Annotated in this window: 49 protein-coding genes (2 of these 49 cut by a window edge); 42 read left to right on the top strand and 7 right to left on the bottom strand. The window is 47.6% G+C overall.

Features of this window, described 5'->3' with window-relative positions; translation table 11 throughout:
• The 4 genes from KIK04_RS02540 to KIK04_RS02525 all read left to right on the top strand — a co-directional run.
• Positions 1 to 589: the end of a penicillin acylase family protein gene (locus tag KIK04_RS02540; protein WP_232276779.1), read on the top strand. 1,874 nt of this gene lie to the left of the window's left edge; 589 of the gene's 2,463 nt are visible here — the last part of the coding sequence; its start codon lies beyond the left edge, outside the window; it ends in the stop codon at positions 587 to 589.
• A 556-nt stretch (positions 590 to 1,145) separates the two neighbouring features.
• Positions 1,146 to 7,916 (top strand): non-ribosomal peptide synthetase, encoded by a 6,771-nt coding sequence (locus KIK04_RS02535; protein WP_232276778.1) that lies wholly within the window; start codon positions 1,146 to 1,148, stop codon positions 7,914 to 7,916.
• A gap of 167 nt (positions 7,917 to 8,083) precedes the next feature.
• On the top strand, positions 8,084 to 8,443 hold the full coding sequence (locus KIK04_RS02530) for a protein kinase (protein ID WP_232276777.1): 360 nt from the start codon (positions 8,084 to 8,086) through the stop codon (positions 8,441 to 8,443).
• A gap of 134 nt (positions 8,444 to 8,577) precedes the next feature.
• Positions 8,578 to 8,964, top strand: a complete 387-nt coding sequence (locus KIK04_RS02525; protein ID WP_232276776.1) for an Asp23/Gls24 family envelope stress response protein — start codon at positions 8,578 to 8,580, stop codon at positions 8,962 to 8,964.
• Between the two features lie 53 nt (positions 8,965 to 9,017).
• Here the strand turns inward: KIK04_RS02525 and ftsW are convergent, their stop codons facing one another.
• Together ftsW and KIK04_RS02515 are read right to left on the bottom strand one after the other, a co-directional pair.
• Entirely contained in the window at positions 9,018 to 10,247 is a 1,230-nt protein-coding gene (ftsW, locus tag KIK04_RS02520) for a putative lipid II flippase FtsW (RefSeq protein ID WP_232276775.1), read from the bottom strand.
• A gap of 33 nt (positions 10,248 to 10,280) precedes the next feature.
• Positions 10,281 to 10,628 carry a YugN family protein gene (locus KIK04_RS02515; RefSeq protein WP_232276774.1) on the bottom strand — a complete coding sequence of 116 codons (348 nt, stop codon included), beginning with the start codon at positions 10,626 to 10,628 and terminating at the stop codon, positions 10,281 to 10,283.
• 254 nt (positions 10,629 to 10,882) lie between these two features.
• On the opposite strand from KIK04_RS02515, the gene KIK04_RS02510 reads away from it, so the two are divergent.
• The 9 genes from KIK04_RS02510 (at position 10,883) to KIK04_RS02470 (ending at position 20,289) form a co-directional block, all read left to right on the top strand.
• The gene (locus KIK04_RS02510) at positions 10,883 to 12,061 is read left to right on the top strand and encodes a M20 metallopeptidase family protein (protein WP_232278563.1); all 1,179 of its coding nucleotides are present in this window, start codon (positions 10,883 to 10,885) and stop codon (positions 12,059 to 12,061) included.
• A 33-nt stretch (positions 12,062 to 12,094) separates the two neighbouring features.
• Complete coding sequence (locus tag KIK04_RS02505; protein WP_232276773.1) at positions 12,095 to 12,520, top strand: CBS domain-containing protein; 426 nt, start codon at positions 12,095 to 12,097, stop codon at positions 12,518 to 12,520.
• A 105-nt stretch (positions 12,521 to 12,625) separates the two neighbouring features.
• Complete coding sequence (locus KIK04_RS02500; RefSeq protein WP_232278562.1) at positions 12,626 to 14,473, top strand: DNA repair helicase XPB; 1,848 nt, start codon at positions 12,626 to 12,628, stop codon at positions 14,471 to 14,473.
• Positions 14,474 to 14,577: 104 nt separating this feature from the next.
• Positions 14,578 to 16,701 (top strand): helicase-associated domain-containing protein, encoded by a 2,124-nt coding sequence (locus KIK04_RS02495; RefSeq protein WP_232276772.1) that lies wholly within the window; start codon positions 14,578 to 14,580, stop codon positions 16,699 to 16,701.
• A 64-nt stretch (positions 16,702 to 16,765) separates the two neighbouring features.
• Complete coding sequence (locus tag KIK04_RS02490; protein ID WP_232278561.1) at positions 16,766 to 17,182, top strand: YlbF/YmcA family competence regulator; 417 nt, start codon at positions 16,766 to 16,768, stop codon at positions 17,180 to 17,182.
• A gap of 98 nt (positions 17,183 to 17,280) precedes the next feature.
• Positions 17,281 to 17,544, top strand: a complete 264-nt coding sequence (locus KIK04_RS02485) for a YlbG family protein (RefSeq protein WP_232276771.1) — start codon at positions 17,281 to 17,283, stop codon at positions 17,542 to 17,544.
• Between the two features lie 294 nt (positions 17,545 to 17,838).
• Positions 17,839 to 18,282 carry a hypothetical protein gene (locus tag KIK04_RS02480; protein ID WP_232276770.1) on the top strand — a complete coding sequence of 148 codons (444 nt, stop codon included), beginning with the start codon at positions 17,839 to 17,841 and terminating at the stop codon, positions 18,280 to 18,282.
• A gap of 134 nt (positions 18,283 to 18,416) precedes the next feature.
• Positions 18,417 to 19,322: a selenium metabolism-associated LysR family transcriptional regulator gene (locus tag KIK04_RS02475; protein ID WP_232276769.1), complete on the top strand. Its 906-nt coding sequence runs from the start codon at positions 18,417 to 18,419 to the stop codon at positions 19,320 to 19,322.
• A 73-nt stretch (positions 19,323 to 19,395) separates the two neighbouring features.
• Positions 19,396 to 20,289 carry a PHP domain-containing protein gene (locus KIK04_RS02470; protein WP_232278560.1) on the top strand — a complete coding sequence of 298 codons (894 nt, stop codon included), beginning with the start codon at positions 19,396 to 19,398 and terminating at the stop codon, positions 20,287 to 20,289.
• Between the two features lie 27 nt (positions 20,290 to 20,316).
• Here the strand turns inward: KIK04_RS02470 and KIK04_RS02465 are convergent, their stop codons facing one another.
• Positions 20,317 to 22,221 (bottom strand): Rqc2 family fibronectin-binding protein, encoded by a 1,905-nt coding sequence (locus KIK04_RS02465; protein ID WP_232276768.1) that lies wholly within the window; start codon positions 22,219 to 22,221, stop codon positions 20,317 to 20,319.
• A gap of 228 nt (positions 22,222 to 22,449) precedes the next feature.
• Between KIK04_RS02465 and KIK04_RS02460 the strand changes: the two genes are divergently transcribed.
• The 19 genes from KIK04_RS02460 (at position 22,450) to spoVM (ending at position 44,580) form a co-directional block, all read left to right on the top strand.
• Positions 22,450 to 25,272 (top strand): calcium-translocating P-type ATPase, SERCA-type, encoded by a 2,823-nt coding sequence (locus tag KIK04_RS02460; RefSeq protein WP_232276767.1) that lies wholly within the window; start codon positions 22,450 to 22,452, stop codon positions 25,270 to 25,272.
• Between the two features lie 234 nt (positions 25,273 to 25,506).
• Positions 25,507 to 26,346, top strand: coding sequence for a diaminopimelate epimerase (dapF, locus tag KIK04_RS02455; RefSeq protein ID WP_232276766.1), 840 nt, complete (start codon positions 25,507 to 25,509; stop codon positions 26,344 to 26,346).
• A 288-nt stretch (positions 26,347 to 26,634) separates the two neighbouring features.
• Positions 26,635 to 28,548: a bifunctional homocysteine S-methyltransferase/methylenetetrahydrofolate reductase gene (locus KIK04_RS02450; RefSeq protein ID WP_442951130.1), complete on the top strand. Its 1,914-nt coding sequence runs from the start codon at positions 26,635 to 26,637 to the stop codon at positions 28,546 to 28,548.
• Between the two features lie 32 nt (positions 28,549 to 28,580).
• Positions 28,581 to 29,465, top strand: coding sequence for a YicC/YloC family endoribonuclease (locus tag KIK04_RS02445; RefSeq protein WP_232276764.1), 885 nt, complete (start codon positions 28,581 to 28,583; stop codon positions 29,463 to 29,465).
• A gap of 35 nt (positions 29,466 to 29,500) precedes the next feature.
• Positions 29,501 to 29,761: an extracellular matrix/biofilm regulator RemA gene (gene remA, locus KIK04_RS02440; RefSeq protein WP_005548256.1), complete on the top strand. Its 261-nt coding sequence runs from the start codon at positions 29,501 to 29,503 to the stop codon at positions 29,759 to 29,761.
• Between the two features lie 13 nt (positions 29,762 to 29,774).
• Entirely contained in the window at positions 29,775 to 30,347 is a 573-nt protein-coding gene (gene gmk / locus KIK04_RS02435; protein WP_232276763.1) for a guanylate kinase, read from the top strand.
• Positions 30,348 to 30,434: 87 nt separating this feature from the next.
• Positions 30,435 to 30,638 carry a DNA-directed RNA polymerase subunit omega gene (gene rpoZ, locus KIK04_RS02430; RefSeq protein ID WP_232276762.1) on the top strand — a complete coding sequence of 68 codons (204 nt, stop codon included), beginning with the start codon at positions 30,435 to 30,437 and terminating at the stop codon, positions 30,636 to 30,638.
• A 300-nt stretch (positions 30,639 to 30,938) separates the two neighbouring features.
• A complete protein-coding gene (gene coaBC, locus KIK04_RS02425) occupies positions 30,939 to 32,264 on the top strand; it encodes a bifunctional phosphopantothenoylcysteine decarboxylase/phosphopantothenate--cysteine ligase CoaBC (RefSeq protein ID WP_232276761.1) in 1,326 nt (441 codons plus the stop codon).
• A gap of 37 nt (positions 32,265 to 32,301) precedes the next feature.
• Complete coding sequence (priA, locus tag KIK04_RS02420; RefSeq protein ID WP_232278559.1) at positions 32,302 to 34,929, top strand: primosomal protein N'; 2,628 nt, start codon at positions 32,302 to 32,304, stop codon at positions 34,927 to 34,929.
• Between the two features lie 168 nt (positions 34,930 to 35,097).
• Entirely contained in the window at positions 35,098 to 35,574 is a 477-nt protein-coding gene (gene def / locus KIK04_RS02415; RefSeq protein WP_232276760.1) for a peptide deformylase, read from the top strand.
• Between the two features lie 8 nt (positions 35,575 to 35,582).
• Entirely contained in the window at positions 35,583 to 36,539 is a 957-nt protein-coding gene (gene fmt / locus KIK04_RS02410) for a methionyl-tRNA formyltransferase (protein ID WP_232276759.1), read from the top strand.
• Positions 36,540 to 36,547: 8 nt separating this feature from the next.
• The gene (rsmB, locus tag KIK04_RS02405; protein WP_232276758.1) at positions 36,548 to 37,951 is read left to right on the top strand and encodes a 16S rRNA (cytosine(967)-C(5))-methyltransferase RsmB; all 1,404 of its coding nucleotides are present in this window, start codon (positions 36,548 to 36,550) and stop codon (positions 37,949 to 37,951) included.
• A gap of 282 nt (positions 37,952 to 38,233) precedes the next feature.
• Positions 38,234 to 39,286 (top strand): dual-specificity RNA methyltransferase RlmN, encoded by a 1,053-nt coding sequence (gene rlmN, locus KIK04_RS02400; RefSeq protein ID WP_232276757.1) that lies wholly within the window; start codon positions 38,234 to 38,236, stop codon positions 39,284 to 39,286.
• Between the two features lie 6 nt (positions 39,287 to 39,292).
• Positions 39,293 to 40,060 carry a Stp1/IreP family PP2C-type Ser/Thr phosphatase gene (locus KIK04_RS02395; protein WP_232276756.1) on the top strand — a complete coding sequence of 256 codons (768 nt, stop codon included), beginning with the start codon at positions 39,293 to 39,295 and terminating at the stop codon, positions 40,058 to 40,060.
• Positions 40,057 to 42,252: a Stk1 family PASTA domain-containing Ser/Thr kinase gene (gene pknB, locus KIK04_RS02390; RefSeq protein WP_232276755.1), complete on the top strand. Its 2,196-nt coding sequence runs from the start codon at positions 40,057 to 40,059 to the stop codon at positions 42,250 to 42,252. The genes KIK04_RS02395 and pknB overlap by 4 nt, the downstream gene beginning before the upstream one ends.
• Before the next feature lie 75 nt (positions 42,253 to 42,327).
• Positions 42,328 to 43,245, top strand: a complete 918-nt coding sequence (gene rsgA / locus KIK04_RS02385) for a ribosome small subunit-dependent GTPase A (protein WP_232276754.1) — start codon at positions 42,328 to 42,330, stop codon at positions 43,243 to 43,245.
• 1 nt (position 43,246) lies between these two features.
• Positions 43,247 to 43,918 carry a ribulose-phosphate 3-epimerase gene (gene rpe / locus KIK04_RS02380; RefSeq protein WP_232276753.1) on the top strand — a complete coding sequence of 224 codons (672 nt, stop codon included), beginning with the start codon at positions 43,247 to 43,249 and terminating at the stop codon, positions 43,916 to 43,918.
• A gap of 47 nt (positions 43,919 to 43,965) precedes the next feature.
• Positions 43,966 to 44,229, top strand: coding sequence for a hypothetical protein (locus tag KIK04_RS02375; protein ID WP_232276752.1), 264 nt, complete (start codon positions 43,966 to 43,968; stop codon positions 44,227 to 44,229).
• 270 nt (positions 44,230 to 44,499) lie between these two features.
• Positions 44,500 to 44,580: a stage V sporulation protein SpoVM gene (gene spoVM, locus KIK04_RS02370; protein WP_019424875.1), complete on the top strand. Its 81-nt coding sequence runs from the start codon at positions 44,500 to 44,502 to the stop codon at positions 44,578 to 44,580.
• Between the two features lie 158 nt (positions 44,581 to 44,738).
• Here the strand turns inward: spoVM and rpmB are convergent, their stop codons facing one another.
• Positions 44,739 to 44,927 carry a 50S ribosomal protein L28 gene (gene rpmB, locus KIK04_RS02365; RefSeq protein ID WP_232276751.1) on the bottom strand — a complete coding sequence of 63 codons (189 nt, stop codon included), beginning with the start codon at positions 44,925 to 44,927 and terminating at the stop codon, positions 44,739 to 44,741.
• Positions 44,928 to 45,097: 170 nt separating this feature from the next.
• On the opposite strand from rpmB, the gene KIK04_RS02360 reads away from it, so the two are divergent.
• From KIK04_RS02360 to KIK04_RS02340, 5 genes are all read left to right on the top strand, one after another.
• Positions 45,098 to 45,457: an Asp23/Gls24 family envelope stress response protein gene (locus KIK04_RS02360; RefSeq protein ID WP_232276750.1), complete on the top strand. Its 360-nt coding sequence runs from the start codon at positions 45,098 to 45,100 to the stop codon at positions 45,455 to 45,457.
• Positions 45,458 to 45,511: 54 nt separating this feature from the next.
• Positions 45,512 to 47,230 carry a DAK2 domain-containing protein gene (locus KIK04_RS02355; RefSeq protein ID WP_232278558.1) on the top strand — a complete coding sequence of 573 codons (1,719 nt, stop codon included), beginning with the start codon at positions 45,512 to 45,514 and terminating at the stop codon, positions 47,228 to 47,230.
• 21 nt (positions 47,231 to 47,251) lie between these two features.
• Positions 47,252 to 48,106, top strand: a complete 855-nt coding sequence (locus KIK04_RS02350) for a DegV family protein (RefSeq protein WP_232276749.1) — start codon at positions 47,252 to 47,254, stop codon at positions 48,104 to 48,106.
• 48 nt (positions 48,107 to 48,154) lie between these two features.
• The gene (recG, locus tag KIK04_RS02345) at positions 48,155 to 50,203 is read left to right on the top strand and encodes an ATP-dependent DNA helicase RecG (RefSeq protein ID WP_232276748.1); all 2,049 of its coding nucleotides are present in this window, start codon (positions 48,155 to 48,157) and stop codon (positions 50,201 to 50,203) included.
• Positions 50,204 to 50,345: 142 nt separating this feature from the next.
• A complete protein-coding gene (locus KIK04_RS02340) occupies positions 50,346 to 50,633 on the top strand; it encodes a stage VI sporulation protein F (protein WP_232276747.1) in 288 nt (95 codons plus the stop codon).
• 72 nt (positions 50,634 to 50,705) lie between these two features.
• Here the strand turns inward: KIK04_RS02340 and KIK04_RS02335 are convergent, their stop codons facing one another.
• Positions 50,706 to 51,383, bottom strand: a complete 678-nt coding sequence (locus KIK04_RS02335; RefSeq protein ID WP_232276746.1) for an SOS response-associated peptidase — start codon at positions 51,381 to 51,383, stop codon at positions 50,706 to 50,708.
• A gap of 167 nt (positions 51,384 to 51,550) precedes the next feature.
• Between KIK04_RS02335 and KIK04_RS02330 the strand changes: the two genes are divergently transcribed.
• The 5 genes from KIK04_RS02330 (at position 51,551) to KIK04_RS02310 (ending at position 56,652) form a co-directional block, all read left to right on the top strand.
• Positions 51,551 to 52,162, top strand: coding sequence for a DUF1796 family putative cysteine peptidase (locus KIK04_RS02330; protein ID WP_232276745.1), 612 nt, complete (start codon positions 51,551 to 51,553; stop codon positions 52,160 to 52,162).
• 229 nt (positions 52,163 to 52,391) lie between these two features.
• Positions 52,392 to 53,066, top strand: a complete 675-nt coding sequence (locus tag KIK04_RS02325) for a response regulator transcription factor (protein ID WP_232276744.1) — start codon at positions 52,392 to 52,394, stop codon at positions 53,064 to 53,066.
• Positions 53,063 to 54,433: a sensor histidine kinase gene (locus tag KIK04_RS02320; RefSeq protein ID WP_232276743.1), complete on the top strand. Its 1,371-nt coding sequence runs from the start codon at positions 53,063 to 53,065 to the stop codon at positions 54,431 to 54,433. The genes KIK04_RS02325 and KIK04_RS02320 overlap by 4 nt, the downstream gene beginning before the upstream one ends.
• 210 nt (positions 54,434 to 54,643) lie before the next feature.
• On the top strand, positions 54,644 to 55,642 hold the full coding sequence (locus KIK04_RS02315; protein ID WP_232276742.1) for an alpha/beta hydrolase: 999 nt from the start codon (positions 54,644 to 54,646) through the stop codon (positions 55,640 to 55,642).
• Positions 55,643 to 55,938: 296 nt separating this feature from the next.
• Positions 55,939 to 56,652, top strand: a complete 714-nt coding sequence (locus KIK04_RS02310; protein ID WP_232276741.1) for a VWA domain-containing protein — start codon at positions 55,939 to 55,941, stop codon at positions 56,650 to 56,652.
• A gap of 77 nt (positions 56,653 to 56,729) precedes the next feature.
• On the opposite strand, the gene KIK04_RS02305 is transcribed toward KIK04_RS02310, so the two are convergent.
• Together KIK04_RS02305 and KIK04_RS02300 are read right to left on the bottom strand one after the other, a co-directional pair.
• A complete protein-coding gene (locus KIK04_RS02305) occupies positions 56,730 to 57,245 on the bottom strand; it encodes a YhjD family protein (RefSeq protein ID WP_232276740.1) in 516 nt (171 codons plus the stop codon).
• Positions 57,242 to 57,671: the final stretch of a DNA polymerase IV gene (locus KIK04_RS02300; RefSeq protein WP_232276739.1), read on the bottom strand. The gene runs 839 nt beyond the window's last position; 430 of the gene's 1,269 nt are visible here — the last part of the coding sequence; its start codon lies off the right edge, out of view; the stop codon is at positions 57,242 to 57,244. The genes KIK04_RS02305 and KIK04_RS02300 overlap by 4 nt, the downstream gene beginning before the upstream one ends.

Here is a 57,671-nt window from a genome sequence, read left to right as displayed (position 1 = left end):
GACAGAGCAGTTGATTTTTGAAACGTGGCTTTCTAACCTGCTGAAATTCACGTTTGAAGATGAATTTAAAGGCATTTCGGCGAAATATACGTATTTTGACGAACGATTTAATATCCTGCTGCGAGCTTTGGATGGAAACACATCCTCAGTGCCTTTGTCACGTAATTACTTTGATAACATGGACACGAAAAATGTTGTGGAAACAGCCGATCAACTAATGGTAAAAAGCATGAAAGATACGCTCGATGAGTTGAGTAAAAAATACGCGAGTGAAGATATGAAGAAATGGATTGAAAAACGTACGAACACGAGCATAGAGCATCCTTTTTTGAAAGAAATCGGGCAATTTCCAGAGCAAAGATCTGGAACGTACTCCTTTATTGTTCAGTTCAACCCGAGCAAAGAGACCGTTGCTGCGCAAGATGGAAAACCTAAGCTTTCCTTGGAAGGCAAAAGCCGTTGGCCATATGGAAATAGCTCCTTTATTGGCATGGATAACAAAGGGAGTCAAACGTTAGATAATCCTCATTTAATGGATATGCTGGAACTTTACAAGGCGTTTAAGTTTAAACCGATGATGCAAAAATAAACATAATATCGGACTTTTTCTTGCTGTTTATGGCCGTCCAGAGAGAAGGATACTTCTTTTTGGGCGGCACAATATGACTTAACACGGAATAAAAAATCGGAGCATTGCACCCTTGTTACTTATATTTGCTCTTGTAGGTAAAGTGGACAAATCAAACGGCTAATGCGAATTGGAGTGCGCACTAAAAAACAATATTCGCTTAATTTCGACAAAAAATTTATCGAAATTTGACTGAAAATGATTTGCATTGTCGAAAAATCGACAGTATGATAAAGATTGATACGTAAAAAGACTACATTTTTGTTTTAGATGTGGGAGTGTTATCACTCTTATTTTATTGGATAAAGAGGACGTTTGGACTAAACAGCATCGTACACGATTTCAAATATTAACGGCTGACGCAATGGCAACAAGTGGCTGGCGGTTGTTTGAAGATGATGACGAAGTGACAAATAGGTAAGGTAAGCTATTAACATTTTCAAATGTTGAATAGCTTTTTTTAGATCAGTAGCAATTTTGGGTGATGTTTTAAGGTGAAAGAGGGAGTTGAGCATGTTTGGAAGCGAACGCGACTAAAGTAGAACCAATGATACCATTTCAAACCGAATATGAATTATTTACGTATGTGATGCCTGAAGAAACAGCACATATGTTGGACGAATTTGTACGTACATATCATGTGTCACGGGAAATAGCAATTGGCGGAGCTTGGGGTGCACTCTTAGGACGATATAATGATGTGGATCAAGTGGACGTATACGTGCGTGAACAATACGGTACGACCATTTTGCAGCAGGTCAGTCAAGCTGATGAAGTAACAGCTATGTTGCAAGCGACACATGAATACATGTTCAGAGCCAATAGCACCTATGGTGAAATCGATGAGATTGGAGATAACGACATCGTATCGTACTGCTGGTATGAAGATGAGAATGGAACCCCATTGCGTCAAGAACTAATGCTAGGTGATATCCATATCAGCTATCGACCATTTTATGAAAGCGCCGTACATTCCTATTTGATCACTTTTTATTATAAGCGAAATAGATACCAGCAAGCGACGAAGAAGAGCTTAGCCGATCATTTTTTCCAGCTTATAAAAAATATGATGCTTCATCCTGACAAAAAATTTGGTGAGCTCGAATTGCTAACGGATCTCGAGAAGCAGCAACTCATTTTTGAAATCAATCATACGCAAGCACCGTACCCAATGAACGACAGTGTTGTGGCATTGTTTGAGAATCAGGTCGCTTTGACGCCCGACCATATCGCGATTGCGGAGGAAGGGTGCGAACTCACGTATGCAGAGCTGAATAAACGTGCAAACCGCATTGCACATGTGTTACGAAAAAAAGGTGTGGCACGTGAGCAAGCAGTCGGTATTTTGGCAGAGCGCTCGGTAAACATGGTCATTGGCATCCTGGCTATTTTGAAATCCGGGGGAGCGTATGTTCCGATTGATTCGGAGTATCCACAGGATCGAATTCAATATTTGCTTGAGGATAGCGGCGTGCAGCATGTGCTGACAAGCGATCATTTAACGGATCTGTTGCCGAAGCAGATCGCTTGTATTACGTTTGATCATACGGAGTGGTTAGCGGAATCGGAACATAATCCCCGCCTCGTCAATTCAGCGGAAGACTTAATTTATATCATGTATACGTCAGGTTCAACGGGTAGACCGAAAGGGGTCATGGTTACGCATCGTAACGTCGTGCGGCTCGTTAAAAATACGAATTACGTAAGTTTTCGTGAAGGTGATACGATATTGCAGACGGGCTCGCTCGTGTTTGATGCCTCGACGTTTGAAATATGGGGAGCGCTGTTAAATGGAATCCGGCTTGTCATTGTAGATAAGGAGACGATATTAGATTCGCAGTTGTTGGAACAAGCGATTGTGCGTTATCAAGTGACGACGTTGTTTTTGACGACGGCATTGTTTATTCAGCTTGTGGATTCTAACGTACACTTGTTTGATCGCGTGGAACAGCTCTTAGTTGGTGGCGAACTAATGTCACCCAAACATATTTTGCACACGTTAAAGGAATGCGCACCGATTGCGGTATCGAATATTTATGGCCCGACGGAAAATACGACTTTTTCGACAAGCTTTCAATTAACGGGAGCAGAAACGGGAGCAATTCCGATTGGTGTTCCGATTTCGAATTCAACCGTCTACGTGGTCAATGCTTTTGGTCAATTGCAACCCGTTGGTGTAGTCGGAGAGTTGTGGGTCGGTGGCGACGGAGTCGCACGTGGATATTTGAATCGAGAAGATTTGACGAAGGAGCAATTTATTGAAAGTCCGTTTAAAGCGGGTGAAAAGATATATAAGACCGGTGATCTGGTGCGGATGTTACCTGATGGTAATATCGAGTTTGTCGGACGCAAAGATCATCAAGTTAAAATTCGTGGCTACCGGATGGAGTTAGCAGAAATTGAAACACAGATCCATGCACATGAACATGTGAATGAAACGATCGTGATCGATTTTGAAGAGGAGTCTGGGCAAAAAGCGCTATGCGCATACATCGTTGCAGATGCTTCCGTAACAGCAGCGCATATGCGAGCGTATCTGGTGGAACATTTGCCAGCATATATGGTGCCTGCGTATATGATGTTTATGGAGCGGATGCCATTAACAATAAATGGTAAAATTGATCGTGCAAAGCTACCGCAGCCTGAAAAGCAAGTACATATCGCCGTGAACTACGAAGCTCCAGCTAACGAGATTGAACAAAAGCTCGTGGAAATGTGGGAACAGTTGCTTGGCTTTGCGCCAATCGGTGTGACGGACAATTTCTTTGAACGGGGTGGTCATTCGCTTAAACTGCTCCAACTGCAAACGAAAATTGAGCAGTCGTTTCATGTGGGGCTATCCTTTAAGCAGCTGTTTGCAGCGCCTTCTATTCGTTCAATTGCGATTTTGATCAACCAACAAGAAGAGCAGCATTATGAAGCAATTGGGCAAGCAGCCCAGCAGCCTCACTACGTGCTCGCTCCATCTCAAAGACGGATATTCGCCTTGGAGCAGCGGAGCGAAGTTGGCGTAGCCTACAACATTCCGCTCATGTACCGTATTCAAGGCAACGTTCAAGTTGAGCGTCTGGAGCAAGCGCTTGCTAACTTGATCGAGCGCCATGAAGCATTGCGTACCTCATTCCATTGGATCAATGAGCAAGTCGTCCAGCGGATACATACGTACGAAGAGACAGGCTTTAAGTTACAGCAGCTAGATGGGACTCATTATAACCTCAGAGAACTGACTGACGAGTTCTCCCGTCCGTTCAATTTAGCGCAGGCACCATTGTTTCGTGCTACTTTGGCCCAGATGGAGCAAGGTGAATATGTGCTGTTATTGGACGTCCATCACATTGTGTTTGACGGCACGTCGCTGCATATTTTTGCAGATGAGTTGTCTGCCCTGTATGAAGGGCGCACACTGGAGCCGGTGCAGCTCCATCTTAAAGATTACGCAGAATGGCATCAGCGTACGGAAGAAAGCGTGGAGGCTCGTGCGAGAACGGCAGCGCAAGAGCAGTTTTGGGGCAATATGCTAGCAGGAGAATTACCGCTGTTGGAGCTTCCTACTGATTTCACTCGTCCGCCCGTACAATCCTTTGCGGGTGATCAAGTCCGCGTTGAACTGTCGGCTGTGCAAACGGAAGGTTTGAAGCGGTTAGCTAAAGAGCAAGGTGTGACGTTATATATGGTGCTGCTCTCCCTGTATAAAGTATTGTTATCCAAATACGCGGACAAGGAAGACCTTATCGTCTGCTGCGCAATAGCGGCACGTACGCACGCGGATTTGGATAACATAATCGGCATGTTCGTCAACACGTTGCCGATTCGCAGCTATCCAGCAGGCAGCAAACCATTTGCTACCTATGTGCAAGAGATGAAAGAAACGATGTTGTCTGTGTACGAACATCAAGCGTATCCGCTGGATTCGCTTCTCGAGCGGTTGCCGCTCAAAGGTAACGTCGGTCGCAGTCCGCTATTTGATACGGTTTTCGTTATGCAAAATATGGGGAATACGTCGATACGCACAGCAGATGCGACATTGACGTTGCTGCCGTATCATAATGGCACGGCTAAATTTGATTTGTTGCTGGAAGCAGTAGAGCATGAGACTACAATGGCGCTTCATTTTGAATATTGCAAGGCATTGTTTCTACGTGAAACTGTAGAGCGATTAGCACATCATTTTATGCAGTTGGTCGCACATGCAGTCAAGGAACCAGAACGGTTAATCGGTGAACTGGAAATGGTAACGGAGCAGGAGAAGCTCCAATTGATTGAACAGTTTAATTGTACAAGTACAGACTACCCGCAGCACATGCTTGTACATCGTATATTCGAGGAGCGGGCGCTGGCGACACCACATCGTGTGGCGATCAAAGCTCCGGAACGTGAGCTAACGTATGGAGAGCTTAATGCGGAAGCGAATCAATTAGCGCACTACTTGCGTACGCAGGGCGTTACTCGTGATCAAGCGGTAGGTCTGTTTACTGAGCGGACAGCAGATATGATTGTCGGTGTACTGGCTATCATGAAGGCGGGTGGCGCCTATTTACCGATTGATCCGAGCTATCCACAGGAGCGGATTCAGTACTTAATTGAGGATAGCGGAGCTAGTATCGTGCTAACTAACGTCCAATTGATTGAAAAATTGCCGGAGCACGTAACGCGCATTATATTTCACTCAACTATGATGCCCGATCAACCGATACATAACTTAATTAGTCAACATGAACATCCCGACAATCTTATTTACTTGATGTACACGTCGGGTTCAACAGGTAAACCCAAAGGCGTTATGGTCACACATCGCAACGTCGTTCGACTCGTGCAAAATACGAATTTTGTGACGTTTCACGAAGATGACTGCATGTTACAAACGGGCTCGCTTGTATTTGATGCATCGACGTTTGAAATTTGGGGAGCGCTCTTAAATGGATTAACTCTTGTGATTGTAGCTCAACAAACTATTTTGGATGCTGAGCAGTTGGGAAAAGCCATTAAGCATCATCGTATTACGATGATGTGGTTAACTTCACCACTTTTTACACAGCTGGTGGAGAAAGATGCGAGCATATTTGCACCGATACGTACGCTTCTTGTTGGAGGGGATGTTCTATCACCTAAACATATTTACCGTGTGCTGGATCAATGTGCGCCGATTTCAATCGTGAACGGCTACGGTCCAACGGAGAACACGACTTTCTCAACCTGTTATGAAATAACGCAGGAGTGCGAAGGTTCTATACCGATTGGAGTACCGATCGCCAATTCGACGGCTTACGTTGTCGATCGTTATGGAAAGCTGTTGCCGATTGGCCTAGCTGGTGAGTTGTGGGTCGGTGGCGACGGAGTCGCACGCGGATATTTGAATCAGCCTGACTTGACTGATCAGAAGTTTATCGATAACCCTTTTAAAGCTGGACAAAAATTGTACAAAACAGGCGACCTCGTGCGTTGGCTGCCTGACGGTAACATCCAATTTCTTGGACGCAAAGACCATCAGGTCAAAATTCGTGGTTACCGGATGGAACTGGGTGAGATTGAAGCGCAAATTCGAACGCATGAACGCGTCAAAGAAATACTTGTGGTGGATATAGAAGAGGCATCTGGGCAAAAAGCGTTAAGTGCTTATATTGTTGCTGAAGGTGAAATGACAGCGGCAGACATCAGGCAGTTCTTATTGCAACGGTTGCCAGATTACATGATACCGACGTATTATGCCTTTTTGGAGCAAATGCCGCTCACGACGAATGGCAAGATGGATCGAACGAAGCTTCCTGCACCTGTAAGACAGGAGTGGCCAACGGACAATTATATCGCGCCTGCGAACGATCTGGAGCAGAAGCTGGTGAATGTGTGGCAGGAGCTACTTCGTATAAGTACCGTTGGGGTTGAAGATAACTTCTTTGAGCTAGGCGGCCATTCTTTGAAGGCTATCGCGCTCGTTGCACAGCTTAAGCGAGAGTTCGAAGTTGATGTGAGCGATGTATTCGCGTATCCAACCATTCGTCAACTTACACAGCATATGAAGTTCCGCCCGAATCATATGAAAGAAAAGTTGGAGCGTATCGTATCTTCGCAGCAAGACGGAATGTCAGCTGAAGCGGAGTTCTTTGTAAATCATCAGCGCGATGCTTATACAGCGAATAATGTGCACTTTGCAGCGCTTGATTTATCAGCACGTGTGAATAATGGAAATGTGCTACTGACCGGCGCGACAGGATATTTAGGCGCGTACTTGTTACATGATTTGCTTACTTATACGGACAATGAGGTTACGGTAATCATTCGTGGGGATACGTCAGAACATGCACGACTGCGCTTAATGGACAAGCTCGACTTCTATTTTGGAGCGCAGTGGTTTACTAATTATGCTTCGCGTATTCAAGTGCTGGCTGGTAATTTGTCTGAACATAGGCTTGGCCTTCATGATCATGATTATGATTACCTTGCACAGGCTATCGATGCGATTATCCATGCGGCAGCTAATGTCAAGCATTATGGACACTATTCCGAGTTCGTGCTGAACAATGTGACAGCGACGGAGCATTTGCTGCAATTAGCGGCAGCGAAGCGTCACAAATCATTCCACCATGTGTCGACGATGTCGCTCGGCATGGGGACGATTGAAGGTCAGACGGCGGCTTTGTTCACCGAGGACGATTTGGATATGGGTCAGCGATACGATAATTACTACGTACAGACTAAGTTTGAGGCTGAGCGACTAGTAGTAGCGGCTAGAGCAGAAGGGTTGAACACAAACATTTATCGTGTGGGCAACATTGTGTTTCATTCAATGAGCGGTAAGTTTCAAGAAAATATCGGAGAAAACGCCTTTTATAATAGATTGCGGTCGTTCATTCAATTAGGGAGTGTGCCGGATGAAGGTCAGTATACAGATCTGTCTTTTGTTGACCAAGTAAGCCGTGCTATTGTCACTTTGTTCGACCGACCGGCGATGTACAATGAAACGTTCCATATTTATAATCCGAACGCGGTCAACATTTCGGATATGCTCGTGCAGCACCATGAGTTTCAATTAGAATCCCTTTCACTGAAATTGTTTATGAATCGCTTATTTGCACAATACGATCAGGATGAATTACGCGAGGCGGTTGAGAACGTGATGCTCCATAGCGGTTGGATGAATGAAAATGAGGTACAGACTCAGTTTGTTCATGCCGCGGAACGAACGACAAATGTGCTTAAGAAGCTTGATTTTCAATGGATAATACCTAATGGACAGCATTTTTCAACTATGATCGCGCATTGTGTGGAAGTCGGATTTATTAAAATAAAGTAATTCTTCTATCGTCAAAGTAACTTTTTTCAAACGCGGCATCTGTTTGATTACGGAAGGGAAGCGTGTAGGCAAGTATTTATATGAATGTACACAACATTTTATAACTCAAATCAGTATAATTGATATTGTACGAATAATTTAACATTTTTTAAGGAGGAACTGTTTCGATGTATAATGTAGATTTAAATGTGGAAAAAAACCGCCTTTACGTCAAGCTGGAAGGCATGATGACGATGGAAGAAGCCATTGTGTACGACCAAGCCGTTCGTAGTTGCGTTGATAAAGCTAAGGACGGTTATACGTTCTGTATTGATATGGCAAATGCACAACCTGCTCCGGCAGAAGTAAATGAGTACTTAGCGCCACTTCGTGAATATATGGCACGTAAAAACATTATCGGATCTGCGATGATCGTCAGATCTGAGCCTACGAGACGGCAATTATCCCGCCTTATTAAAGAACTTGGCGTAGCCTATGATGTGTCTCAAAGCATCGAAGAAGCGGATCGTTATTTGGATTCGGTTTAATTACATAATTTGGATGAAATGATCTCTCGTTATAATAGCGGGAGGTCTTTTTTTAAGGGGGAGCAGTTGGTGGTGTTGTTTGCTTTCATGCTTGCGGGGAGATACAATATAGGTAGAGAGAAAGGAGGATGACGATGACAGAAGAGCAACTCATTACGCAAGAAGGAAACATCCGTATTTCGGACGATGTTGTCGCGACAATTGCCGGGTTAGCCGCTTTGGAAACACCGGGAATCGCAGCAATGTCTGGGGGGTTATCTGAAGGTTGGGCGAAGCGTCTAAGCGGTAAAAACGCGCAAATGGGCGTGTCCGTGGAAGTCGGTCAAGTGGAAGCGGCTGTCGATTTACGCGTCATTGTCATGTACGGAATGCCGATTCAGGAGGTATGCCGTCAATTGCAACTTAACGTGCGTGAATCGATTCAGAACATGACTGGACTTAGTGTGGTTGAAGTTAATGTGAAGGTCGAGGGCGTTGCGTTCAAGGATGAAGATATGGAAGATATGCTGCGCGCGAAATAAGCCCGGTAGCTGGAAATAAGGTAGACGAATCTCATGCGTAATAAAGAAAAAGACTACACAGGCCGTATTGGCCGGTAGTCTTTTTTACTATTAACGGTTTTGCGGGAAACGACTTTTTCTTTTGTCGTATGCACACGATTGTATTCGCGCGAAATACTAAGTAAAATGCCGATGCTTCCCATCGTGATTAATAGCGATGAACCGCCATAGCTTATAAGCGGCAGCGTTACGCCTGTAATCGGAATCGTTCGTGTTACACCACCGATGTTAATAAAAGCTTGTACCGCGATGATGCCAACGATACCGACACCGACTAGCGTGCCGTAAATGTCAGGGCAGCGTAGTGCGATAATAAGTCCGCGCCATATAAATGCTAAATAAATAAGCAAAAACAGCGTTGTCCAAATAAGGCCAAGCTCTTCAGCGATAATAGCGAATATAAAGTCGGTGTAAGGATACGGCAAGTAGAACAGCTTTTGGATACTTTGACCGAAGCCTGCGCCTGTCCAGCCGCCATGCGCGATTGCTTTTAATGATTCTACTAGATTGTAGCTCGTATTGCTCGGATCATGCATCGGGTCCAACCAAGATTGAATACGTGCAAATTGGTAGCCGTCTGAAAGGTCTCCTGGAAGGATTAACATTCTCAAGCCAAGCACAACGAGCACCCCGATAATGCCGACAAGCATGCAGTTCAAGATGTGCTTTAAGTTGGCCCCGCCAGCGATAACGATTATGCCTGCACACATGGTCAAGATCATGGCGGAACCAAAATCAGGCTGCAACATAATGAGCCCGACAACGAAACCGACGATAATCATGACCGGAAAGAGTCCTTTTTTGAAATCGCGGAACTTCTCGCCCTTCTTAGTAATTAAGGCAGACAAGTAGAGCACGATTGCAATCTTGGCTAATTCTGCTGGCTGAATACCTAATGAGCCAATCATGAACCAACTGCGTGCACCATTAATGGGTCCTCTAAACAATACAAGCACAAGCAGTAGTAATGTAACGATAAATAACGGAATATACAATTTCTTATACGCAGTGTATCGAATGTTCATTGCCAATAAAAGGGCAACAAATCCAATTCCAGCCCACATTAACTGTCTCTTCATAAAGTAGAGTGCATCATAGTTGAATTTTTCAGAAACGGCAGTTAGACTGGAACTCGCACTGAACACCATGACGACACCGAATCCCGTAAGAAGCAACGTGAGCACTAGCAGCAAGAAATCCGGTGTGCCTTTGTTGACAGAAGGGGAAGGTTTCTCTCGTTTCATGGGTTTATAACTCGTTCTGTTCAAAGAGAACGCCTACTCGCTTAAAGCTTTCTTTAATTCTTGCAACTTCTGATTAGCACTGTTCAAGAAAGATTGCGGAATTGGTGTCTCATAATCCAAACCGTGTGGGAACGTTGCGCGACCCATATATACGGCCTCGATTGCAAGAATCGTATCAGGCTTCTCTAGCTTGCCTTCTCTGACACGAGTGTTGATGCGCAAAAAATATTCCTCATTATTTTGTTTGTCTTCAAATTTGAGATCATATGTAGCACGGTAATATTCCCATTGCCAGCGAACAAATCCGATCGCTTCTGCTACTTCGTCGAGATGGGCCAAATCGGATTCAAGTCCGACTAAGCCGGAGTTTTCGATAATCATGCGATAGTTTCCTCCTTCACAATCTTTCCTTCTATACACTCTTTTTCATGATAGTATGTTTCCAACTCATGTGCAAGATATCGTCTTACGACAGACAACAGTTAAAGTGCTAGGTTATGAACGTTTTGTGACAACGATATTAACATCGTCCAGCGCTTGTTTCATCAGGTTTATGATACAATAGACGTAGAAAAAGCTGGATCAATTGTCGTTGCTAACTGGTTGCTACTGGAGGAGAGGGTGTGACGGAGGTTATGGCACAATGGGTGAAAGATGCGTTGCAGGAACAATTTACGGAGACAGTGGCGTGGCGCCGACATCTACATATGAATCCTGAGCGTTCTTATGAAGAGCAGCGTACGGCGCAATTCGTTGCCGATAAGCTAGAGGCAGCAGGCTGGGACGTGACAAGAAATGTAGGCGGGCACGGTGTTATTGGCAAATTGTCTAATGGCAACGGACCTGTCGTCGCGCTGCGCGCAGATATGGATGCGCTGTCAATTCAAGACGAGAAGACGTGTGAATATCGTTCTACGGTGCCTGGAGTGATGCACGCGTGTGGTCATGATGGTCATACGGCGACGTTGCTAACTGTCGCACAAGTATTAGCTGCCCATCAGGAACAATGGGCAGGAGAAATTAGGCTGTTGTTCCAGCCAGCAGAAGAAGTAAGCCCTGGTGGAGCTCAAGCGATGATTCGTGACGGGGCTATTGAAGGTGTTGACGCGATTTACGGTGTACACTTATGGACGCCGATCCAAGCAGGTCATATCGCTGTTCGCGCTGGAGCGATGATGGCGTCAGTGGACGATTTCTTTATTCAAATCCACGGTAAAGGCGGGCACGGGGGAATGCCTCATGCGTGTATTGACGCGGTCATCGTCGGGGCGGCATTCGTTCAGCAATTGCAAACGATCGTCAGCCGCAATGTGTCGCCGCTAAAGCCTGCGGTCGTGTCGGTCGGAGCTTTGCAGGCAGGTACGACCCAAAATGTGATTGCAGACAAAGCGATCATAAGAGGGACGGTGCGTTCATTTGATGCAGAGACACGGACGTTGCTGCGGAGCCGAATCGAAAGCGTGCTAGAGCACACATGTGCAATGTATGAGGCGACTTATGAAATCGAGTACCGCATCGGTTACCCTACATTAGTTAATGATGCTGTTGAGGCGGCGAGATGTGTACAGGTTGCTAGTGCAGCGATCGGCAGCGATCACGTGCAAGAGGCGGAAATGATTATGCCTGCGGAAGATTTTGCTTATTATTTGGAGCGTGTACCTGGCTGCTTTGTTTTCGTTGGCGCTGGCAATGAGGAGGATGCGAAATATCCGCATCACCATCCGAAATTTGATTTTGTTGAATCTGCGATGATAACGGCAGCAGAGTTGCTTATAGGGCTAGCACTTGATCGATTGCATGAAAGTGATTGTTAAGGGACACCCTATCCTTGGATAGGAGGGTAACGAATGGCTAATGTAAAAGATGTCATGACAACCTCGTGCGCAACTTTAACTGTACTTGATAATGTATTTGAAGCTGCTGTACTTATGAAGCAATATGATACGGGGTTTATACCGGTGGTGGATGGTGAGCGGCTTATCGGTGTTGTGACTGACCGCGATCTTGTCGTTCGAGGCATAGCCGAAAAGCATCCTGGTTCTGAACAGATTACACATGTGATGACACATGATGTCATTACGATCGACCCCGATCTTTCGGTGGACGAGGCAGCACAGTTGATGGCAGAGAAGCAAGTGCGTCGGCTCCCTGTTGCAAAAAATGGCAAGCTGATCGGTATTGTTTCGTTAGGAGATTTAGCCGTACGTAGTCCGTTTGTGAACGAAGCAGGGGATGCGTTAAGCGAAATTTCGGAGTCGCCTTACACGCATTAACGGTGTGGGGAACGCTGGAAGTTCATCCGGTCTCACTGCCGGATGAACTTTTTTGCGTTTGGGCGTTTGATTGATGAACTAGAAAGGGGGCATGTTACGTTGAACATGAATAAAGCGAAGCTAGCGCAACAGCAGAATCAACAGGAAAAACAGGGACTACAGGAACTACAGGGACAACAGAATCAACGGAATCAAAGTGATCAATCCGCTGTATTTAAAAAGGGTAATCCATCAAATAAAGCAGCTAAACCAACTAAACAAGTTAACCGGAGCTCGTTCACATTAATCGTACAACAGGACTTATCCATAGTCGTGCACGAGCAAAGCGCTGCTTATTCGACGATTCGACCTCAATTGCAGCGTTTTTCAACGCTTGCGAAAAGTCCTGCTGGGCTGCACACGTTCCGCATGACACCGCTTACGCTTTGGAATGCGGCGGCAAGCGGCATGGCCGCCGCGGAAGTGATAGCTGTATTAGATGAGCACGCATCATGGCCCGTTCCAACACGAGCAAAACAAGAAATTTCGATGTGGATGTCTCGTTACGGGTTGTTTGTGCTGCACGGAGATGAAGATGAACAGCTGCTGCGGTTGCAAGCAAGCGATGTTAACGCCTTAGAGCGTTTGCTGACGGATCGGGATGTCGGCACTTTGTTTAGCGGCAAACCGAACAATGGCAGCGTACATATACAGGCGAAGCATCGCGGCCGTTTAAAGCGTGCACTAGCACACGCTGGATATCCTGTCATCGATAAGGTCGGTTATCATGACGGACAAGCGTTAACGTTTGTGCTTGATTATGGACAGCAAGCTGGTGATGCAGCTTCGGAATCGAGCCCTACGTTCCATATGCGTGACTATCAAGAGGCCGCTGTACAAGCATTTATCGGAAGTGATGAACGCGCTGGCGGTGATGGGGTTATCGTGCTTCCTTGTGGTGCTGGCAAAACGATCGTCGGTATTGGCGCAATGGCAGGTTTGCAGAGCGAAACGCTTATTTTGACCTCAAATACGACTTCGGTGAAGCAGTGGAAGCAAGAAATTATAAAGCGCACTTCTTTGTCTGAGCAGCAAGTTGGCGAATATACAGGTCAATCGAAGACGGTTCGTCCGGTGACGATTTCAACTTATCAAATGATGACGCATCGCAAAACGACCGACAGCGAGCTTGAGCATATGCGCCTGTTTCATGAGCGGGATTGGGGCTTGATCGTTTATGATGAGGTCCATTTACTCCCAGCGCCCGTCTTTCGGACCACAGCAGATTTACAAGCGACGCGCCGTTTAGGGTTAACTGCCACACTCGTGCGAGAGGATGGGTGTGAGCGCGACGTATTTTCACTAATTGGTCCTAAACGGTATGAATTGCCTTGGCGACAGCTAGAAGAAGCTGGCTGGATCGCTGCGGTTGAGTGTATCGAAATGCGGGTGGCGATGTCTGAGGAACGGATGTTGCAATACATGCAGGCGGGTGAGCGCGAGAAAGCGCGGCTAGCTGGTGAAAATGAACGTAAGCTAGAAGCGGTCCAGCGAATGCTAGACCGGCACGAAGACGTACCGACGCTCATAATCGGTTCGTATATTAATCAGCTGAAGTACATCGCTACTGCCTTGCAGGCGCCCTTACTCACTGGCCAAACACCGCAAGAAGAGCGGCAGCAGCTGTATGCAGCCTTTAAACGGGGAGATGTTCGAGTTCTAGTCGTCTCCAAGGTCGCTAATTTTGCGGTAGATTTACCTGATGCTACGTTAGCTGTTCAAGTGTCTGGCAGCTTTGGATCAAGGCAGGAGGAAGCACAGCGCTTAGGTAGGCTGCTGCGGCCTAAGGAGGACGGAAGAAAGGCTTATTTTTATACGTTAGTTAGTGAAGATACGAAGGAGCGAGACTACGCCATGAAGCGACAGCTGTTTCTTATTGAGCAGGGCTACAGTTACACCATTGAGCGAGAGTAAGCGAGGGTGGCACGCAATAGTGAATACGAACATAAATGTGGATTCGAGAGAAAGCACGTATCAAGCCGAATGTTAGAGCGGACGAAAGGAGGACAAGGTGTCAGATGAACACACTACAGCTTTGGAAGCGGACGAATGAAGGGCAATTACACCAAGCAGGAGCCAATTGGTATACATTTGCACAACAGCCAGCACACATTTTACATACATACGAGTCACTGTCACAGCCCGTGCAAGCGGCGCTGGATGTGATGTTAAAGCAAGTAGGACCTATCCCTTTTAGTGAGGACAGTGTACAGCGCTGGCACGGTGCAGCGTCAAGTGGCGCCGAGTTGGATCTGGCATTAATTCCGCTTCAACGTGCAGGGCTTGTCGCGGCAGTTCGTAAAACGTGGGGAGAGCGTCTTTATTTTATCCCGACCGATATTTACGCTGTACTACTGTGTCAATCGTTGCAAGGGGCGGAGGACACCAGTCAGCTTGACGTGCCCCTACTGGAAGAATATCTTCTCCAACCTGTAGAAGATGGAACTATGCAAGTAGAAGCGCCGTCAAGTGGCGCGGTTGGGGATATCTTTCGTTTGCTCGTCTATGTTGCCAAAGAAGGATTGCCTATTACAGCAAAAGGCACGCTCCACAAAAAGGCGATTACGCGTTTACAAGCGACACTTTCCTTACACGAGCAGCCGCTGGCTAAACTAGGCGTGCAATACCCATATGCAGACTCGCTGCCTTTAAAAGTAGCTGTCACCTTAGATTTGGCTTTACGCTTTGGCATCTTGCAAAAGGAGACTAGCCGTTACGTGTTAAACACGGACGCGGTGCTCCACTGGTTCCGCCAACCGATAACGGCTTGGCTGCGCCATATTGCAGAAATCGCAGGCGAGCATTATGCGCCGGCTGAGCCCGAAGTACGCCATGTCATCTATGGTTTGATGGCATTTGGAGGCGTCGATCGTTATATTCGTGAGCATGAGGTGTACACCGCGTTGACTGGCGCAGGCTGGGTACAACGTATGCACACAGATATGTTGCAGGCGCAGCTACGGGCATGGCTAAGTACTTTCCATGCGCTAGGCCTGTGCGATCTGGGCATGGATCAGCACGGTTGGGCGTACCGCTGGTTGTTGCCAAGCCTAGTGCCGGATCAGGAAGCTGACTTTGTGGACGATCAGGCGGACGAGCAGGCAGACGATAGTGACGAGCTAGCAGGGGCTGGTTTTTTTGTACAGCCTGATTACGAAATTATGCTGCTACCTGATACGCCAATGGGTATACGTTGGGAAATGGAAGCTATTGCTGAACCTGTCGTGTCTGACAAGTTGGACATTTATCGTCTGACTAAAGCTGCATATGCCGCGGCTGTGGAACATGGGCGGGATAAGGATTATATTGTCGCCTTTTTGGAAGAGCATGCGCTGTCTGGCATTCCTGACAACGTGCGCGATGCCTTGGACCTGTGGAGCCAGCAATATGGCAGAGTACGCTTTGCCGAAGTTGTGTTGCTGCGCTGCACCGATCCGGATGCAGCCCGTAGCATCCGCGAACAAATGCTAGACAGTGCCGCAACTAGCTGGTTACAGCCAATAGGTGAACAAGACTTTATCGTGGAGCGCCTGTACGTTGCTGACGTACGTCGTTGGCTAGAGCGAATTGGATTGGAGGCTGTGGCACGTTGCGAGGGCGGAGCTGATGCGAGCGACCCCATATTGATGCCTCAATTTAGGAACATTTTAGAACAACATGAGGCTAGCCAAAATAGCGGTACAAGCAGTAACGATCAGCATTCTGTAGTGCAAACAGAGGATACGACAAAGTCTTTAGCCGCTAAAGGAATGGTTTACAGTACTACCTCATTGCAGTATTATGAAATTGACACAGATATCCCTCGTGTCGAAGAGCGATTTGCGCCGTTTCACGACTTGCCAAGCATGTGGACAAAGACGCTTCGATCCTATCACTTGTCAACTCAGAAGGAAATCGTCGAATCGGCAATACGTTTGCGCACATCGCTTGAAGTTGAAGTTAACGACAAGCGCAGCATCATTTTGCCCACTGCTATTTTACCTGATCGAAATGGCGGCTGGAGTGTGGAAGCTTTTGTGGCTCATAAGCCTAACAAAGCTGATGATGCCCAAGACGAAGTTATACAAGCTAATTTGAATCCCGACGAGTGGCATGGATTGAGATTGATCGTGCCAGAGCTGGTGTTGTACGAGCGCGATTAGCAATCATAAAAGAATTGAGCGTGATAACGTGCCCACATGGGATGTGAATGAACAACCCGCTGACATGGCCGTATTGCTTACGAACGCTTACGAATTGGGTGACATGATTAACCAGTCGGTCGAAGTGGCTGAATTTTTATACTGGAAGCAACGTGTGGAGATGAACAATGATGTTCAGCGACTCGTTAATGAGTTCGCCCGCAAGAAAGAACTGTTCGAAGAAACGGAAAGGTTCGGCCATTATCATCCGGACTACCATGCGGCGAAGGATGCAGTGATAAATATTCAACAGCAGCTCGATGCCATCGAGGAAGTAAGTCAATATAAACAAGCAGAGAGCGCGTTAGACACGCTGCTGCAACAGTTGTCAGAGACCATTGCTTATGCAGTGTCCGACACAATAAAAGTACCAAGCAATGATGCAGAGCCAAAAGGCGGATGCAGTACGGGTGGATGTAGCGGAGGCTGCGGAAGCTGTTAATAAGGTTCAACCGTTCCGGCCGCAGCCGTAAGTCGTTATTGCGGTCGGATTCGGATATATAGACTAGGGGATGTTCGGTTGGGAAAGCGAGGGGAGTTATGTTTCCAGAACGTACAGGGTTTATCATTTGGGTCAGTGATGTGAAGGCAGCACGTAACTTGGATAAATATGGAAGTCTCCATTACATTTCAAGAAAGATGCATTATGCTGTCCTTTACGTAAATGCGGAACGCGCCGAAGAAGTACAGAAAAACATCAAACGTCTTCCATATGTGAAAAAAATTGAGCGTTCTTTGCGTAACGAGATCAAAACAGAGTATAGCAACGAAATTCAGGATAAGACCCGCTTTTACGGTATGTAATTGAAGGGTGGTCAATTTCGTACTCATAAATCAGTAGAATTGAAAAGTAGATAAGAGAAGGAGCACCGTCCTATACATGGAGCATAGTAGGCGGCTGCTTTTTTCTTTATGTGATAGGTTGGAAACGCGATACTTTTCCGTAATAATTACCGCTAAACTGTTCCAAATATAAAATTTTCCTAAATTATGGTTCAAAGTGCGGGTTCTAATCTTGAGAACAGGATACACTTCATGTAATATAATGGGTAAATATACATAGACATAAAGACCTAACGTGGTGGAGAGTGGTACCCAGTGAGAGATAAAGTAATGGAGCGATGGAGTACGTACGAACCGTTTTATGTGATGCTAGGCGACAAAAAGGTAGCAGATATTGTAATCACGAATCATGCTCGTTCACGGTGGAATGACCGCATTGCAGACTCCGAAATGATTTTAGAGGCGGAAGATATTGCCGCATTTATGTGGGATTGTTTGAAGCAGGAGCGGATGAGGTCGTATTATCGCAATGAGCAAGACGTTTATTTAATTGACGATGATTTAGTCGTTGTCGCGGAGTTTATCCAATCCGATCGTGATTTTGATATTGCTGGCGAGCCTATGATGAAGATGATTATTGTAACATATCTCGGTCGTATGTCAGAGACAATGGAATTGCGGGACTTGAAGACGTATTACTCGTGGTTAAGGCATTCGCGACGGATGACGCTCGTAAAAAATAGCCGGAAGAAAAAATAGGCAGTCATCCCGCACACGAAATGGAATGTTTTCGTTTTAGCCAACTCAGCAGAGTGGGCTTTTTTTGCTGTCTTTTTTCAGTGAACCCGTATAATAAGGAAATAAGGTACGCGCACAAGGGAGAGGGTACGCTCATGGCACTGAACATTCATCAATTGCACATTTTTTATGCTGTAGCGATGAAAGGAAGCTTCTCGGCAGCGGCACAGGCGCTGCATATGACACAACCTGCGGTGACGATGCAGATTCAGTCGTTGGAAGAATATTTTGGCACGAAGTTGTTGCATCGCTCTACGAAAAAGCTGCAATTATCTGAAGCTGGGCAGATGTTAATCCCTTATGCTGAACGGTGCTTGGCCCTTATTCGTGAGACAGAGCAAGCGATGTCTAATTATGCAGTTGATCTGCGTGGGAAGTTGCAGCTAGCTGCCAGCTTAACGATCGGAGAATATGTGTTGCCGCAATTGCTGGGCTCGTTTGGGACGCAGTTTCCTGATTTGACGTTAAGCTTAAAAGTAATGAACACGTCGCAAATCGTGGAAGGGATACGAGCGAATCAACTTCATCTTGGACTTGTAGAGGCTCCTATTACAGACCCAGATATGGTCATTGAGCCTGTAATGGAGGATGAATTGCTCGTTGTTGTCCCAAGCCATCATCCGCTTGCTGACCGGGAAGAAGTAGACTTACACGAAGTGCTGATGTATCGGTTTGTATTAAGAGAGCAAGGTTCGGGAACAAGACAAGTGATGGAAGAGGCGCTAAGCAAAAAGGGAGTGCCCAGTTCCTCGCTGCAAGTGGTGATGGAGCTAGGAAGCACAGGAGCGGTCAAATCGGCCGTAGAAGCGGGCATTGGAATTACAATGCTTTCGCCATCTTCGGTCCGCCATGAGCTGACATTAGGGCTTGTACATACGCTGCGTATTCGTGATGTGCAGTTTACGCGTAAGTTTTATGCTGTTCATGGGCGAGCGAGTGTGCTTGCACTGCCAGCAGCTACATTTTTAACCTTTTTACGAAACCAAGAAAGGATGAACTAATCGAATGACACAACATCATACGGCTAGCGATGAACATGAAGCCAATCCAATCGATGAAACCTCACTTTATGTGATGAGCATTGAACCGCACTGCGGGGCAGTAACAACAGGGGGAGCGGACTTGCACTCCCACACGACAGCTTCAGACGGCACAATGAAGCCGATTGAAAATGTAAGACTCGCCAAGAAAGCGGGCTTAGAGGCGTTAGCCATTACCGATCATGACACGGTCGCAGGTCTTTCTGAAGCGTTGCTGGAAGCCGAACGTCTAGGGATAACACTTGTACCAGGGGTTGAAATTAGTACGGTTGAGCAAGGCGTTGATATTCATGTACTTGGTTACTGGCTGGATGTTCATCATGAGCTGTTGCTGAAAAGGCTGGGCGAGCTGCGTGCCACAAGAGATCAGCGTAACGAGCTGATGACGGCGAAGCTCACGGAGCTGGGCATTCCGCTCACGATGGCAGAGGTCGTTGCGGAGTTGGGCCGACCTTTGGCCGAAGGTGAAACGGTAGGGCGCCCTCATATGGCGGATGCGTTAGTACGGAGAGGCGTTGTAAAGAACATGAAAGAGGCATTTGACAAATATCTGGGTGCTGGCGGCGCAGCTTACGTCAGTCCGCCGCGTATTCGTCCTCATGATGCAGTCGCATGGATTCATGAGGCTGGCGGTGCTGCGGTGTTGGCGCATCCAGGGTTGTATGGCGATGATGAGCTGGTAGAGCGAATCATAACGGAGACTAGGCTGGACGGTGTCGAAGTGTGGCATTCCGACCATAGTCCCGAGGACGCGCTCCGCTATGCTGGGTTGGCGGAGCGGTTCGGTCTTCTATGCACGGCAGGCTCTGATTTTCATGGCGCACGGCAGGGAGAAGTGTTTCACGGCGCCATTGGAGGCCGCCGTGTAGGCATGAATACGGTGGAACAGCTGCGTGTAACCGCAGTAGGTTATGCTACTGAGGGGTAGTCTTCCCCCCGACCGCAGGTTCTGACCTTAGTTGCTGTTCTTCACGCTTACTGCCATGCGTTGAATACGATCAGCGTCAGGCGTAATATACAGCGTCTTTTGGCGCTCATAAATAACAAAGCCAGGCTTGGCACCGTTAGGCTTACGCACATTCCGCACAAGTGTAAAATCGACAGGCACTTGACTCGAATGCTTTGCCTGACTGAAATAAGCTGCCAACTGTGCCGCTTCTTCTAGGGTCGCATCTCCGTATTGTTCGCTGCGGATGACGACATGCGACCCTGGAATATCTTTGGTGTGCAGCCATGTATCGCTCGGCTGAGCAAGACGATTCGTTACGTACTCGTTCTGTACGTTGTTTTTGCCCACATACATCGGAATGCCTTCGGAGGACGTGTAGCAATAAAGCGTCGGACGGTTTTCTTTTTTCTTCTTTTTGCCTTTCCGTGCCCGATCACGTAAATAACCTTGCTCGACAAGCTCCTCGCGAATTTCTTGCGCATCTTGCACATTAGCGTCAGCTAATTGTTGCAGTAACGTTTCGAAGTAGCGATTCTCCTCTTTAGCAGCAGCCATTTGTTGCTCGACAACCGCAATACTATTTTTCGCTTTGTTATAACGCTTGAAGTAACGTTGCGCGTTATCGGACGGCGACAACAGTGGATCGAGCGTGATGCGGATCGTACCGCCTGCTTCATCATAATAATTCAACAGCTCGACTTCCTTGTCGCCACGTTGCACCATGTGCAAGGAGGCAAATAGCAGATCGCCCATTATGCGTAAGCGGTCAGCGTCTTGGGCCTCGTCCAATGTCTCTTGCAGTTTTTCTAGTTTCTTCATGTTTCTACCATGTTCTTGCTGCATGAAGCGTGTTAAGTCACCGACGCGCTGCTTAATCATATCGCGTTCCGCTTTGTTTCCGTAGAACGCCTCCATACAAGCCGTAATACGCTCAAATAGGCGTCTTTCTCCGTGAATATGTGTGAGCGGAATGATCGAGAAATACGTTTTTCCGTCCTCACCCTCAACAAGTGTAGGTTCGTATTTATGTTGCTGCCATGCAGCCGTCAGGGCGCTAAATACAGACCAAATCGCTTGCGCCGATAATGAAATCGAACCATTTTCCGCTGCCGAATTCGCCTCATTTGCTACCACATGATCATTTGCTGCTGTCAGGTTCTCGTCAATTGCTTGGTCCACAGCGCATTCCGATTGCGCAAGGTACACGATTTCCTCCGCTAAGCGCGGACTAATTCCGCTAAATTGCTGGACAAGCCATTTAGCCGGATTCCAAGCCAACTTTGCTGTACTTGTCTCGTCGGACAATGCCTCGTCAGACAATGACTCATCTGCCGCAGCAATAGCGCTATGCGCGTCGTTCCAATGCTGCACAAACTCAGCTTCGCTCACGTCAACGGGATTTGCTTTCAATTGCTCAGGAGGAGCAACATAGGCAAAGCCAGGCATCACGATGCGATAGCTGTTAATAGACGGTGTAAGATGATGGATACCATCTATAATCGTATTCGTTAACGGATCGAGCACGATGATGTTACTATGTCTGCCTGTTAACTCAACGATTACTTTTTTGAGCGCTAAATCGCCCAATTCATCACGTTGGCGCAGTGTGATATGAATAACACGCTCCGAGCCAACCTGCTCCACTTGTTCGATAATGCCACCTTCACAATGTTTGCGCATAAGCATGCAGAACATCGGTGGTTCTTGCGGATTCATATACGTTTGTTCCGTATAATGCACGCGTGGATAAGTTGGATTAGCTGATAAGAGTAGTTTCTTGTTCGCCCCAGCAACACGCATTTGCAGGACAATATCTCGTTCTGTTGGCTGATGTATTTTTTGCACGCGCGCGCCTATCGTTTCTTGTAATTCATGGACAAGGGCGCGAGTGACGATTCCGTCTAGTGACATGGTTTATCTCCTGTTCGCTTGAAGTTGGAAGTAGTTAAAAATAAAGCCTCCCTCTATGATGCCATAGTTTTGCGGAAAACTTAAGCTCATCTTGTGTGAAACGACGTAAGAGATTGGGATAATTTCAGACTCGTCCGAATACAGATAAGCAAGAGGCTGTCCGTTTTGCACGCATGCTGATGTAAACGACGGATCAAGCAGAAATTTTGGTTGAGAGGGGATCGGACTATGGAACAGACCAAGTGGCACCAGTTGGCGATAAATGACCTGCTTACAAAGCTGGGCGTCCACGCTGAACAAGGGCTAACACAAGAGGACGTGGTCGAACGACATAATCGTTACGGCATGAACGTGCTTTCAGAAGGGAAGCGTGTTTCGCCGATTGCTCTATTTTTAAATCAGTTTAAAGATTTTATGGTGCTCGTGCTGGCAGGAGCAACTTTAGTATCGGGCTTATTGGGCGAATATTTGGATGCGATTACGATCATCGCCATTATATTGTTGAACGGAGTACTCGGCTTTGTACAGGAATTTCGTGCTGAACGGTCGCTGCGTGCGCTCAAGCAATTGTCAGCCCCGAACGCCAAAGTAATGCGCGACGGGCAAGTATGCTATATCGAGGCAAGTGACCTCGTGCCAGGCGACGTCGTTCTGTTGGAAAGCGGGGACCGCATTCCGGCCGATATCCGCTGGCTAGCGACGAATAGCTGCTACGTCGAGGAATCGGCGCTGACGGGCGAATCTGTGCCCGTGAACAAGCATGCCCATCCGATAAATCAAGACGAGCTACCGCTTGGTGATATGAAAAACATCGGATTTATGGGCACGATGATGACGCGCGGTACGGCTAGAGCCGTTGTCATCCGAACCGGTATGGAAACCGAGATGGGCAAAATAGCCGATCTGATCGAAAATACCGAGGCGATGGAAACCCCATTGCAGCACCGTTTAGAGCAGCTAGGTAAAATTCTTATTTTTGTAGCGCTTGGGCTAACGATTATGGTGGTTGTGGCAGGAATTATGCATGGACAGCCTGCACTAGGTATGTTTTTGGCGGGTGTCAGCCTCGCGGTGGCGGCAATTCCTGAAGGACTGCCGGCAATCGTGACGATTGCGCTTGCACTCGGTGTACAGCGGATGATTAAGCGAAAAGCGATCGTGCGCAAGCTGCCGTCGGTAGAGACGCTCGGCTGCGCCTCGGTCATTTGCTCGGATAAGACGGGTACCCTGACACAGAACAAAATGACGGTGACCCGCTTATGGGTCGGCGGCAGCTCATTGGATGTGAGCGGCGAAGGCTACGAACCGAGTGGCCATGTGACGTTCCAAGGCAAATCGCTCGATTTGAAAAATGACCAGACGCTGCGACGTTTATTGCAAATTAGTGCGTTGTGCAACAATGCCGTGCTGCAAGAAAGCTTCCCGACCGAGTTGAATAGTGTGAAAAGCAATAACGTCGTGAAGGGATTGCGTAAAAAAGCGACAACAGAAGCGTTGAAGCCTATTTGGGACATTAAAGGCGATCCGACCGAAGGTGCCTTGCTCGTGCTAGCGGCGAAGCTCGGTATGACACCGCAGTCGCTGCAAGCGATGTATTCCCGCTTGGAAGAGCTGCCGTTTGATTCGGAGCGCAAACGTATGTCAGTCATCGTGAAGCACCAAGGTGGACGCATCGTATTTACGAAAGGTGCGCCTGACGTCTTGTTGGAGCGTTGCAGCTACGTGCTATGGGACGGCAAAGTCGTACCGTTTACGGCAACCTTGAGGCAAAAGGCGTTGGCCGCTAACGAAGAGATGGCGAAGCAAGCGCTGCGTGTGCTTGGGCTTGCTTATCGGGAGTTAAAGACGCAAGAAGGAAGTACGAATGAAAATGAAGTGGAGTCGCAGCTCGTTTTTGTCGGCTTGGCTGGGATGATCGATCCGCCACGACGTGAAGTGCGCGAAGCAATTGCAACTTGTCGTCGGGCAGGTATTAAGACGGTTATGATTACGGGTGACCACCAATTGACGGCCGAGGCGATTGCGAATCAGCTCGGCATTATGCCGCGTGGCGGCGTAGCCATTAACGGCGTCCAGCTGGCAAAAATGAATGACGAAGAGCTGGACAAAGTGGTGGACAACATTTACGTCTATGCGCGTGTGTCGCCAGAGCATAAATTGCGTATTGTCAAAGCGCTGCAGCGCAAAGGCCATGTCGTGGCCATGACGGGCGACGGCGTCAATGATGCGCCGGCCATTAAAGCGGCAGATATCGGCATCGCGATGGGTATTACAGGCACAGATGTATCCAAGGAAGCGTCAGCGCTCATATTGAGCGACGACAACTTTGCAACTATCGTTGCAGCGATCGAAGAAGGTCGTGGCATATACGAAAATATTCGCAAATTTATCCGTTATTTGCTCGCTTCGAACGTCGGCGAAATACTCGTTATGTTTTTCGCGATGATGCTTGGCTTTCCTCTGCCGCTCGTACCGATTCAAATCCTGTGGGTCAATTTAGTGACGGACGGTTTACCAGCCATGGCGCTCGGCGTCGATCAGGCGGAAAAAGATTTAATGGAGCAGCGTCCGCGCTCGGCGAAAGAAAATATTTTCGCACGTCGACTCGGCTGGAAAATTATTAGCCGCGGACTATTGATCGGCGTTTGCACGCTTGTCGCCTTCTGGCTCACGTGGCGTGTCGATCCGAACAGCTCCGCACAATTGCTGAAAGCGCAATCGGTCGCATTTGCCACACTTGTCATGGCCCAGTTAATTCACGTATTTGACTGCCGCAGCTCTCGTTCCATTTTCCATCGCAATTTACTACAAAATCGCTATTTAGTGTTTGCTGTACTGTCTTCCGTCGTCTTGTTGCTTGGTGTACTCTACATTGAGCCGTTACAGCCGATATTCAAAACGGTGCCGCTCGACATGCGCGACTGGGCGATTACACTGGTGATGGCAGGGATACCTACATTTTTGCTAGGAATGGGCTCGGTATTGTCGGGCAATAAGTCCAACGCCAGCGGGCATAAAGTAGCATACGCTTCCAACCGCAAAGCGGCTTAGTTTCTAGGCTTAATTTCCATTAGAAGTAGGTGCCAAATAATACAAACATTTTTTCATAAGGTGAATATACAAGCCGCTCATTTTACGGTATTCTTGTAGGAAATGCAGGAATTAAGCATATAGGAGCCTATTTGCACACGGCAAATGCATGCAGTTACAGCAGGTGCTGTATGAAATTGCTGTATGAAATAAGTATGCGATATGTGCTTTACGATAAGAGGAGTTGGCTGAAGGATGAAATTTACGAAAATGCATGGTTTGGGAAACGATTTTGTAGTCGTTTATGGAGAACAAGTGCTGCCCGCACAAGCTCCTGAATTGGCCATCGCCTTATGTGACCGCCATTTCGGAGTTGGCGCTGACGGGCTCGTATATATTTTGCCATCGGAGCGCGCTGATTTTATGATGCGTATTATGAATTCCGATGGAACGGAAGCGGAGCAGTGCGGTAACGCGATTCGCTGCGTAGCGAAGTACGTCTATGATTACGGCTATGCAACGAGCGAGCAGTTGACGATTGAAACGATCGGAGCGGGTGTGCAGCCTGTACAGCTCAATGTTGAGAATGGAAAGGTCATGTCTGTACGTGTTGATATGGGCTTGCCTATCCTTGCAGGTTTGCAAGTGCCGACTACGGTTGACGCTAATCCGGTTATTAATCATCCTATCGAGGTTGACGGTCGTGAATTCCGCTTTACCGCGGTATCAATGGGGAATCCGCACTGCGTCATTTATGTGGACGACGCAAAGACATTTGATTTCCACACGTGGGGACCGAAGCTGGAAACACATCCGTTGTTCCCACGCAAAATTAACGTCGAGTTCGTCAGCATTCGCTCGCGTGACTTTGCCGATATGCGTGTATGGGAACGCGGTGCTGGCCCTACGCTAGCTTGCGGTACAGGCGCATGCGCTACGCTCGTAGCAAGTGTGCTGAACGGCTTAACGGATCGTGAAGCGATCATATCGTTAGCTGGGGGCGACTTGACGATCGAGTGGAACGAAGCAGACGACCACGTCTATATGACAGGTCCAGCTACAGTTGTATTTGAAGGTCAATGGCTAACTTCCTAAGTGGGCAATAAAGTAGAACCCGGAACAACCAAGTACAGCCAAGAAAAACGTAAGTTAATAGGATAAATTCGGCGCTCTGCACAGAGCGCCCTTTGTCGTACATAGGGAAATTAGGGGGCTCACATTTTCCGAAATAAAGAGTAGAAATAAAGAGTTTGAAAAATTAAAAATGTTGAAATAACGAAATGATCTTGTTCTAGGGAAATATTGTGAGTAAAGTTAGTAGGAAAAGACAACGGAATATCGTAGAGACACTAGGCTTGCAGACTTGGGAGAGAGGTGCATTCGGTGATGAAAGATTTACGACAGGCATTACGTGACGGATATGTATTAGGAGATGGTGCGGTAGGCACTTATTTATATCAATTCGGTTATCCTGTAGGCATTTCATACGAAGCTTTAAACTTAAGTGAACCAGAGACGATTCGGGATCTACACCGCAAATATGTGGAGGCTGGCGCACAGCTGTTGGAAACGAATACGTTTACAGCTAATCGTGAAAAATTGTCCAAGCACGGGATGGAAGGGCAAGTTGGCGCAATTAACCGCGCCGCAGTTCGTTTGGCCCGTGAGGCGGCACAAGGCAAAGCCTATGTCGTTGGTGCGCTCGGTTCGGTTCGTGCAGGGAAGCGTGAAAATGTACTGACGGAACACGTCATTTTCAACTATGAGGAGCAGTTGTCCGCATTGTTAGAAGAAGGCGTGGACGGTATTATGTTTGAAACGTTCTACGATCTAGAAGAAATGCAAATCGCGCTTTCTGTAGCGCGACGTTTGGATCACAATGTACCTGTTATTTGTCAATTTGCCGTTGAAGAATCCGAACGGACGAAGGACGGAATTAGTCTGGTCAATGCGTTTCAAGCTTTACATGCACAAGGAGCTGACGTTGTCGGCTTAAATTGCCGCATGGGGCCGAATGGCATCTTAAGAGCGATCGAGGGTTTGCATGGACAAGTTACGTTGCCGTTGTCTGTATTTCCGAATGCAGGTTTGCCTGACTATGTGGACGGTCGTTACAACTTCGTAGCGACAGCTGATTATATGGGACAAAGTGCTGTACAGTTTGCAAAATTAGGTGCTCGTCTCATCGGAGGTTGCTGCGGAACGACGCCTGAACATATTCGCGTTATGGCGGAGGCACTTAGCAAGCTAGATGTAAGTGAGCTGCCACAGCCAAATGAAGTCATTGCGCCAGTTGTTCAACAGCATGATGCGTTGACGATAACGGAAGCAGATGGATTAGCAATCAATGGGCAACATTCGGGGCAAGCTCGATTTGGGCCGTCGATCATTGATCTCGTCCGCGAGCGCCATACGGTTATTGTGGAACTAGATCCGCCGCGCGATCTGGATATCGACAAATTTATGAAGGGTGCTCAGACGTTAAAGGACGCGGGCGTAGATGCACTGACGCTTGCGGACAACTCCTTAGCGGTTACGCGAATGAGCAACATGGCGTTGGGTTACTTGGCACAAGAAAAGATCGGAATTCGCCCGCTGGTGCACATTGCTTGTCGTGATCGCAACTTAATCGGAACGCAATCGCATATGATGGGATTGCATTCGATGGGAATCGATCACGTCTTGGCGGTGACGGGTGATCCTGCGCGCTTTGGTGATTTGCCCGATTCCAGTTCCGTATATGACTTGACTTCTTTTGAAATTATTCGCATGATAAAGCAGTTGAATGCAGGGCTCGCTTTTTCCGGAAAAACACTGAAGCAACGTGCTAATTTTGTCGTAGGAGCAGCCTTTAATCCTCATGTCAAACATTTGGACAAAGCGGTACAGCGCCTAGAACGTAAAATCGAAGCGGGTGCAGATTACATTATGACGCAGCCTGTGTATGATTGCGGACTAATTGAGCGTATTGCCGCTGCGACGAATCATTTGCGCGTGCCTGTATTTATTGGCATCATGCCGCTTGCGAGTGGGCGGAACGCCGAATATTTACACAACGAAGTTCCGGGGATTCAGTTATCGGATGAAGTGAGACAGCGGATGGCAGGGCTTGAAGGTCCGGAAGGCCGCCGAGTTGGGGTTGAAATTGCGAAAGAGCTACTTGATGTAGCGATGAAACATTTTAACGGCATTTATTTTATGACACCGTTTATGTTCTATGAAATGACGACCGAATTAACTCAATACGTATGGGAAAAATCGGAACGGCGTGCTGCCCCCTTGTATCGACTAACATAATGAATTAAAATAGGGTAATGGATGTGGTTCCCATGGTTTACAGCATGACCGGATATGGTCAATCCGTCCGAGAATTGGGCGGCTTTAAGGTTAGTATAGAAATCAAGTCGGTTAACCATCGATACTGTGAAGCTGTGCTGCGTTTGCCTCGTGAATGGACGAGTCATGAAGACCGTTTGCGTCGGCTTGTTCAGCAGCGCGTACAACGCGGTCGAGTTGATGTGTTCATTAATAAAGAGCGTAACGCTGAAGCTGACAGAGAGGTCGATATTAATCTACCGATGCTTGAAGCTTACTTACACGCCGCACAAGTGCTACGTAGCCAATACGGCATTACGGGACAGCTCGATGTGAAAGAGGTGCTGCATTTGCCCGATATCGTGATGATACGGGAGAGCGCTTCATGGACGGAAGAGCAACTTGCACAATGCTTGAATGAAGGTGTGCAAGAAGCACTGGATGGACTTTGTATCATGCGGGCAGCCGAAGGCAATCATTTGGCGAACGATATGCTTGAACGATTGTCGAAGTTAGAACTGCTGCATGCTGAACTGAACCAATGGGCTCCTTTAGTCGTTAATGATTATCGGACCAAATTGAAACAACGTCTTGAACAAGTACTGGATGGTAACTTCCCATTTGATGAACATAAATTCGGTATGGAAGTGGCATTGTTTGCAGAGCGCTCCAATATTGATGAAGAACTGACACGGTTAACAAGTCATTTCCAGCAATTTAGACAATTACTTAGTAGCGACGAACCGATCGGGCGTAAGCTCGATTTTCTCATTCAAGAAATGAATCGGGAAACGAACACGATCGGCTCGAAAGCGAATCACTTGGAATTGACGAATCGTGTCGTTGACATAAAGGCTGAGCTCGAGAAAGTTCGCGAGCAAGCAGCTAATATCGAATAAATTATGGAGCGCTTGAATTAGAGGGAGGACCTGTCATGGCGATTAAGCTGATTAACATCGGATTTGGGAACATTGTATCTGCCAACCGCATTATTTCGATTGTGAGTCCGGAATCGGCTCCGATCAAGCGTATTATTCAAGAGGCACGCGACCGTCATATGCTCATTGATGCTACGTATGGAAGACGTACACGAGCAGTAATTATTACGGATAGCGACCACGTTATTTTATCGGCAGTGCAGCCTGAAACGGTGGCACATCGCTTATCTACTAAGGATGACGACAACGACGAATAAGATGGAGACGAACATGAACAAAGGTTTGTTAATTGTTCTTTCCGGCCCGTCAGGTGTCGGCAAAGGTACAGTATGCAAGGCACTCATTAAGAAAGCGCCGGACTTGATTTACTCGGTATCGGCGACAACTCGCCAACCCCGCTTAGGTGAGGTTGATGGAGTTAACTATTTTTTCAAATCCCGCGAACAGTTTCTGAATATGATCGACGAAGATCAGCTGCTGGAATACGCGGAGTATGTCGGTAACTATTACGGCACGCCGCGCGAATTCGTGGAGCGTACGCTGAATGAAGGTCGCGATATCATTCTCGAAATTGAAGTTCAAGGCGCGCTCAAAGTAAAAGAGAAATTCCCAGAAGGAATTTTCATCTTCTTGCTTCCGCCGTCATTGGATGAGCTTAAGGACCGCATCCGCGGTCGTGGCACTGAGAATGAGACAGTCATTGACCATCGTATGAATGTAGCTGTTGAGGAGATTGCGCTTATGCAGCATTACGATTATGCGGTTGTGAATGACGAAATCGATCTAGCGTGCAAACGTATAGAGAGCATAATTATTGCCGAACACTGTAAGATTGAGTCCTAAACCAAGAGACTCAGGGCAGGGCGCACTTTTTGTATAAAAAGTGTGCCTTGCGACGGTTTGAGCTAGTAAACAAAAGGGGTGCTGAATATGTTATATCCATCCATTGATGAACTCATGAACAAAGTCGACAGCAAATACTCGCTCGTAGTAGCTGCATCGCGTCGCGCGCGTCAACTTCGTGAAGGTAGCCGCACAGAATTGTACAATCCAAAAGCACACAAGCAAGTTGGTGTTGCTTTGGAAGAAATTTATGGCGACTATATTACACTTGAAAACGACAATCAAGACTAGTAGCAATTAAGGCCGCCATCATGTTGTGCTGACCGTCCTATTCGATAAGATGGACAGACAGACAATGAATGTATTCCTCGTGAATACAGCTTGGCGGTCTGCTTTTTTTTCTTGTACGTTAACGATGAAATGCGAAGCAGATACATGAAGCAAGAAGCATGAAGTGAAACGAAGCAAAGAACATATACAGGTGCAAAGCACTGTCGAATGATCGAAGTGACAACCGCAAGGTTGTTATTTTTTTCATCATCACCTATCAATATGCGATTCGGTTGTCATTGCGCGGAAAGGCAGGGGCGTATGTTAAACGGGAAAACGATCGTACTAGGAATTACAGGGGGGATTGCTGCTTATAAAGCAGCGACTCTTTGCAGCAAATTGAGCCAAGCAGGGGCAAATGTGCACGTCATTATGACAAAGTCGGCGACGCAATTTATTTCGGAGCTTACGTTGCAGACGTTGTCGCGCAACCTCGTTTATACGGATACATTCGACGAGCGGGACCCAGAAGTCGTCTCACACATTCATATAGCTGATAGTGCTGATCTTGTTCTAATCGCTCCGGCGACAGCTAACGTACTAGCTAAAATGGCGTACGGTTTGGCTGACGATATGCTGTCTACAACCGTATTAGCCACGATGGCTCCAATTATGGTCGCCCCTGCGATGAACGTACATATGTATGCGCATCCGGCCGTCCAGCATAATATGGAGCTGCTACGCCAGCGCGGCGTACTCTTTATTGAGCCTGGCGAAGGGCCGCTTGCTTGTGGATACACGGGCAAAGGGCGTTTGGAAGAGCCAGAACAGATCGTGGAACAGGTGCAGGCGTTTTTCAATCAGTCGACTACCAAAAAGGTGGGCGCTGCGCTGCTAGAAACACTTGCGCCAGTCCATGATTCTGCTGCTGAGCTGCCACTAGCGGGCCGCACCGTGCTTGTAACGGCTGGTGGAACGTTGGAACGCATAGATCCAGTACGCTACATTACGAACGATTCTTCTGGGAAAATGGGCTTCGCTGTCGCGGAAGCGGCACGCAACATGGGAGCGCACGTTGTCGTGGTAGCTGGGCAGACGCAAGTCGATCCGCCAGTTGGGGTTGAGCTTGTGCGCGTCGAATCGACGCAACAAATGCTCGAGGCGGTAATGGCACGTTACGAAGCGGTAGACGTTGTCGTCAAGGCTGCGGCCGTTGCTGACTACCGCCCCGTAACACAGGCTGCGCAGAAGCTGAAAAAAACCGGTGAGCGCTTAGTGATCGAATTTGAACGCAATCCCGACATTTTGGAAACGTTAGGGCGGAACAAGACGCATCAGTTGCTTATTGGCTTTGCCGCAGAAACAGAGAAGCTGGAAGAGCATGCACGAGGGAAATTGCAACGTAAAAATTGCGATCTGATCGTGGGCAACGATGTTTCGCGGGCGGATGCAGGCTTCGGTTCGGACAATAATGAAGTGCATATTTATAATAAACATGGTTTGCTTGAACGTATCCCGTTAATGTCCAAAGGTGGGGTAGCGACTCGGATTTTGCAGCTTGCTGTCGCGCAAATGCAGGCAAAAGCAGCGCAGCAGAAGCCGGTAGAACAATCCGCACGCCACGATGAGGTGCATGCTGTTGAATGAACGTGACGTTAAGCACCTTGGGGAGAGTGGAACGATAATGGACGAAACAACAGCTAGAGACTCGCGCTTTGCACGCGTCATCGTCGATGTGTTAAGCAAGCAAACGAATCGTCCGTTCGACTATGTCATTCCTGAAGCGATGCGTCCATGGGTAGAGATCGGTAGTCGTGTTGGGGTACCTTTTGGTGGTCGTACCGTACAAGGGTTCGTTATTGCCTTAACGACACAAACGGATGTGCCGGTGCACAAGTTGAAGCCGGTTCAGCAACTGCTTGATTCGATCCCGCCGTTGCCGCAGGATCTAATTGAGCTGTCGCTGTGGATGAGTACAACGTATGTGTGTACGCGGACGGCGGCGTTGCAAGTTATGATTCCAAGCGCTCTGAAAGGGAAGAACGAAAAAGCGATTCAGCTTGGCATAGAAGCAAGAGCTTATTTGCGTTCATTGGCAGAATGTAGCCATGAGATCCTGCATACACATGATGCGGATCAGGCCGAGCGACCCGAGTTGCAAGGTCTGATGATCCCCATTGCAGCTCATCTGGCAAGTGATGAGATTGGCACGGAAGTTCTGCAATATGTACAGCGTAACGAACCTGTTACACGAGACAAATTGCTACATGCTTTTCCGCATGCGGTCACGTTCGTGAAAGAAGCGATGCAGCTTGGTTGGCTTATTGAAACAGAGCGAATCAAAGATCGGCTAGGCGTCAAGCTGCTGAAGCGTGTGAAATTGGCGATTGATGAGCAAACAGCGGAGCGCCGTATTGCAGAGCTTGGTGCGAAAGCACGCCGCCAGCAAGAAGTCGTCATGCAATTGCTCGAATTTGGCGGTGAGCTGCCATTGAAGTCGTTGAATGCAACGGCTGTCAAGGCGCTGGCTGACAAAGGGATTGTAACCATTGACGAGGTTGAAGTGATGCGTGATCCGTATGCGCATCGACAATTTAAACCTTCGCAGGCGCTTCCTCTTACGGAGGAGCAGGCACATGTGCAGTCGCAAATTGTGGCTGCTATCGATGCCGCGGAATCCCGCTCATTTTTGCTACACGGCGTGACGGGCAGCGGCAAAACGGAAGTGTACTTGCAATCGATTGAGCGCTGTTTAAGTGAAGGCAAGGAAGCGATTGTGCTCGTTCCAGAAATATCGCTCACACCGCAAATGGTAGAACGCTTTAAGAGCCGCTTTGGCTCTAAAGTCGCTGTCTTGCACAGCCGGCTTTCACAAGGGGAGCGTTATGACGAATGGCGCAAAATTCGGGAACGGCGTGCACAAGTAGCTATTGGTGCACGTTCAGCCGTGTTTGCGCCTTTTCAACGCATCGGACTTATCATCATGGATGAAGAGCATGAAACTTCTTATAAACAAGAAGAAACGCCGCGATATCACGCGCGTGATGTCGCGGTTGAGCGGGCTAGGCAGCATCGTGCAGTTGTTGTGCTAGGCTCGGCTACGCCATCCATGGAGACATACTATGCTTCAAGGATGCATGGTTATACGAACTCGTCTCAGAGCTTGGAACGTCCTGCTTGGGATCTGGCACCGCTTGCGATGCCTACGCGTGTAGGTGGCCGCGCGCTGCCGCCTGTTCATATTATTGACATGAGAGAGCAGCTGAAGCTGGGCAATCGCTCCATGTTCAGCGCGCCGTTGGAGGCAGCGCTGGAAGAACGTTTAGAGCGGGGCGAGCAGACGGTACTGTTGCTGAATCGCCGCGGCTATTCGACGTTTGTCATGTGCCGGACTTGCGGCTTCGTTGCGCAATGTCCAGAATGCGACATATCGCTAACGTACCATATGAAGACGGAGCATATGCGTTGTCATTATTGTGGATATACAGAGCGTGCGCCGTCGGTGTGCCCTTCTTGCGAGAGCGAGCATATTCGCTTTTTTGGCACGGGGACGCAGCGGGTAGAGGAACAGCTTGCTCGCCGTTTTCCAGGCATTCGCGTCATTCGGATGGACGTCGATACGACGACGGAAAAAGGGTCGCATGAACGAATGCTAGAGCAGTTCAAGGAACGGAAGGCAGATGTACTGCTTGGGACGCAAATGGTCGCCAAAGGGCTTGACTTTCCATATGTGACGCTTGTTGGCGTCATTGCAGCGGATTCAGCTTTGCATATGCCGGATTTCCGCGCAGCCGAAAAGACGTTTCAGCTGTTGACTCAAGTGGCAGGACGAGCGGGACGACATCATCTACCAGGTGAAGTGTTCGTCCAGACGTATGCGCCGGAGCATTATTCCATTATGCATGCATCGAAGCATGATTATGCCGCATTTGCTGCTGACGAGCTGCGTCAGCGGCGGGCACGAATTGTGCCGCCATTTTGTCGGCTAGCCTTGCTTACGATGACGCATGAGCAGCTGCCATTACTAGTAAGAGTGGCCGAGAATGCTGTGATGCGCATTAAGGAGCTTGCCGAAGCGCGAGGCTGGTTGCGTCCGCTTGTGGCAGGCGGTGATGCACTAGACGTATACGGTCCGGTCGCCTCGCCGATACCACGTATCAAAAATCGCTACCGTTTTCAGTGTACGGTGAAATGCCGTGGGGATGTTGATTTAGCGAGTTTAATGACGGAAGCTATGCACGAATTTGACGGGGTCGCGCGTGAGCAGGGTGTGATGTTCAGTGTTGATATCGATCCGCAAATGATGATGTGATATAAGGTTGGATTCCACTTTCACACTACGCTTAACAGCGGTCGAAAAAAGGTTGCTTGTTAGCTTTATAATTATTATGATTGCACGTATGAGCTTTTAAACAAGTGCTTTAATTGAGCATAACATAGATCGTATAGATTACATTTTAAAAAAGGAAGGTGCTGCCCGATGGCATTGCGAATTATTGTACATGAACCGGACCCAGTATTGCATGAAAGAGCGAAAGAAGTTACGAAAATAGCACCAAACATTCATAAATTGCTTAACGATATGGCGGATACGATGTATCACGCTGAAGGCGTTGGCTTGGCTGCGCCACAAATCGGTATTTTAAAACGCGTGATTGTGGTAGATGTGGGCGATGAGCACGGGCTTATCGAAATGATCAATCCGGTCATGACAGAGATGACAGGCGAACAGCTCGGACCTGAAGGCTGCTTGAGCATTCCAGGCATTAATGGTGACGTGCGTCGCCACCAACAAATTAAAGTAACAGGCCTTAATCGTAATGGCAAAGAGTTCTCCATGGTTGTAACGGACTTTTTAGCTCGTGCCTTCCAGCATGAAATTGATCATTTGAACGGCGTGCTGTTCACTGAAATTGCGGATCGCGTGTACGATGCACCGCGTCACGACAAGGAGTAGATGTAATCATGACTAAAATCGTGTTTATGGGTACACCTTCGTTTGCGGTGTCCTCATTAGAAATGCTTATACAGGAAGGCTACGAAGTAGCAGCGGTTGTCAGCCAGCCCGATCGCCCAGTTGGGCGCAAGCGAGTGCTAACACCAACACCTGTCAAAGAAATCGCGCTCCAGCATCACATTCCAGTCTGGCAGCCAGAGCGCTTGCGCGGCTCGGAAACGGTTGATGCGATTCGTGAGCTGGCACCTGATCTCATTATTACAGCTGCGTATGGACAAATCTTGCCGAAGGCTGTATTAGATATTCCGCGTCTCGGTTGTATTAATGTCCATGGCTCGCTGCTTCCACAGTATCGTGGAGGGGCGCCGATTCAGCGTTCCATCATGAATGGTGAAGCGGTGACGGGCGTTACAGTGATGTATATGGCCGAAGGCATGGATACAGGCGACATGCTTACGAAAGTAGAAGTGCCGATTACGGACGAGGACAACGCAGGGACGATGTTCGAGAAACTGCGTATAGCTGGTGCAGACTTGCTTCGCCGCACATTGCCAGAATTGATCGCGGGTAAGCTGCAAGCGGAGCCGCAAGACGACACGCTGGCAACGTACGCGCCTAATTTAAAGCGCGAAGATGAGAAGCTTGATTGGACGCGTACGTCACGCGAGCTGTTTAACCAAGTGCGAGGTCTTGTACCTTTTTCGGGTGCATTTACGTTGTGGGGCGAGGACGTGTTTAAAGTATGGGCGTGTACAGTTCCTGCACAAAAGGCAAATGCATCTGAGACAGGAGCAAGTGCAATCGCTCCTGGCACCGTGTTGACGGTCGATGAGCGTGGGATTGAAGTGAAGACAGGCGACGGTTCTTTGTGGCTGATAGAAGTACAACCTGCTGGCAAAAAGGCAATGGCAGCCGCGGAATTTGTTCGCGGTGGTAAATTGCAAAGCGGGACGGTGCTGGTGTGAGTAACGGCGTGAAAAAAGGTCAGGGTCAAGGGTCAGCTCCGCGTCGGAAGACGGCACGGGAAGTTGCATTAGATGTGCTCGTAGCGGTAGAGCGTGAGCAATCTTATAGCAATTTGCAGTTGAATCAAGCTTTGCAGGAAGCTAAGCTTGAGCGCGTAGATGCTGGACTTGCGACCGAACTCGTATATGGTACGATTCAGCGCTTAAATACGATTGACAGCGTACTGGCACGCAAAGTGGAAAAGGGAACGGCGAAGTTGAAGCCGTGGATGCGCAATTTGCTACGGATGAGCTTGTACCAGCTGCATTATTTGGATCGCATTCCCGATCATGCTGCGGTAAATGAAGCTGTTGCGATTGCCAAACGGCGCGGCCAGCAAGCGATGGGCGGCTTCGTTAACGGCGTGCTGCGCGGTGTCATGCGTGAGCCGGACATTTGGTCCGCCCCTCATGCAGCTGCCAAAAATCCAGTCGTGCGCATTGCATGGGAGCATTCGCATCCAGAATGGCTCGTAGCAAGCTGGATCTCTGCTTATGGCGAAGCGGCGACAGCCGCGATGTGTGCGGCTAACAATGAGCCGCCGCATGGCAGTGTGCGCGTGAATCGCCTGCGCGGTAGCAGAGAGCAGCTTATCGCTGACATGGAAGCGAACGGCCTGCAAGTTGAGCCTTCTGCCGTGTCTGTGGACGGCATCGTTGCACGTGCAGCAGGCAACTTGGCACTTAGTAGCTGGTACCGTGATGGCCGCCTTTCTGTACAGGACGAAAGCTCGATGCTCGTCGTTGAGGCGGTTCGACCTGAGCCGGGCATGCGCGTGCTTGATTGCTGCGCGGCTCCAGGCGGCAAGACGGCTCATATTGCCGAGCGCATGGGGAATAAAGGCGAAGTCATCGCAAACGATGTGCATGCACACAAAGTCGCGCTCATCGAGGATCAAGCGATAAGACTTGGCCTGCAAGTTGTGCACGTGATGAACGTGGATGCGCAGGCGTTGACGAAGGCGCTGCCGCAGTCTTCATTTGACGCGGTGCTGCTGGATGCACCGTGCACGGGCTTTGGCGTAATTCGTCGTAAGCCTGACATTAAATGGACGAAGCAGCCCGAGGATGTGACGTCGATCGCGGCTCTGCAAGCGCGACTCATTCGCGAGGCGGCACAGCTTGTGCGCCAAGGCGGTCGCCTCGTCTACTCCACGTGCACGGTAGAGCACGCGGAGAACGAAGCCGTTGTGCGCGACTTCTTAGCGGAGCATGCACGCGACGGGTGGCAGCTCGACGACACGTGGAAGTCTGCGTTGCCACAGGACAAGCTAGCAGCCGCTTTACAGCGCAGCTCGGACGGCATGTTGCAAGTGCTGCCGCATGATGCAGGCTCAGACGGGTTCTTTATTGCTTGTCTTGTTAAGGAGTAAGTGTAACGACTAGATAAGCATGGCAACGGACCCTTATCACCAGACACCGCTTGCGCTGATGATAAGGGTCTTTTTTATGACACAATGGCTATAATGCGTAGTAGTATATGTTGTGCGGTGTGTTGCTTGGAGATCGACTTGAGAAAAAGGAAGTGAACGTAGGTTAGGATAGCTAAAAGGCTATCTCACACACGTTCGTTGCAGTTGACTTTTAGCAAGGGCTGCAATTGTGGTAAAATAAATCGACTATATGCATAGCAGAAAGCGAAGGTAAGACATCTGATGAAACCATTTATATACGATTTAACGATTGACCAGCTACAAGCTTGGTTAAAGGAGCAAGGCGAGCCAGCATTTCGTGCTGGGCAAATTTTTGAATGGTTGTACGGTAAGCGCATTTCCAATTTTGAAGACATGTCCAACTTGTCCAAAGGTTTGCGCACTAAACTGGAAGATAACTTCCAATTCGTGACATTGAAAGAAATTACAACTTTGCGCTCATCGGACGGTACGATCAAGTTTCTATTCGGTTTGCATGATGACCATGCTATTGAAACGGTGTTGATGAAGCATGACTACGGTAACAGCGTATGCGTGACGACACAAGTCGGCTGTCGCGTAGGCTGTACGTTCTGTGCATCTACACTCGGCGGTTTGAAGCGCAACTTGACGGCAGGGGAAATTGTGGCTCAAGTTGTGGCAGCACAAAAAATATTGGATGAAACGAACGAGCGAGTCAGCAGTATCGTTATTATGGGAACGGGTGAACCGTTTGAGAACTACGATGCTACGATGGCCTTTTTGCGCAACATGATTCATGAAAAGGGACTGCATATTGGACAACGTCATATTACGGTGTCTACAAGTGGTATCGTGCCAAGCATTTATAAGTTTGCAGACGAGAATACGCAAATTAATTTGGCCATTTCTATTCACGCGCCAAACGATGCGTTACGTTCCAAGCTGATGCCGGTTAACCGTCGTTTCCCGTTCCAAGATGTAATGGATTCTCTAAAACATTATCAAGAAAAGACAGGTCGTCGCATAACGTTTGAATATGCCCTAATTGGTGGCGTGAACGACAAAGAAGAGCATGCGATCGAACTGGCAGACGTACTGAATCGTATGGAAATGTTAGCTCACGTGAACTTGATTCCGGTCAACCACGTGCCAGAACGCAATTACGTGCGCACACCGCGCAACGATATTTTCAAATTTTATAATGCGCTACTTGATCGCGGCATTAATGCAACGATTCGTCGTGAACAAGGGCATGACATTGCAGCAGCATGCGGACAATTGCGTGCGAAGCATATGGAGTCCAATGCGAGGTGATTGAACATGAAAGCTGTGCATCGTTCCGATGTGGGACGCGTACGCGCAGTTAATGAAGACCGTGCTTACGCGGCTAAACTGCCGAATGGATATGATCTTTACATCGTAGCCGATGGTATGGGTGGGCATCAGGCAGGTGACATTGCCAGCCGATTGGCTGTAGAAACGGTAGCAGCAGAGCTTAAGGCGCTGCCAGAAGAGCTAGAACAAGAGCAGCTTGGTAAAGCGCTCGAACACGCTATTTTCCGTGCCAATCAGACGATATTTCAGATTGCTTCTCAAGATGAAAAGTATCATCATATGGGCACAACAATTGTGGCAGCTATTTTTAAGGATGAAGACGGTTATATTGGCCATATCGGGGATAGCCGCGCTTATCGCGTGGACCGAGATGGCATCGCGCAGTTGACGGACGACCATACGCTCGTGAACGAACTCGTCAAATCAGGGCAAATCCGCCCCGAGGAAGCCGAGCGTCACCCGCGGAGAAATGTACTTGTTCGTGCCTTAGGCACAGACGATCAAGTAGCTGTTGATTTAAAACCGCTGACCATGGCTAGTGGAGAATCGCTTCTCCTATGCAGCGATGGTTTGACGAACATGCTAAAGTCCAAGACCATCTGGGAAACCGTAATCGATCCTTCGCTTCCGCTAGAAGTGAAGGCGGATCGTCTGCTTACACAAGCATTAGAAGCGGGCGGAGACGACAATATTACTATCGTCCTCATAGAGCGCCAACACTCTAGCACCGAGAAAGAGGGGTGGAACTCGTGATCGGCACTACTTTAGCCGGACGTTACGAAATTATGGCCCGCATAGGCGGTGGCGGCATGGCGCTTGTGTATAAAGCGCTGGATGTGCTGCTCAACCGCCATGTGGCAGTGAAAATATTAAGACAGCAATTTGTATTCGACGAGGAATTCATTCGTCGCTTCCGTCGTGAAGCGCAATCCGCAGCGTCGTTGTCTCATCCGAACGTCGTCAGCATTTATGACGTTGGTCAGGAAGAGGAAGATATACATTTTATCGTCATGGAATATGTTGAAGGGCTCAACTTGAATGAAGTTATTCAGGATCGTGCACCGTTGCAATCAGAGGAAGCGGTTCGTATTGCGATCCAAATTTGCGACGCGCTCGACCATGCCCACCAAAATCACATTATTCATCGTGACATTAAACCGCATAACATTTTGATCGGTAAAAATGGACGGGTTAAAGTAACCGACTTCGGAATCGCACGAGCGGTTACGTCGTCTACGATTACGCAGACAGGCTCTGTGATCGGTTCTGTGCATTATTTCTCTCCCGAGCATGCGAAAGGCGTGGCGACAGGTGAGAAATCGGATTTGTACTCTTTAGGTATCGTATTGTATCAAATGTTGACGGGCAGTTTGCCATTTCTAGGCGAGAGCCCGATTAGTGTGGCGTTGAAGCATTTGCAGGATACGTTCGAGGAGCCGCGCAAGCTTAATTCTCATATTCCGCAAAGCGTGGAGAACATTATTTTAAAGTCGATGCGTAAGAACCCGAGCGAACGCTATCAGTCGGCTACTGAAATGCTGCAGGACTTGGAGACGTGTCTAGCTCCAAGTCGCTTGCAAGAGCCGAGGCTTACTTTTGCAGCTGCTTCTGCACGGTATGATGACGATCAAGAAACGCGCGTAATGCCTGCGATTCGCGAAGTCAACGTGCAGAGTAACGAACGCTTTGAGAGTGAACATGTGGAGCAGATCATGGCTGCATCAACAGGTGCTGGCTCGGTGCAAGGCACAGGCGGCAGCCAGGTTAAGCAGAGCGAAGGCGGCAACAAATCGAATAAACCGGCTCAGCCGGGTAAAAAGGCTTGGGTCAAGCCTGCGATTTGGATTGGCATTACCGTATTGTTTCTGGCCATTATGGTGGGCGTCGTCTTCTACGTCAAAAGTTTAATCAGTGTGAAGGAAATTGAGGTTCCGAATCTAGTTAGCAAAACGGAGACGGAAGCTAGGAACATGCTGACAGAGCTCAATTTAGACGTTGAGGAGCCGAGTTTGCTAGAGTACCACGAGAATGTCGCTAAAGGTATTGTCTTTGACCAGAGCAAGCCAGCAGGTACAAAAGTAAAAGAGGGCTCAAAGATTCGCCTCTCGATTAGCGAAGGAACCGCGTTCGTAGAGCTGCCTGATTTAACGGGCCATTCCTACGAAAGCGCGGTGCAGGAGTTGATCAGGCTAGGCTTTGAAAGTTCACGCATTCAGCGGAAACCTATGTTCAGCGATGAGGTGCAGTCCGGGGAAGTAGTCAAGACTTCACCAGCTGCAAATACCAAAGTGGACCCGAGGAAGGAAACGATTCAGGTTCATGTGAGCAAAGGCAAAGAAATGTTTAGAATGCCTAACTTGATCGGTAAGACAAAGGATGAAGCATTGGCGCAGCTGCAATCGAGTGAATTGAAGCTGAAAAAGAACGGCGGCATTATTGAGGAGTCGAGCTTTGTTCCGGTAGGTGAAGTTATACGCCAGTCCCCATATGAGCCGAACGATCAAGTGGAAAAAGGGGCAGAAATTACGATTTACGTAAGTTCGGGATATCCGCCGGAAGCGTTGAAATATACCCTTGCTTTACCTGTTTTTCCGCAAGAAGAAGGTAAAGAAAGTACGTTCCGAATCGTCTATTCGGATGCCCGCGGTGAAAGTAAAGAGTGGGGCAAACAAAAGATCAGTACTTCGCAAATATTACACATTGAGCTGGTGCTAGCGCCGAACAAAGATGGTGCTGTATCCGTTTATCGTGATGGGCAATATTTGGAGTCGTATCCGGTTACGTATAACGATGCGAAGAACAACAATGTTCCACAACCAAATGGTCATCCCACGATGAACCAAGGAGATGGCCAGTCTGGCGAAGGAACGGGTAATGGTAATGAGCATAGTGATCCAAACAATGGTCAAGGAGAGCAGCAAGGAGAGCAAGGAACACAGCCTTAGACAAACCTGTACGTTACCCATTGAGACATAACAATGACGTCACGTGACGACACGTAAATTAACGGAGGGTACAACATGCCGGAAGGTCTAATCGTGAAAGCATTAAGCGGTTATTATTATGTGCAGCCGGACGGTGAGCCAGCTGCACATACCGTTCAATGCCGAGCACGTGGTATTTTCAAAAAAAGAGGCGAATCTCCTTTAGTCGGGGATCGAGTCGTCTTTTTGGTCACAGAAAATGAGGAAGGCATCATAGATGAACTTGTTCCTCGTACGAGTGAGCTTATTCGGCCGCCAGTGTCTAACATTCAACTGGCGGCGCTCGTTTTTTCGGTGATGGAACCGGCGTTTAATCGTCAGCTATTGGACAAGTTCCTCGTGCATATTGAACATGCCGGAATCGACGTCGTCATCATCTTGACGAAATGTGACATGATCGATTCGCTGCCACCAGAAAAGGCAGCGAAAGCACGTAGCGAGATGGAAGATAACATTCGCCTTTACGAAGCGATTGGCTATGAAGTCATTGCAACGAGCGCTAGTGCAGGTTGGGGCTTCGATCGGGTTCAACAACGGCTTGCTAATGAGCTGAGCGTGTTTGCTGGCCAATCTGGCGTTGGGAAATCGTCGTTGCTTAACGCGATGGTACCAGGCATTACGCTTGAAACGAATCAGATTAGCCAAAGGCTAGGACGCGGTAAGCATACGACACGACATGTCGAGCTCATTCCGCTTCCGCAAGGTGGATACATCGCGGATACGCCCGGCTTTAGCCAACTTGATTTCCTTGAGCTTGGTGTTGACCAGCTAAGTGAGTGTTTCCGCGAGTTTCAGCCTTTAGCTGCTGATTGCAAATTCCGCGGCTGTACGCATATTCATGAGCCTGGATGCCGCGTAAAAACGGCGCTAGAGGCTGGAGAAATCGCCTCGTCGCGCTATGATCACTATTTAATCTTTTTTAATGAAATGAAAGAAAAAAAGCGGAGGTACTGACATGATTAAAATAGCACCATCGATTTTATCCGCCGACTTTGCACAACTTGGCGCTGACATCGCAGATGTTGAGCGTGGCGGCGCAGACTGGATTCATATTGACGCAATGGATGGCCGTTTCGTGCCGAACTTGACGATCGGTCCGCTTATCGTAGAAGCGATTCGTCCGCATACGAAACTGCCACTTGACGTTCATTTGATGATTGTTGAGCCAGAAAAATATATTCCTGCTTTCGCAAAAGCAGGTGCAGACTGGATTACAGTTCATGCGGAGGCTTGCCCGCATTTACATCGCGTTATTCATCAAATTAAAGAACTCGGCGTTAAGGCGGGTGTTGCGCTCAATCCGGGCACTTCGCTATCCGCTATCGAGGAAGTGCTGCCTGATTTGGACATGGTTCTTATTATGACGGTTAACCCAGGCTTTGGCGGCCAAAGCTTTATCGAGAATACACTTGATAAAATTCGTCGCCTGCGCAGCATGCTAGACGCCCGCAATTTGCAGCATGTGCATATTGAGGTGGATGGCGGTGTTACTGCGGAAACAGCGGCGCTAGTGGCTGAGGCGGGTGCAGACGTGCTCGTAGCAGGCAGTGCTGTGTACGGAGCTAAGGATCGTCAAGAGGCAATCGAGCGCATTCGTCAAGCTGGACAAGCGGCTTTGAAGCGATAAGCGATAATTGACAACGATGAGCTTGTAGCGAGAGGGGACATGCGTTCGTGACGGGGAGAACGGCGTTATCTTTGACACTTTACAGTTTTGCTTGCGGATCTTTGGTTGGATTGTATCCATTTCTGCCGCTGCCGCTTAATTTAGTGTGCTCGTTAGGTGCTTTTTTACTTGGCATTCGCTTTTTTAAACGCTACGAAACGCGTAAAATGCGCTTTGGGTTTATCGCGCTGGCGGTGCTATATTGCTTAGTTAGCATATTTTTTATGGCGATGGTTATTCATACGAATAAGCTACCAGGCGTAGCGATATAGCTCACAGCGGATGCGTGTATGGACGTATTCTATTCACGGGTAGCGGACATTTTCGCTGCCCGTTTTTTTTAGGTATTTCAGGCATTTTAGGCTTTTTGGGCATTTGCCTAGGCATACGGTGTTCTAATTTGGCATATGATGGTTACATGAGCAAAGCGCGATTTCCTACAGCTTTTTTCGTTCGGTTCGTTAGTTCATCGAGTTGATTAGAAGGGCAAGATGAATAGCATGGACAACAGGGTAGGATGAGAACGACGAGGAGGGTGGAAAATGAAGTTTTATACTTTTAAGCTGCCTAAATTTTTGGGAGGTTTCGTAAAGGCGATACTGAATACGTTCCAAAAAAATTGATGCTTCGCGGCGGCATTGAGCTGAATCCGTAACCATCCATCCCCTAATTGTTCCACAACCGTCTAAAGCGAAGTGATCCACATGCAAATGTATACAATACGGAGTCGGCAACGCAAAAAAGCACCTAGAAAGGTGCTTTTTGTATATAGTGCATGGGATTAGACGCGAGTCACTTTACCTGCTTTCAATGCGCGCGTGCTCACGTAGACGCGTTTAGGTTTACCATCAACCAAAATGCGAACTTTCTGAACGTTTACGCCCCAAGTGCGACGCGTTTTGTTGTTCGCGTGGGAGTTATTGTTTCCCGATCCAGGTTTTTTCCCCGTAATATAACATTTGCGAGCCATGCCTTACACCTCCTTGTCCCAAAACAACCCTGCATACAATCAAATACTCAAATATGATACCATATGTTAAAATCTCTCGTCAACCAAATCAAAAACTTTGTTTATTTCTGTTTTCTCTTATAGTACAATGGTGATTAGTCCATAATACTCGAAAAGGGGTGAACGAACCCATGGGCATTGAACTCGGTACAGAATTAGGAAAAGTAAATATTTCCGATGAAGTGGTAGCTGTTATTGCAGGCTCGGCAGCTATGGAATGCTACGGTCTTGTTGGCATGGCATCACGAAAGCAATTAAAAGATGGAATTGCTGAACTGCTCGGACGTGAGAATTTGTCACGTGGCGTCGAAGTGCGACGTGAACAAGAGGCACTGCATATAGATTTATATACGGTCGTTAGCTATGGAACGAAAATTTCTGAAGTAGCGCACAACATTCAAGTTAAAGTTAAATATGTACTTAATGATGTTGTCGGTCTGCAAGTAGAGCAGGTCAACATTTTTGTGCAGGATGTGCGTGTATCAAGCTAGGAAGGGGAATATCCTTTGAACAAGCGTTCTTTAAATGGGACACAGTTTTCCAATATGGTGCTGGGCGGAGCGGATGCACTTAATCGGCATGCCGAATACGTTAATGCATTGAACGTGTTTCCGGTACCAGATGGAGATACGGGAACGAATATGAACTTAACGATGACAGCGGGTGTAGCGGAGCTTAAAGCGAAGATGTCGCCGTCTATTTCCAAGTCGGCGGAGGTATTGTCCAAGGGGCTGCTTATGGGCGCACGTGGCAACTCCGGCGTTATTTTGTCGCAGCTATTCCGTGGCTTTAGCCGTGGTGTTGCTGGTCTTGATGAAATAAATGCAGTCCAATTCGCCAATGCGTTGCAGAGCGGTGTGGACACGGCTTATAAAGCAGTAGTCAAGCCTGTTGAGGGTACCATTTTGACAGTAGCTAAAGAAGCAGGTAAGCATGCAGTTGCGATTGCACGCCGGACTCCAGATGTAGTTGAATTAATGCGTGAAGTGTTGGCTAAAGCCAATGAAGCGCTCGCGAAGACACCGGACTTGTTGCCGGTATTGAAGCAGGTAGGTGTTGTTGACTCCGGTGGACAAGGCCTTGTTTACATTTATGAAGGATTTTTGCGGGTGTTGGAGTCGGAAGAAGGCGCATTTACGGGTGAAGCAGCTTCTACAACGGAAGTTGGACAAGCCTTTAAAGTAGCGACTCCTGTCGTACATCGTGAAACACCTACATCTGCACAAGCGAAGCTGAATACGGAAGACATTGAATTTTTATATGATATGGAATTTTTCATTGACCGTACAGCAGCTTCAGCACGTCCATTTGATGAAGCTGCATTCCGAAAAGCGCTTGCTAAAAATGGTGATTCTATCATTGTTATTCCTGACGATGAAATTGTTAAAGTGCATGTGCATTCCCGTCTTCCAGGTGAAGTGCTTGACTTGGCGATGCAGCATGGTGAACTGATTCAAATTCATATTTTGAATATGCGTGAGCAACATCGTGAATTGCTAGATGCTGAACATGCAGAAGTGTCCGCGTTACCAGACATGTTTGCGGATATGCCAACAGCTGAAGTAACGGATCACGCAGTAATTGCAGAGCCGCCAGCAGATGAATTAGCACCTTACGGATTTATTGCAGTCGCGATGGGCGATGGCATTCGTGATATTTTTACGAGCCTAGGTGTTGATATTGTATTGTCCGGTGGACAGACGATGAATCCGAGTACGCAAGATTTTGTCGAAGCGATTGAGTCGATTACGGCTGATCACATTTACATTTTGCCTAACAACTCGAACATCGTACTTGCTGCCAAACAGGCTGCTGATATCGTTGATCGCAACGTAACGGTCATTACAAGCAAGACGATTCCGCAAGGCATTGCGGCAGTGCTCGCGTTCAAAGAAGAGGAAAACCTTGAAGTAAATACTTCGTCGATGGACGAGGCTATTGCTAACGTTCGTTCTGGTCAAGTGACGTATGCGGTTCGCGATACGACATTTGACGATTTAGATATTAAAGCAGGTAACTATATCGGAATTGCTGAAGGTAAAATTGTTGCAACAACCGAGCAATTGCTTGAAACATGTCAACAGCTCATCACGAAGATGGTAGCTGATGGCGGAGAAATGGTAACGATCTTGTCGGGCGAAGACGCAAATGACACGGATACAGAGGAACTTGTAGCTTGGGTAAGCGACAATTATCCTGATGTTGAAGTGGACGTACATCAAGGTGGCCAGCCAATTTATTGTTACATTATTTCTGTAGAGTAGTACAGAAATGGGGGAGAGCCGATGGCTAGCATTCGGATAGTGACGGATAGTACGGCGGATATTTCGCTCGAACTGCGGGAACGTTACGGGATTGAAATGGTGCCACTTAAAGTTCATTTTGGACAAGAAATGTACAAGGACGCGGTTACGATTCAAGCCGAGGAGTTTTACGGCAAGTTGTCTCAAGCAGCGCAGCTGCCGACAACGTCTCAGCCATCACCTGTCGAGTTTCTAGACGTTTATAAACGTTTGAACAAGGAACCTGACACGCAAATTATTTCCATACACTTATCAGCGGCGATGAGCGGGACTTACCAATCGGCCGTTCTAGCAAAAAATATGATGGAAGAAGAAGCTAATATTACGGTGATCGACTCTAGGTCGGCAACGTACGGCTTCGGCTTACTCGTCATTACGGCAGCTAAAATGGCGGAGGAAGGACGTTCAAGCGAAGAAATATTAGCTGAAATCGAACGCTTGCAGAGCGATCGAAAGCTGTATTTCCTCGTAGATACGTTGGAGTTCCTGCAAAAAGGCGGTCGTATCGGCAAGGCAGCAGCCTTGTTTGGTACTTTACTTAACATTAAGCCGATATTGTCGATTGACGATGAAGGCCAAGTGAATTCAGTGGACAAGGTACGCGGTCATAAGAAGGCAGTGGCGCGTGTTGTTGAGTTACTGAAGCGTGATTTTGAAGGAAAGCCGGTACATGTTGTTATCGGTTATTCTAACGATAAAGCGGCAGCGGATGAATTATTAACAAGCATACAGGCGAACTTTGATGTTCGTTCACTGGACTATAATGTAATTGGACCTGTTGTAGGCACGCATGTGGGGCACGGTGTAGCTCTGTCCATCATGTGGGAGGCGAAGTAAGGCGGGCAATTGCCCGCCTTTTCGTCTAGATTGGGAAGACTTTAGCCCATGATTGATTTACAGCAATGTCCAGTGACGATGATTAAAGGCGTGAGCGCTTTGAAACAACAAGAGCTTCACGCCTTTGGCATTTTTACAGTCGAAGATATGCTTAATTATTTTCCGTTCCGTTATGAAGATTACCGCCTTCGCCAGTTAAGTGATGTTAAAGATGGAGAAAAAATTACGGTCACAGGTCGTATTATGAGTGAGCCGATCACACAGCGATTTGGTCGTAAATCGAAATTGTCGTGCCGTGTCATGATTGAATCTTGGCTCGTTACCGCGACATGGTTCAACCGCCCGTATTTACGTGAACAATTAACGCAAGGACGAGATATCGTGCTTACTGGGAAATGGGATCAGCGTCGTCTACAATTGACGGTCTCGTCCTCTGAGTTCCCGGACAAAGGAAACAGTCGCGTCGACACCCTGCAACCGGTCTATTCGGTCGGAGGGAAAATTACGCAGACGTGGATGCGTAAGACGATTACCCAGACGTTGCAGCAATTTGGGGAAGCCATTCCCGAAATACTGCCTGGGGAACTTGTGCGGCGCTATCGCCTCATGCCGCGGAAGATGGCTGTACGCACGATGCATCAGCCGCAGAATACGGATGAGGGCAAGCAAGCGCGTCGGCGTATGGTGTATGAGGAATTATTTTTGTTTCAGCTAAAGTTGCACGCGTTTCGCGCAATCACTCGCGAGCGTTCTGACGGGGTCGCTCACGAAGTGGACAATGCGACGGTGCGACAGTTTGTGCGCAGCTTGCCATTCGAGCTGACCGAAGGTCAGAAGCAAGCGGTGACCGCTATATTAAGCGATATGCGGTCACCGTATGGCATGAACCGTCTGTTGCAAGGCGATGTTGGCTCGGGTAAGACGGTTGTGGCCGCTGTCGCGCTATACGCGGCTGTAAAGGCAGGCTTTCAAGGTGCGCTTATGGTGCCGACCGAAATTTTGGCGGAGCAGCATATGCGTTCGTTATCGCGGCTGTTTGAGCCGCACGGCATTCAAGTCATGCTGCTTACAGGCAGCTTGACAGGTCGCAAGCGTCGTGATGTGCTTGCTGCTATGCAAGAGGGCGTGGTCGACATCGTGGTCGGCACGCAAGCTCTCATCCAAGAGGGCGTGCATTTTCCGCGCTTAAGCCTTGTCGTTACAGATGAGCAGCACCGCTTCGGTGTGAATCAACGCAGTGTGCTGCGCCGCAAAGGCTTAAATCCGGACGTGCTAACGATGACGGCGACGCCAATTCCACGTACGTTGGCGATTACGGCTTTCGGCGATATGGAAGTGTCGTCCATTCGTGAGCGTCCGGCCGGGCGTAAGCCGATTAAGACGTATTGGGTCAAGCACGAACTGCTTGACCGTGTCCTAGGCTTTATTCGGCGGGAAGTGTCCGCAGGCCGGCAAGCTTACGTCATTTGTCCGCTCATCGAAGAATCGGACAAGCTGGACGTGCAAAATGCAATCGATGTGCACATCCAAATGCAGCAAGCACTGCCAGATCTAGCAGTGGGGCTCTTGCACGGTCGGATGTCAGCGACAGAAAAAGATGAGGTCATGCGCTTGTTTAGTGCAGGCGAGACACATGTACTCGTCTCGACGACCGTTATCGAGGTCGGCGTCGATGTGCCGAACTCAACGTTAATGGTCGTGATGGACGCTGAGCGGTTCGGCCTCTCGCAGCTGCATCAGCTGCGTGGTCGTGTCGGCCGGGGCGAGCATCAGTCTTATTGCGTGCTTATTGCCGATCCGAAGTCGGAAGTCGGTCAAGAGCGGATGCGTATTATGACGGAGACGGAAGACGGCTTTGAACTGTCACAGCGCGATTTGGAGCTGCGTGGTCCAGGCGATTTCTTCGGCACGAAGCAGAGTGGTATGCCTGATTTTAAAGTTGCCGACATGGCGAGTGACTTCTCTGTATTGGAGCAGGCGCGTGATGATGCGGCAGCGCTAGTCGGCGCAGAGCTGTTCTGGACATCTCCTGAGTACGCGTCTCTACGGGAAGTGCTGCAACGGGAGCAGCTGTTCCAAGGGGAAGTGGTCGATTAACCGTTCGCACAGAAAATCGGGCGGATAGCTGACAAGCAAGCAGGCATATATTGAAACATAATCTAGCTTTCATAGCTTGATCATGTGTACGATGTGAGTCGATTAAGCGGTGAAAGCCTGAGTTTCGGAGGTGCTTGACCCGATGAGCTATGTTCAGTATGGTATCAACCCGCAGCTTGTGGAGCGGATTAAAACGAAGATGCGCAATCCTGCCCTGAAGGAACGAGTTAAAACGACGGTGCATGGCGTTACAAAAGCAGATTTGCAAAATCGTGTTGCGGTACGCCGCCTGCTTCGTCAAGTGGCGCATGTACTCAATGAGCAAATAAGCGAGCAGCAGGAAGAACACATCGTACAATTTATTATTAGTCAAAAAATTGACCCGAATAGCACGCTCCATCTGCTCAAGTTATGGGGGATGTTCCGCTAATGGCTTGTAGCAGTGGGTAAAATTGCATGAAAATGGGTAGCAAAAGAGTCGACTAGTTGTCGGCTCTTTTTTCTATCCATGAATGGGCTCTATGCAAGCAGGGGAGTCGACACGGACGTTGCCTACTTGGCGATCTACCGGATAGGCGTTCAACCATGTAGATGGGCAAGGTTTTAGTAGGGCTTGTAGCTGCTCCGTGTCGGTTACACGGCGGTCAAGCCACTGTCTTTCCTCGGCTTGCGACAAAATGACAGGCATCCGGTCATGAATCGGCTCCATCGTGCTGTTCGGTGTCGTCGTAATAATGGTGCAGGTGCTTACCTTTTCGCCTTTATCATTGATCCACGTATCGTATAGACCTGCCATGCTGAACAGCTTCCGCTCTTGAAGCACGATACGCATCGGCTGCTTGCTGCCGTCGGCTTCCTGTTTCCATTCATAGAAGCCATCCGTCGGAATAAGGCAGCGTTTGCGCTGAAACGGCGTTCGGAATGCAGGCTTGTCCCGCAGCGTCTCCGAACGGGCGTTTATCGTCCTCCATGCAAGCTTGTCGTCCTGTGCCCAAGATGGCACGAGCCCCCACCGCAGTGGACCGAGACGCAGCTTCGTTCCATCATGAATAACTGCGGTTACCGATTGGCTCGGAGCGATATTATAGCGCGGCGTGTGAGTCGCGGAACCGACTTCCTCGATTTCGTAATAAGCCATCAATTCTTCCAACGATACCGTTAACGTAAATCTTCCGCACATGGCTGCTGCTTTCCTCCTTTTTCATCCTTATGATGTTGATCATACCGGACAATCTCTTGCACCGCAACGTTCCCATTCTAGCGCTGTTTCATGACATTATCACTCCATCATCTGTTCAGTCATCGGACAGGGAGGTGAATATACTAATGAAAAAGGCGGTGCCATAGATGAGACTGACACATATTAAAGGCGAGTATGATGCGATATTCAGTCTTGGCTCGAAGTGTCTGGCTGCTATTCAACTAGAGAGCAATGAATTGCGTCCTTGCAGTGGTGTGCTGGATTGGATGATATCGAAATCGTTGACGCATGTGAATGTGCTGCTGGCAAATCGATTTGCTGCGTTTATGGAGCCTACAAATATGGGATTTGTGAACTACGAGAATCAAAATATATATTTATTTGATCATTTGTACCAAATTATGCTTGTCCACGACCTTGCTATTGACGATCAGGGAACACATCGGGTAGAGCTTTTTCCTGAATTTAAAGAGAAAATAAATCGCCGTATTCAACGATTTTTAGACTGTGTTGATTCGGGAAAGCGTATCTTGTTTGTTCGTTTGGGAGGGACGTATGAGGAGGCGGTGCAGTTGCAATTGACGTTGTCTCAGCTTGTGAAGGGCCCGTTCACAGTGCTGCTTATTAATGATTATCCTTTTGAAACGTTGGTGGAAAATGATTGGCCGCTGGAGCGTGTATGCGCTGTGCAAATGCCGCTGGAGCTGCGGTGTGACGCTTTATGGACAGCTATGCTTAGTGGAATTAGGCTCGCCTAAACCGCTCTAAATCTATCTGAGTTTCTCTGAATTTCTCTAAACCTCACTCATAATCAATATTCCCCCTTCAAAATAAGTCCGTGTCATTCACGGGCTATTTTGGTTTATAGCATGTAGTCTTTCTTTGTTCTATCTATCTATATTATTCGATGTTTCAAATCTATTTATAGTATAATAGTTACAAAATGAATGGAATGGATTGGGAAAAACAGCGGGGAAGAGGGAACGAATGCCTACTATATTGGTTGCTGACGACGATGCGAACATTCGCGAACTTGTTTGTTTATTTCTACGGAACGAAGGATTCGCCACAGTTGAAGCCACAGAGGGTGAAGAAGCACTAACCGTCTATGCCTCGACGAATGTTGATCTTGTGGTACTCGATATTATGATGCCGATTATGGATGGTTGGACGTTATGCAAGGAGCTTCGAAGGGTTAATCCCGATCTTCCGTTACTGATGTTGACTGCGAGAGGCGAAACATGGGAGAAAGTGAAAGGGTTCCAACTTGGGACGGACGATTATTTGACAAAACCGTTCGATCCGTTGGAGTTGATGGCTCGTGTTAAGGCACTACTGAAACGATATCGGATTGGTTCGACGCAGTCGATCCGATTAGGTAACGTCATTCTTGATCGGCAGACCTATAAGGTGATGAGAGGGGCGGAGTTACTCACGTTGCCACTCAAGGAGTTCGAATTACTTTATAAGCTCGCTGGTACACCTGGACAAATCTACACGCGCGCACAACTGATCGATCAAATTTGGGGGATCGATTACATGGGAGATGATCGTACGATAGACGTACATATTAAGCGTCTGCGCGAACGGTTCGCGACTACACCTGATTTTCGTATCGAAACGGTGCGTGGGCTTGGATACCGGCTTGAGGTATACGAATGATTAGATCTTTATATACACGTGCTGTCCTGACATTTCTAGTTTCTGTTATCGCGGGCACGCTCATTGCTTTTTTTGTAGCAGTTTGGGTATTTGAAGAGAAGTTGAACGAAAATTTACAAATTAACTTACTTCACTTTGGTCAGGACGTCGCTCAGATTTATGAAATCATTCCGCAACGTGAAGCGGACTCATACGTTAGTGGGATGAAGCAGCTTGATTCCTATCATATACGAATTTACGATGAAATGGGCCAGTTCCAGCCTTTTGGAATGCTTAATGGACACAAACCTACTACTGTGACAATGGAACAAATAAAAAAAGTACGAGATGGAGAAGTTGTTCAAGTGAATATGAATGGGGTTGCTCCTAGTCTCTTAGGGTTGCCTTTGAAAACGGAAGCGGGAATGAAAGCAATGTTTGTAGAGCCGATCGCGCCCCCTTCCGCCTCTTTTGCTATCAAGTGGATCATTGCTTTTTTGATCTATTCATTGATAGCAGGGAGCTTAATGATTCTGGTTGCTGCTATGTTTCTAGTAAGACCGATCAAAAAGCTGACAAAGGCGACTAGGCAGATAGCAGCTGGAGATTTCAACGTCAAGCTGAATATTCAGCAAACAGGTGAGCTGGGTACTCTGGCTCGCAGCTTCGAGGAAATGATACATGACTTGCAGCAACTTGAGCAGATGCGTAGGGAATTCGTATCGAACGTGTCGCACGAAGTTCAGTCTCCGCTCACCTCGATATCCGGTTATGCTATAGCATTGAAGCAAGTAGACCTTGGCGATCACGAGCGAAGCCGTTATCTTGATATTATTATCGCTGAAGCGGAGCGGATGTCCAAAATGAGCGATAGCCTGCTAAAGCTGAGCTTACTTGAATCGCAATCACAGCAGATGCGGCTGGTCACCCGCAGTCTTGATGAAGAGATAAGACGAGTCATCGTCGCGATCCAGCCGCAATGGTCAGCACGTAACATCCGTTTCGATCTTAATTTGAAGGCAGTTATGCTAACGGCTGATCACGACCAGCTCAATCAGGTGTGGATCAATATACTCGGCAATAGCATCAAATTTTCTCATGATAGTGGCAAGATTAGCGTCAGTATCAAACAAGATATGAACAGCGTGACCGTCCGAATATCCGACACGGGCATTGGTATTTCACTAGAGGACCAGAAGCGCATATTCGAGCGGTTTTTTAAGGCGGATCGTTCTCACAGTCGCAAGTATGATGGTAGCGGTATGGGACTGGCCATCGTTAAACAGATCGTATTACTTCATCAAGGTGACATTCGAGTGGAAAGCGAACCTGGTCGGGGAACGACCTTCATTGTCACTTTGCCAATCACAACGCCAACCGTTAGTTAGATTCATTGGTATCATTTAGATTGTTTAAACGCTGTTCTCGTATCCTCTAAGCTACGGCTCATGTGCAAGCTTCCTTGCATGTGACGCCGTAGCTTTTTTTGCTTGTTCATATTCCGTTCATAGTGTCGTCATAAAGAGTACATTTTCGTCGTCTAAGCTTTCCTTAGCGGAACGTTAAGGTGCCCAGTCAACTGATGAAGACAGGAGAAGATGCGAGTGGAACAAAGAGAGGTAATGAAAAAGAGGATGGGTACGAGAACAAGTAAAGCACTAATCATTCTTTTTAAAATAATAGGAGTAATCATTCTAGCAATAGCACTTTTTCTAGCCGTTGTGTTTACAGTGAATTGGATAAGCAGCAAATCGGAGCAAGGAAAAATAAAACCCTATGGGCAGCTAGTCCCTGTAGACGGGAAAAATATGAACGTTACGATTCAAGGAAAAGGCGAAGAGATAGTTGTGCTCTTACCAGGCTATGGAACAGCAGCGCCAGCACTTGATTTTAAGCCGCTCGTAGAAGAGCTATCCCCCTTTTACAAAGTCGTCGTGATCGAGCCCTTTGGTTATGGATTAAGTGATGGTACCGAAAAGGAACGAAGTACAAAGAATATTGTAAATGAAATTCATGAAGCTTTACAGCATCTTAAAATGGACCGCTATATTTTAATGGGGCACTCCATTGCAGGCATTTACGGACTTGATTATGTGAACAAATATGCAAATGAAGTGCGTGCATTTGTCGGGATCGATAGTAGTGTTCCAACGCAATTCGACAATAAGGATGTTGAATTTCCAATCAAAACTGTTCAAATACTCAAAAAATCAGGGTTGTCCAGATTGCTAATGAAACTAGGTGCTGACCCCTATGCTACATTACCATTTGATGATGAAACCAAAGAACAAATGAGAATGCTTGCTCTCAAAAACATGTATAATCCGAGTACCTTGAATGAAATGGAACATATTAATTCTAATTTTAAAACAGCTGAACATGTAACATTCCCAAAAAATCTTCCCCTTATTTTCTTTATACAAGCGAATAGTGCAGACATTAAAGATTGGATACCGTTGCATGAAGAACAAGTCAAAGATTCTGTACATGGAAAAGTGATAACATTGGAAGGTGGGCATTATTTACACCATACTCGATCAAAAGAAATCGTTGAAAACGTTAGAAAATTTATGGGAGAAATAGAACGAGGCAAGTAGATGGTTGTAAAAAAGTAGCCTGAACACTTTTAAAGATATGATTCATATCTCGAAGGCTATTAATAGATTCGGGCCTCAATTCTCTGTCCATAAAGCATACGATGAAGAGGGTGATGAACTTCTCCCATTTCGTAATCAATGAATAATTTGAGAAATCCGTGATTACGGGATAATATGGAATAGGGAGATTAGATGGTTAAATGAACACGGGGAGAACGTAGAAGTAGTCGGTTCAGGCTCGGCGTACACCGGAGAAGATGCCGTAACAATTCAACTAAAAGGGAGACGATTCTAAGATGAGCATCACACTAGAGAAAATGACGAGGGAAGTTGTCTTAGTTAAAGAAGCTAAAGGATTAGGTAACCAGACAGCAGAGGTATGGGCTGTAATCGACATTAGCGCTTCTATTCGATCGTATTTCGAAAACGGTACCATGCAAGCGATTATCGACCGTGCTATGGCTGTAGGTATGGGCTTTGATGCGAACAAGCAAATCGACGTTGTCTCATTCGGCGTTAATTCCCATTACGAAGGTACTGTAACAGAGCGCAATTACAGCGGCTTCGCTAATGACATTTATCGTAAGCGTAATCTTGAAGGTGGAACACAATACGCTGAAGCCATTAAAACGATTCGCGACAAAACGATTATGGCAAAGCAAGGCGGTATCGCTGGATTTTTTGGAGTGAAAAAGGAAACCAAGACATTGGACAAACCCGTTTATGTCCTATTCTTCACCGACGGTGACAACCAAGATAAAGACGAAACAACGAAATTAATTAAAGAGCTTTCTAAATACGGAATTTTCTTTCAATTCATAGGTGTAGGCAACGCTAGTTTCAATTACCTGCAAAAATTGGATGACATGAGTGGGCGTGTATTGGATAATGTTGATTTCTTCCCAGCCAAAGACGTTGTGAGCATGGACAACAAAGTTCTATTCGAAAAAATGATCAATGAGTTCGCCAAATGGGTCCCGCAAGCTCGTGCCAAAGGAATCATAAACTAATACCTTGCATTAGCAGCACGATACGAAAGGCATCTATCGACTTTATAAAGCGATAGATGCCCTCGGCCGCGGACACTTTATTTTGATTTCGCAGTTTCCTTTTTGCAAGGCGTTTGCTTAGGGTGTAAGCTTGCTACAAGGGTATCCGCATATCGTCCAATTCTCGTGCTTACTTCGGAACGAATATAGTCTCTAGTCACTATAAAACGGTCCTCATAATGACGACAGACGTAGCGATAATGAATCGCCTGCTCATCTTTCTCTTCTTCATGAAGGCAAATATTTTTTTCTAACAAGTATTTTTTAACTTCACATAAATCGGCATAGATGTTTTTAGCAAGCAGTCGGGCTACTTTCGTGTACAGCCCTCTTAGGGTGTCGGAAGACTGTTCGATTTCATAAGCTTTTTTTATAATAATAGTATGCATAATGGATAATAAAACAGAATCTTTCATCAACTTGATTTCTTCTGTTGTTGGGCGACAAGGTTGAACCGTGTGCGGGTGGAATCTATTCTGAAATGCTTCTTTATGTTGCGGCAACATCATCCTGCTCGATTCCCAGAGTCCGTTTTTCTCCAATTTTTTACTCACTTGTAATGCCCTCCGATTTTTAATGATCGATCTGCTGCTTGCCCAGCAGTAGTAAGCGAAGAAGCTCTTATGAGCGCTGCACTTCCATATCGGTCTTTGATGTGATCCGTAACCTTATCCAAGGCTCTAGCTTTCACCTGATCCTCAAACAGAGTGAGCTGATATTGTTGATCATCCTTCAGCTGACTTAACGTTACACCGACACGGCGTACGGGCATTCGATTCCAAAATGTATAAAAGAGCACTTTTACTGCTTCGAATACCGTATTGGTGTGATTCGTAGGGTCTGGCATTTTCATTTGGCGCGAGAATCCAGTAGGCGATTCATAAGGGCTGCACACGCAACTAACCGTGACTACGGAACCCATGTATCCTTTACGCCGGCAATCACGGCACACCTCCTCTACGAGCTCTAATAAAATAGTG

Origin of the sequence: Paenibacillus sp. 481 (genome assembly GCF_021223605.1) — a bacterium.
Taxonomy (GTDB): Bacteria; Bacillota; Bacilli; order Paenibacillales; family Paenibacillaceae; genus Paenibacillus_B.
The sequence above is the reverse complement of the archived record's forward strand: the minus strand, read 5'-3'. Positions and strand labels throughout refer to the sequence as shown.

Excerpts from the sequence above, each read along its gene's own strand:
- KIK04_RS02530 (WP_232276777.1), top strand. The coding sequence starts at position 8,084 with ATGTATAATGTAGATTTAAATGTGGAAAAAAACCGCCTTTACGTCAAG.
- dapF (WP_232276766.1), top strand. The coding sequence starts at position 25,507 with ATGAAATTTACGAAAATGCATGGTTTGGGAAACGATTTTGTAGTCGTT.
- fmt (WP_232276759.1), top strand. The coding sequence starts at position 35,583 with ATGACTAAAATCGTGTTTATGGGTACACCTTCGTTTGCGGTGTCCTCA.
- rsgA (WP_232276754.1), top strand. The coding sequence starts at position 42,328 with ATGCCGGAAGGTCTAATCGTGAAAGCATTAAGCGGTTATTATTATGTG.
- KIK04_RS02500 (WP_232278562.1), top strand. The coding sequence starts at position 12,626 with ATGAATAAAGCGAAGCTAGCGCAACAGCAGAATCAACAGGAAAAACAG.
- recG (WP_232276748.1), top strand. The coding sequence starts at position 48,155 with ATGATTGATTTACAGCAATGTCCAGTGACGATGATTAAAGGCGTGAGC.
- priA (WP_232278559.1), top strand. The coding sequence starts at position 32,302 with ATGGACGAAACAACAGCTAGAGACTCGCGCTTTGCACGCGTCATCGTC.
- KIK04_RS02515 (WP_232276774.1), bottom strand. The coding sequence starts at position 10,628 with ATGATTATCGAAAACTCCGGCTTAGTCGGACTTGAATCCGATTTGGCC.
- KIK04_RS02510 (WP_232278563.1), top strand. The coding sequence starts at position 10,883 with ATGGCACAATGGGTGAAAGATGCGTTGCAGGAACAATTTACGGAGACA.
- KIK04_RS02460 (WP_232276767.1), top strand. The coding sequence starts at position 22,450 with ATGGAACAGACCAAGTGGCACCAGTTGGCGATAAATGACCTGCTTACA.
- rpmB (WP_232276751.1), bottom strand. The coding sequence starts at position 44,927 with ATGGCTCGCAAATGTTATATTACGGGGAAAAAACCTGGATCGGGAAAC.
- spoVM (WP_019424875.1), top strand. The coding sequence starts at position 44,500 with ATGAAGTTTTATACTTTTAAGCTGCCTAAATTTTTGGGAGGTTTCGTA.
- coaBC (WP_232276761.1), top strand. The coding sequence starts at position 30,939 with ATGTTAAACGGGAAAACGATCGTACTAGGAATTACAGGGGGGATTGCT.
- remA (WP_005548256.1), top strand. The coding sequence starts at position 29,501 with ATGGCGATTAAGCTGATTAACATCGGATTTGGGAACATTGTATCTGCC.
- rpoZ (WP_232276762.1), top strand. The coding sequence starts at position 30,435 with ATGTTATATCCATCCATTGATGAACTCATGAACAAAGTCGACAGCAAA.
- KIK04_RS02495 (WP_232276772.1), top strand. The coding sequence starts at position 14,578 with ATGAACACACTACAGCTTTGGAAGCGGACGAATGAAGGGCAATTACAC.
- rpe (WP_232276753.1), top strand. The coding sequence starts at position 43,247 with ATGATTAAAATAGCACCATCGATTTTATCCGCCGACTTTGCACAACTT.
- KIK04_RS02505 (WP_232276773.1), top strand. The coding sequence starts at position 12,095 with ATGGCTAATGTAAAAGATGTCATGACAACCTCGTGCGCAACTTTAACT.
- KIK04_RS02335 (WP_232276746.1), bottom strand. The coding sequence starts at position 51,383 with ATGTGCGGAAGATTTACGTTAACGGTATCGTTGGAAGAATTGATGGCT.
- KIK04_RS02315 (WP_232276742.1), top strand. The coding sequence starts at position 54,644 with ATGCGAGTGGAACAAAGAGAGGTAATGAAAAAGAGGATGGGTACGAGA.
- KIK04_RS02330 (WP_232276745.1), top strand. The coding sequence starts at position 51,551 with ATGAGACTGACACATATTAAAGGCGAGTATGATGCGATATTCAGTCTT.
- KIK04_RS02445 (WP_232276764.1), top strand. The coding sequence starts at position 28,581 with ATGGTTTACAGCATGACCGGATATGGTCAATCCGTCCGAGAATTGGGC.
- KIK04_RS02360 (WP_232276750.1), top strand. The coding sequence starts at position 45,098 with ATGGGCATTGAACTCGGTACAGAATTAGGAAAAGTAAATATTTCCGAT.
- KIK04_RS02355 (WP_232278558.1), top strand. The coding sequence starts at position 45,512 with ATGGTGCTGGGCGGAGCGGATGCACTTAATCGGCATGCCGAATACGTT.
- KIK04_RS02525 (WP_232276776.1), top strand. The coding sequence starts at position 8,578 with ATGACAGAAGAGCAACTCATTACGCAAGAAGGAAACATCCGTATTTCG.
- ftsW (WP_232276775.1), bottom strand. The coding sequence starts at position 10,247 with ATGAAACGAGAGAAACCTTCCCCTTCTGTCAACAAAGGCACACCGGAT.
- rlmN (WP_232276757.1), top strand. The coding sequence starts at position 38,234 with ATGAAACCATTTATATACGATTTAACGATTGACCAGCTACAAGCTTGG.
- KIK04_RS02470 (WP_232278560.1), top strand. The coding sequence starts at position 19,396 with ATGAGCATTGAACCGCACTGCGGGGCAGTAACAACAGGGGGAGCGGAC.
- KIK04_RS02490 (WP_232278561.1), top strand. The coding sequence starts at position 16,766 with ATGGCCGTATTGCTTACGAACGCTTACGAATTGGGTGACATGATTAAC.
- KIK04_RS02465 (WP_232276768.1), bottom strand. The coding sequence starts at position 22,221 with ATGTCACTAGACGGAATCGTCACTCGCGCCCTTGTCCATGAATTACAA.
- KIK04_RS02320 (WP_232276743.1), top strand. The coding sequence starts at position 53,063 with ATGATTAGATCTTTATATACACGTGCTGTCCTGACATTTCTAGTTTCT.
- def (WP_232276760.1), top strand. The coding sequence starts at position 35,098 with ATGGCATTGCGAATTATTGTACATGAACCGGACCCAGTATTGCATGAA.
- KIK04_RS02485 (WP_232276771.1), top strand. The coding sequence starts at position 17,281 with ATGTTTCCAGAACGTACAGGGTTTATCATTTGGGTCAGTGATGTGAAG.
- KIK04_RS02350 (WP_232276749.1), top strand. The coding sequence starts at position 47,252 with ATGGCTAGCATTCGGATAGTGACGGATAGTACGGCGGATATTTCGCTC.
- gmk (WP_232276763.1), top strand. The coding sequence starts at position 29,775 with ATGAACAAAGGTTTGTTAATTGTTCTTTCCGGCCCGTCAGGTGTCGGC.
- KIK04_RS02310 (WP_232276741.1), top strand. The coding sequence starts at position 55,939 with ATGAGCATCACACTAGAGAAAATGACGAGGGAAGTTGTCTTAGTTAAA.
- KIK04_RS02325 (WP_232276744.1), top strand. The coding sequence starts at position 52,392 with ATGCCTACTATATTGGTTGCTGACGACGATGCGAACATTCGCGAACTT.
- KIK04_RS02395 (WP_232276756.1), top strand. The coding sequence starts at position 39,293 with ATGAAAGCTGTGCATCGTTCCGATGTGGGACGCGTACGCGCAGTTAAT.
- KIK04_RS02340 (WP_232276747.1), top strand. The coding sequence starts at position 50,346 with ATGAGCTATGTTCAGTATGGTATCAACCCGCAGCTTGTGGAGCGGATT.
- KIK04_RS02475 (WP_232276769.1), top strand. The coding sequence starts at position 18,417 with ATGGCACTGAACATTCATCAATTGCACATTTTTTATGCTGTAGCGATG.